This is a genomic window from Embleya sp. NPDC059237 (genome assembly GCF_042754105.1).
In the GTDB taxonomy this organism is placed as follows: domain Bacteria; phylum Actinomycetota; class Actinomycetes; order Streptomycetales; family Streptomycetaceae; genus Embleya.
Genome location: NZ_JBHZAE010000025.1, coordinates 47,791 through 103,774 on the forward strand (window position 1 = coordinate 47,791; position 55,984 = coordinate 103,774).

At 73.1% G+C, this 55,984-nt stretch carries 53 protein-coding genes and 1 riboswitch; of the genes, 32 read left to right on the plus strand and 21 right to left on the minus strand.

Translation table 11 applies throughout. The features are described from left to right. Positions 1-414 precede the first annotated feature (414 nt). Both ACFXKZ_RS46785 and ACFXKZ_RS46790 read right to left on the minus strand, forming a co-directional pair. Entirely contained in the window at positions 415-693 is a 279-nt protein-coding gene (locus ACFXKZ_RS46785; protein WP_078977541.1) for an Lrp/AsnC ligand binding domain-containing protein, read from the minus strand. A gap of 106 nt (positions 694-799) precedes the next feature. Further along, positions 800-1,438 carry an exonuclease domain-containing protein gene (locus ACFXKZ_RS46790; protein WP_160161469.1) on the minus strand — a complete coding sequence of 213 codons (639 nt, stop codon included), beginning with the start codon at positions 1,436-1,438 and terminating at the stop codon, positions 800-802. A gap of 256 nt (positions 1,439-1,694) precedes the next feature. On the opposite strand from ACFXKZ_RS46790, the gene ACFXKZ_RS46795 reads away from it, so the two are divergent. From ACFXKZ_RS46795 to ACFXKZ_RS46815, 5 genes are all read left to right on the plus strand, one after another. Next, positions 1,695-1,931 carry a hypothetical protein gene (locus ACFXKZ_RS46795; protein ID WP_126638347.1) on the plus strand — a complete coding sequence of 79 codons (237 nt, stop codon included), beginning with the start codon at positions 1,695-1,697 and terminating at the stop codon, positions 1,929-1,931. Between the two features lie 413 nt (positions 1,932-2,344). Continuing rightward, positions 2,345-3,790 carry an NYN domain-containing protein gene (locus tag ACFXKZ_RS46800; protein ID WP_380012824.1) on the plus strand — a complete coding sequence of 482 codons (1,446 nt, stop codon included), beginning with the start codon at positions 2,345-2,347 and terminating at the stop codon, positions 3,788-3,790. 65 nt (positions 3,791-3,855) lie between these two features. After that, positions 3,856-4,227, plus strand: a complete 372-nt coding sequence (locus tag ACFXKZ_RS46805) for a hypothetical protein (RefSeq protein ID WP_380012579.1) — start codon at positions 3,856-3,858, stop codon at positions 4,225-4,227. 105 nt (positions 4,228-4,332) lie between these two features. Further along, positions 4,333-5,715: a hypothetical protein gene (locus ACFXKZ_RS46810; RefSeq protein ID WP_380012582.1), complete on the plus strand. Its 1,383-nt coding sequence runs from the start codon at positions 4,333-4,335 to the stop codon at positions 5,713-5,715. A 16-nt stretch (positions 5,716-5,731) separates the two neighbouring features. Beyond that, the gene (locus tag ACFXKZ_RS46815; protein WP_380012585.1) at positions 5,732-7,000 is read left to right on the plus strand and encodes a M48 family metallopeptidase; all 1,269 of its coding nucleotides are present in this window, start codon (positions 5,732-5,734) and stop codon (positions 6,998-7,000) included. Between the two features lie 12 nt (positions 7,001-7,012). On the opposite strand, the gene ACFXKZ_RS46820 is transcribed toward ACFXKZ_RS46815, so the two are convergent. The 3 genes from ACFXKZ_RS46820 to ACFXKZ_RS46830 all read right to left on the minus strand — a co-directional run bounded on the left by ACFXKZ_RS46820 (position 7,013) and on the right by ACFXKZ_RS46830 (position 8,968). Then, on the minus strand, positions 7,013-7,258 hold the full coding sequence (locus tag ACFXKZ_RS46820) for a hypothetical protein (RefSeq protein ID WP_380012588.1): 246 nt from the start codon (positions 7,256-7,258) through the stop codon (positions 7,013-7,015). Then, positions 7,255-7,536 carry a hypothetical protein gene (locus ACFXKZ_RS46825; protein ID WP_380012591.1) on the minus strand — a complete coding sequence of 94 codons (282 nt, stop codon included), beginning with the start codon at positions 7,534-7,536 and terminating at the stop codon, positions 7,255-7,257. Before ACFXKZ_RS46825 ends, ACFXKZ_RS46820 begins: the two co-directional genes overlap by 4 nt. 127 nt (positions 7,537-7,663) lie before the next feature. Continuing rightward, on the minus strand, positions 7,664-8,968 hold the full coding sequence (locus ACFXKZ_RS46830) for a glycosyltransferase 87 family protein (RefSeq protein WP_380012594.1): 1,305 nt from the start codon (positions 8,966-8,968) through the stop codon (positions 7,664-7,666). A gap of 77 nt (positions 8,969-9,045) precedes the next feature. On the opposite strand from ACFXKZ_RS46830, the gene ACFXKZ_RS46835 reads away from it, so the two are divergent. Continuing rightward, positions 9,046-10,191 (plus strand): glycosyltransferase family 4 protein, encoded by a 1,146-nt coding sequence (locus tag ACFXKZ_RS46835; protein WP_380012597.1) that lies wholly within the window; start codon positions 9,046-9,048, stop codon positions 10,189-10,191. 100 nt (positions 10,192-10,291) lie between these two features. Here ACFXKZ_RS46835 and ACFXKZ_RS46840 read toward each other — a convergent pair whose 3' ends face one another. Then, positions 10,292-12,100 (minus strand): AMP-dependent synthetase/ligase, encoded by a 1,809-nt coding sequence (locus ACFXKZ_RS46840; protein ID WP_380012600.1) that lies wholly within the window; start codon positions 12,098-12,100, stop codon positions 10,292-10,294. A 348-nt stretch (positions 12,101-12,448) separates the two neighbouring features. Here ACFXKZ_RS46840 and ACFXKZ_RS46845 point away from each other — a divergent pair, with 348 nt between their 5' ends. From ACFXKZ_RS46845 to ACFXKZ_RS46870, 6 genes are all read left to right on the plus strand, one after another. Next, positions 12,449-13,216 carry a metallophosphoesterase gene (locus ACFXKZ_RS46845; protein WP_380012603.1) on the plus strand — a complete coding sequence of 256 codons (768 nt, stop codon included), beginning with the start codon at positions 12,449-12,451 and terminating at the stop codon, positions 13,214-13,216. A 125-nt stretch (positions 13,217-13,341) separates the two neighbouring features. Further along, complete coding sequence (locus ACFXKZ_RS46850) at positions 13,342-13,776, plus strand: SRPBCC family protein (protein ID WP_380012606.1); 435 nt, start codon at positions 13,342-13,344, stop codon at positions 13,774-13,776. Between the two features lie 7 nt (positions 13,777-13,783). Continuing rightward, complete coding sequence (locus tag ACFXKZ_RS46855) at positions 13,784-14,971, plus strand: ArsA family ATPase (protein WP_380012609.1); 1,188 nt, start codon at positions 13,784-13,786, stop codon at positions 14,969-14,971. 185 nt (positions 14,972-15,156) lie between these two features. Continuing rightward, positions 15,157-15,588 (plus strand): DUF5304 family protein, encoded by a 432-nt coding sequence (locus tag ACFXKZ_RS46860; protein WP_380012612.1) that lies wholly within the window; start codon positions 15,157-15,159, stop codon positions 15,586-15,588. Between the two features lie 136 nt (positions 15,589-15,724). Further along, positions 15,725-16,663 carry an ROK family glucokinase gene (locus ACFXKZ_RS46865; protein WP_078977551.1) on the plus strand — a complete coding sequence of 313 codons (939 nt, stop codon included), beginning with the start codon at positions 15,725-15,727 and terminating at the stop codon, positions 16,661-16,663. Between the two features lie 113 nt (positions 16,664-16,776). Then, positions 16,777-17,487 (plus strand): endonuclease/exonuclease/phosphatase family protein, encoded by a 711-nt coding sequence (locus tag ACFXKZ_RS46870; RefSeq protein WP_380012616.1) that lies wholly within the window; start codon positions 16,777-16,779, stop codon positions 17,485-17,487. A 57-nt stretch (positions 17,488-17,544) separates the two neighbouring features. Here the strand turns inward: ACFXKZ_RS46870 and ACFXKZ_RS46875 are convergent, their stop codons facing one another. The 3 genes from ACFXKZ_RS46875 to ACFXKZ_RS46885 all read right to left on the minus strand — a co-directional run bounded on the left by ACFXKZ_RS46875 (position 17,545) and on the right by ACFXKZ_RS46885 (position 21,105). After that, positions 17,545-19,335, minus strand: a complete 1,791-nt coding sequence (locus ACFXKZ_RS46875; RefSeq protein ID WP_380012619.1) for a protein kinase — start codon at positions 19,333-19,335, stop codon at positions 17,545-17,547. Positions 19,336-19,487: 152 nt separating this feature from the next. Then, positions 19,488-20,318, minus strand: a complete 831-nt coding sequence (locus tag ACFXKZ_RS46880) for a hypothetical protein (protein WP_380012622.1) — start codon at positions 20,316-20,318, stop codon at positions 19,488-19,490. A 7-nt stretch (positions 20,319-20,325) separates the two neighbouring features. Beyond that, a complete protein-coding gene (locus ACFXKZ_RS46885) occupies positions 20,326-21,105 on the minus strand; it encodes an alpha/beta hydrolase (RefSeq protein ID WP_380012625.1) in 780 nt (259 codons plus the stop codon). Between the two features lie 313 nt (positions 21,106-21,418). On the opposite strand from ACFXKZ_RS46885, the gene ACFXKZ_RS46890 reads away from it, so the two are divergent. The 4 genes from ACFXKZ_RS46890 to ACFXKZ_RS46905 all read left to right on the plus strand — a co-directional run bounded on the left by ACFXKZ_RS46890 (position 21,419) and on the right by ACFXKZ_RS46905 (position 25,316). Beyond that, a complete protein-coding gene (locus tag ACFXKZ_RS46890) occupies positions 21,419-22,273 on the plus strand; it encodes a lysophospholipid acyltransferase family protein (protein WP_380012628.1) in 855 nt (284 codons plus the stop codon). Between the two features lie 32 nt (positions 22,274-22,305). Next, positions 22,306-23,454, plus strand: coding sequence for a MacS family sensor histidine kinase (gene macS, locus ACFXKZ_RS46895; RefSeq protein WP_380012631.1), 1,149 nt, complete (start codon positions 22,306-22,308; stop codon positions 23,452-23,454). After that, positions 23,451-24,155, plus strand: a complete 705-nt coding sequence (locus ACFXKZ_RS46900) for a response regulator (RefSeq protein ID WP_380012634.1) — start codon at positions 23,451-23,453, stop codon at positions 24,153-24,155. The genes macS and ACFXKZ_RS46900 overlap by 4 nt, the downstream gene beginning before the upstream one ends. Positions 24,156-24,290: 135 nt before the next feature. Continuing rightward, a complete protein-coding gene (locus tag ACFXKZ_RS46905) occupies positions 24,291-25,316 on the plus strand; it encodes a 6-phosphofructokinase (protein ID WP_078977559.1) in 1,026 nt (341 codons plus the stop codon). A gap of 28 nt (positions 25,317-25,344) precedes the next feature. Here the strand turns inward: ACFXKZ_RS46905 and ACFXKZ_RS46910 are convergent, their stop codons facing one another. The 3 genes from ACFXKZ_RS46910 to ACFXKZ_RS46920 all read right to left on the minus strand — a co-directional run bounded on the left by ACFXKZ_RS46910 (position 25,345) and on the right by ACFXKZ_RS46920 (position 29,972). Further along, a complete protein-coding gene (locus ACFXKZ_RS46910) occupies positions 25,345-26,703 on the minus strand; it encodes a hypothetical protein (protein ID WP_380012637.1) in 1,359 nt (452 codons plus the stop codon). 147 nt (positions 26,704-26,850) lie between these two features. After that, positions 26,851-27,744: a phosphotransferase family protein gene (locus ACFXKZ_RS46915; protein ID WP_380012640.1), complete on the minus strand. Its 894-nt coding sequence runs from the start codon at positions 27,742-27,744 to the stop codon at positions 26,851-26,853. 362 nt (positions 27,745-28,106) lie between these two features. After that, complete coding sequence (locus ACFXKZ_RS46920) at positions 28,107-29,972, minus strand: anthranilate synthase family protein (protein ID WP_380012643.1); 1,866 nt, start codon at positions 29,970-29,972, stop codon at positions 28,107-28,109. Between the two features lie 367 nt (positions 29,973-30,339). Here ACFXKZ_RS46920 and ACFXKZ_RS46925 point away from each other — a divergent pair, with 367 nt between their 5' ends. Next, complete coding sequence (locus ACFXKZ_RS46925) at positions 30,340-31,674, plus strand: class II 3-deoxy-7-phosphoheptulonate synthase (protein ID WP_078977563.1); 1,335 nt, start codon at positions 30,340-30,342, stop codon at positions 31,672-31,674. Positions 31,675-31,754: 80 nt separating this feature from the next. Then, positions 31,755-32,780 carry a threonine aldolase family protein gene (locus tag ACFXKZ_RS46930; protein WP_380012646.1) on the plus strand — a complete coding sequence of 342 codons (1,026 nt, stop codon included), beginning with the start codon at positions 31,755-31,757 and terminating at the stop codon, positions 32,778-32,780. Here ACFXKZ_RS46930 and ACFXKZ_RS46935 read toward each other — a convergent pair whose 3' ends face one another. Together ACFXKZ_RS46935 and bfr are read right to left on the minus strand one after the other, a co-directional pair. Then, entirely contained in the window at positions 32,781-33,119 is a 339-nt protein-coding gene (locus ACFXKZ_RS46935; RefSeq protein ID WP_380012649.1) for a bacterioferritin-associated ferredoxin, read from the minus strand. A gap of 154 nt (positions 33,120-33,273) precedes the next feature. Beyond that, positions 33,274-33,756: a bacterioferritin gene (gene bfr, locus ACFXKZ_RS46940; protein ID WP_126638323.1), complete on the minus strand. Its 483-nt coding sequence runs from the start codon at positions 33,754-33,756 to the stop codon at positions 33,274-33,276. 271 nt (positions 33,757-34,027) lie between these two features. Between bfr and ACFXKZ_RS46945 the strand changes: the two genes are divergently transcribed. Next, on the plus strand, positions 34,028-34,672 hold the full coding sequence (locus ACFXKZ_RS46945; protein ID WP_380012653.1) for a sulfite oxidase-like oxidoreductase: 645 nt from the start codon (positions 34,028-34,030) through the stop codon (positions 34,670-34,672). Positions 34,673-34,789: 117 nt separating this feature from the next. Here the strand turns inward: ACFXKZ_RS46945 and pknB are convergent, their stop codons facing one another. The 4 genes from pknB to thiO all read right to left on the minus strand — a co-directional run bounded on the left by pknB (position 34,790) and on the right by thiO (position 39,129). Beyond that, positions 34,790-36,823 carry a Stk1 family PASTA domain-containing Ser/Thr kinase gene (pknB, locus tag ACFXKZ_RS46950; protein ID WP_380012656.1) on the minus strand — a complete coding sequence of 678 codons (2,034 nt, stop codon included), beginning with the start codon at positions 36,821-36,823 and terminating at the stop codon, positions 34,790-34,792. 97 nt (positions 36,824-36,920) lie between these two features. Beyond that, positions 36,921-37,715 (minus strand): thiazole synthase, encoded by a 795-nt coding sequence (locus tag ACFXKZ_RS46955; RefSeq protein WP_380012659.1) that lies wholly within the window; start codon positions 37,713-37,715, stop codon positions 36,921-36,923. Positions 37,716-37,720: 5 nt separating this feature from the next. Further along, positions 37,721-37,948: a sulfur carrier protein ThiS gene (gene thiS / locus ACFXKZ_RS46960; protein ID WP_380012662.1), complete on the minus strand. Its 228-nt coding sequence runs from the start codon at positions 37,946-37,948 to the stop codon at positions 37,721-37,723. Further along, positions 37,945-39,129 (minus strand): glycine oxidase ThiO, encoded by a 1,185-nt coding sequence (thiO, locus tag ACFXKZ_RS46965; protein ID WP_380012665.1) that lies wholly within the window; start codon positions 39,127-39,129, stop codon positions 37,945-37,947. Before thiO ends, thiS begins: the two co-directional genes overlap by 4 nt. Next, positions 39,125-39,236: riboswitch (TPP riboswitch) on the minus strand. It overlaps the preceding gene by 5 nt. A 116-nt stretch (positions 39,237-39,352) precedes the next feature. Between thiO and ACFXKZ_RS46970 the strand changes: the two genes are divergently transcribed. From ACFXKZ_RS46970 to ACFXKZ_RS46990, 5 genes are all read left to right on the plus strand, one after another. Next, positions 39,353-40,537, plus strand: coding sequence for an NAD(P)/FAD-dependent oxidoreductase (locus ACFXKZ_RS46970; RefSeq protein WP_380012668.1), 1,185 nt, complete (start codon positions 39,353-39,355; stop codon positions 40,535-40,537). A 46-nt stretch (positions 40,538-40,583) separates the two neighbouring features. Further along, positions 40,584-40,949 carry an Rv2175c family DNA-binding protein gene (locus ACFXKZ_RS46975; RefSeq protein ID WP_380012671.1) on the plus strand — a complete coding sequence of 122 codons (366 nt, stop codon included), beginning with the start codon at positions 40,584-40,586 and terminating at the stop codon, positions 40,947-40,949. 10 nt (positions 40,950-40,959) lie between these two features. Next, positions 40,960-41,604 carry a thiamine phosphate synthase gene (gene thiE / locus ACFXKZ_RS46980; RefSeq protein WP_380012674.1) on the plus strand — a complete coding sequence of 215 codons (645 nt, stop codon included), beginning with the start codon at positions 40,960-40,962 and terminating at the stop codon, positions 41,602-41,604. Between the two features lie 113 nt (positions 41,605-41,717). Beyond that, on the plus strand, positions 41,718-42,227 hold the full coding sequence (locus ACFXKZ_RS46985) for a ribonuclease domain-containing protein (protein ID WP_380012677.1): 510 nt from the start codon (positions 41,718-41,720) through the stop codon (positions 42,225-42,227). A 91-nt stretch (positions 42,228-42,318) separates the two neighbouring features. Next, complete coding sequence (locus tag ACFXKZ_RS46990) at positions 42,319-42,711, plus strand: hypothetical protein (protein WP_380012680.1); 393 nt, start codon at positions 42,319-42,321, stop codon at positions 42,709-42,711. Here the strand turns inward: ACFXKZ_RS46990 and ACFXKZ_RS46995 are convergent. Next, positions 42,708-43,799 carry a polyprenyl synthetase family protein gene (locus ACFXKZ_RS46995; protein ID WP_380012683.1) on the minus strand — a complete coding sequence of 364 codons (1,092 nt, stop codon included), beginning with the start codon at positions 43,797-43,799 and terminating at the stop codon, positions 42,708-42,710. The genes ACFXKZ_RS46990 and ACFXKZ_RS46995 overlap by 4 nt on opposite strands. Positions 43,800-43,963: 164 nt before the next feature. On the opposite strand from ACFXKZ_RS46995, the gene metF reads away from it, so the two are divergent. Both metF and ACFXKZ_RS47005 read left to right on the plus strand, forming a co-directional pair. Beyond that, positions 43,964-44,917 carry a methylenetetrahydrofolate reductase [NAD(P)H] gene (gene metF / locus ACFXKZ_RS47000; protein WP_380012686.1) on the plus strand — a complete coding sequence of 318 codons (954 nt, stop codon included), beginning with the start codon at positions 43,964-43,966 and terminating at the stop codon, positions 44,915-44,917. 70 nt (positions 44,918-44,987) lie between these two features. After that, the gene (locus ACFXKZ_RS47005; protein WP_126638312.1) at positions 44,988-45,281 is read left to right on the plus strand and encodes a hypothetical protein; all 294 of its coding nucleotides are present in this window, start codon (positions 44,988-44,990) and stop codon (positions 45,279-45,281) included. 27 nt (positions 45,282-45,308) lie between these two features. On the opposite strand, the gene ACFXKZ_RS47010 is transcribed toward ACFXKZ_RS47005, so the two are convergent. Next, complete coding sequence (locus tag ACFXKZ_RS47010; RefSeq protein ID WP_380012689.1) at positions 45,309-46,799, minus strand: phytoene desaturase family protein; 1,491 nt, start codon at positions 46,797-46,799, stop codon at positions 45,309-45,311. 533 nt (positions 46,800-47,332) lie between these two features. Continuing rightward, on the minus strand, positions 47,333-48,199 hold the full coding sequence (locus ACFXKZ_RS47015) for a 1-aminocyclopropane-1-carboxylate deaminase/D-cysteine desulfhydrase (RefSeq protein WP_380012692.1): 867 nt from the start codon (positions 48,197-48,199) through the stop codon (positions 47,333-47,335). A gap of 369 nt (positions 48,200-48,568) precedes the next feature. Here ACFXKZ_RS47015 and ACFXKZ_RS47020 point away from each other — a divergent pair, with 369 nt between their 5' ends. From ACFXKZ_RS47020 to ACFXKZ_RS47045, 6 genes are all read left to right on the plus strand, one after another. Beyond that, positions 48,569-48,856 (plus strand): DUF6504 family protein, encoded by a 288-nt coding sequence (locus ACFXKZ_RS47020; RefSeq protein WP_380012695.1) that lies wholly within the window; start codon positions 48,569-48,571, stop codon positions 48,854-48,856. A 12-nt stretch (positions 48,857-48,868) separates the two neighbouring features. Beyond that, the gene (locus tag ACFXKZ_RS47025) at positions 48,869-49,384 is read left to right on the plus strand and encodes an SAV_6107 family HEPN domain-containing protein (RefSeq protein ID WP_371863019.1); all 516 of its coding nucleotides are present in this window, start codon (positions 48,869-48,871) and stop codon (positions 49,382-49,384) included. Positions 49,385-49,442: 58 nt separating this feature from the next. Beyond that, complete coding sequence (locus ACFXKZ_RS47030; RefSeq protein ID WP_380012698.1) at positions 49,443-52,922, plus strand: DNA polymerase III subunit alpha; 3,480 nt, start codon at positions 49,443-49,445, stop codon at positions 52,920-52,922. Positions 52,923-52,974: 52 nt separating this feature from the next. Continuing rightward, a complete protein-coding gene (locus ACFXKZ_RS47035; protein WP_380012701.1) occupies positions 52,975-53,733 on the plus strand; it encodes a methyltransferase domain-containing protein in 759 nt (252 codons plus the stop codon). Between the two features lie 210 nt (positions 53,734-53,943). After that, positions 53,944-55,155, plus strand: coding sequence for a DNA polymerase IV (gene dinB, locus ACFXKZ_RS47040; RefSeq protein ID WP_380012704.1), 1,212 nt, complete (start codon positions 53,944-53,946; stop codon positions 55,153-55,155). A 291-nt stretch (positions 55,156-55,446) separates the two neighbouring features. Further along, a complete protein-coding gene (locus tag ACFXKZ_RS47045; protein ID WP_380012707.1) occupies positions 55,447-55,842 on the plus strand; it encodes a DUF3040 domain-containing protein in 396 nt (131 codons plus the stop codon). The last annotated feature ends 142 nt before the right edge of the window (positions 55,843-55,984 follow it).

Consider the following 55,984-nt stretch of genomic DNA (forward strand, 5'->3'; position numbering starts at 1 on the left):
GCGGAGTTGGGCTGCGGCTTGCTTGTCCTCAAACGCCGGACGGGCTGACTGGGTCGCCTCCGGCGTTGGGCTGCGGCCTGCTTGTCCTCAAACGCCGGACGGGCTGACTGGGTCGCCTGCGGGGTTGGGTTGCGGTGCGCTTGTTCTCAAGCGCCGGACGGGCTGGGTGGGGCTGGGTCGCTTCCTGGGCCGGCCTCCGGCCCGGATGTCCTCAAGCGCCGGACGGGCTGATTGGGTTGCCTCCGGCGTTGGGTTGCGGCCTGCTTGTCCTCAGGCGCCGGAGGGGCTGATTGGGTTGCCTCCGGCGTTGGGCTGCGGCCCGGGTGTCCTCAAGCGCCGGACGGGCTGGGTGGGCCGGTTGGCTCTGGGGTTGGCTGCGGGTGGGGGGCTTGGGTGGCGCTTGTTTGGGTTTGGTTATTCGAGGCCGATCGCGAAGGCTGCTTCGAGGTCGTGTTGGGAGTAGGTGCGGAAGGCGATGTGGGTGGTGGTGGCCTCTACTCCCGGGACCTTGTTGAGGCGGCCGGGGATGACGTCGGCCAGGTCGTCGTGGGCGCGTACGCGCACCATGGCGATCAGGTCGAATTCACCGGTCACCGAGTAGACCTCGCTCACGCCCTCGATCGCGGCGATCGCCTCCGCGATTTCCGGGGTCTGGTCCACACGCGTCTTGACCTGCACGATCGCGGTGATCACGGGGTAGTCCTCCGGCTGTCGACGACAAGGTGCCCGAGCTTAGTCGGCGCGCCCGTCGGTGCGGGATCGCCGGCGCAACCATGTGTACTCGAATCCGGGTCACGGGTCACCCGATCGGAGTGGTTTGGCGCTCGCGGACGCCCGGTGTCGGGGGGCGGCCCAGGGCCAGGAGGTCGGCCAGTTCGTGGCGCCCGCTCGCGTGCATCCGGTCGATGAACGCGCGTAGCACGTGTGCCGTCGCGCGTGCGTCGGCCAACGCTCGGTGGGTCGGGTCGGTGGGCGCCTCGAAGTAGCGCGCGAGGGTGCCCAATCGCAGGTTCGGCAGTGTCCCGGCGGGCAGCAGCGCACGGGCCAGGGCGAGGGTGTCGACAACCCGGAAGTCGGGCCAGGCGTGGTCGCACGCGATGCTCGCGGTACGCAGAAAGCCCACGTCGAACGGGGCGTTGTGGGCGACCAGGATGGCGTCCTCGGCGAAGTGGGTGAACGCCGGCAGCACCAGACGCAGCGGGGGCGCGTCGGCCACCAGATCGTCGGATATCCCGGTCAGGTCGGTGATGAACTCCGGGATCGGCACCCCGGGCGCGACCAGGGTCGCGAACTCACCCAGGCGGTCCGCCCCACGCACCCGAACGGCGGCGATCTCGGTGATTCGGGCCTCCTGCGGATCCAGGCCCGTGGTCTCCAGATCGACGACCGTGAACACCTGCCGCTCCACCTCGTCACGAATCGCTCGGGATCCGGGCATGGTTCGCAACTCGTGGCCCGGGGCGATACTGTCCGGCGGGCGGGAACGCCGCGGCGGGTCGGCCGCCGGCAAGCCCTGACCCGCCGAACCTCGTGACCGGCAATCCCGGTGCGCGGTGCTGCTCATGTACCGGACGGTACGTTTCCGGCCCGACACGGCCGCGCCCAGGTACCTCTCGCAGCCCGGCATCATGGGGTGTACGCGGCCGACGGTGAACGGGTAAGGCTTCGCGGACCGAACCAGGAAAGGAACACGCATGTCGATCCAGGCCCCCACCGAGGACACCCGGTGGCGTTGCACGCTGTGCGGCAACCTGACCCGGTTCGACGTGACGCGGACCACCAAGGCCGTGGAGTTCACCCACCTCGACCTGGCGGGCGCCCCGCGGGTCGAGGAGCGCGAGATCGTCTCGGACGAGATCGAGTCGGTGCGCTGCCGCTGGTGCAACGCGACCGATTCCGTCGAACTGGTGGCCCGCCCCGACGCGACCTGATCGCCGCAACCGTCCGGGGACAATGGGACTGTGCATCGTTTCGGCATCGGGGCGGCCCGGCGCGACCGCCGGCGGTGCGGAACACGCCATGATCAAGGCGTCGGCGTCCCGGTAACGGTGACGCGGGGAGGGGCCTCGAGGGAACGGGAAGGACCGGAGGAGCAGTGAGCGGACCGGATACCCGCGCGGACGAGGTCACGCCTGCGCACGCCGCCGACGCCGCCGAGGCGGTGCCGGCCGCCGAGCCCGACCTCGACGCGCAGTCCGGGACCGCGGCGGCGACGGATGCCGCGACCGACGCCGGGACCGATGCGGAGCCCGTCGAACCGGGGCGGCAGGCCGGGGCCAACGGGCTCGTCGATTCCGCGGCGGGGTCGCTACGGTCTGCGGGGTCTGCGGAGTCCGACGGGGCCGTGCATCACGCCGTCGCCTCGGATGCGCACGGGGCCGCCGAGCCGCCGGCCGGTACACATCCCGCCGCCGACGTGCCCGCCGGGGCCGTCGAGCCCGAGGCGGAGCGCGCCGCGTCCGAGGCGCCGGCCGTCGAGCCCGAGGTGTTGAGCGGACCGTTGCCGGAGGCGGTCCGGGTCCGAGTGATCTCGGTGGCCGCCGACGCGCTCGGCACGATGACCGCCGACGAGGTCCCGGGGCCGCTGCGCCGGTTCGCCCGGTTCACCCACCAGCGCCGGGCCAAGTTCGCCGCGACGCCGCTGGCCGCCGCGCTGGAGAACGATCCGGTGTTCCGCCAGCGCATAGCGGAGCGCTTCCGCAAGGGCCTGCCGGAGATCTCCGAGGCGCTCGAAGCGGGCAAGGTGCCCGCCGCGGCCGACCCGCTCGACGTGGCCGCGGCCGCCTATCTGCTGCGCCCGCGCGGCTGGGTCCGGCTGATCGAGACCGCCGGCGACGCGGCCAAGGAGGCCGCCGCCGACCGCGCCGAGGCCGAGGCCGCCGAGACGTTGTCCCGGCTGGAGCACGAGGTCGGCGTACTGCGCGCGGCCTCGAAGACCGAGCACGAACGGCTGCGCGCCGAGTTGGAGACGGCCCGCAAGGAGGCCGACCACCTGCGCCGCCAGGTGCGCGGCCTGCAGGGCAGCGCCAAGCACGAGGAGAAGGAGGCCCGCCGGGCCCGCTCCGAGCTGGACGCGGTGCGGGTCGAGGCGCAGGCCGCGATCGCCGCCGCGGAGAAGGAGGCCCGCCGGCTGCGCGGCCGGGTCGCCGAGGTCGAATCGGCCCTGGAGGCCAGCCGCCGGGCGGCCCGCGAGGGACGCAGCATGGAGGACACTCGGGTCCGGCTGCTCCTGGACACCGTCCTGGAGGCGGCCCAGGGCCTGCGTCGCGAGCTGGCGCTGCCCCCGGTCGGGATCAGGCCGGCCGACATGGTGGACGCGGTCGTGCCGGGCGCGTCCGGGATAAAGGACATCGCGCAGCGCGCGCTGGAGGGCGACGACCCGGCCCTGCTCGACCAACTGCTCGCGCTGCCCCAGGCGCACCTGGTGATCGACGGCTACAACGTGACCAAGACCGGCTATCCCACGCTCGCGCTGAACAAGCAGCGCGACCGGCTGGTCGGCGGGCTGACCGGGCTCGCCGCGCAGACCGGTTGCGAGGTGACCTGCGTGTTCGACGGCGCACAGCTGGACGCGCCGGTGCTGCTCGCCCCCGCGCGCGGGGTGCGGGTGATGTTCAGCAAGCCGGGCGAGACGGCCGACGAGCTGATCCGCCGGCTGGTCCGGGCCGAGCCGCCGGGCCGGCCGGTCGTGGTGGTCTCCACGGACCGCGAGGTGGCCGAGGGCGTACGCAAGGCGGGTGCCCGCCCGGTGCCCTCGACGATGTTGCTGCGCAGGCTCACCCGCGGCTGACCGCACCGCGTGTCGGTAGCGCTCCCTACCGTTGACGAGGAAGGTCGACGAGGGGGAGGAGTCACATGCGCATCGCCTGTCGTACACACCGCGGCCGAGGGCGCGCCGGCGCCGCCGGCTGCGCGATCCCGGCTTCGATCGGGCCGGCCCTGATCGGCGCCCGCATCATCGGCATCGACATATCGCCCGAATTATCGAATACCGCTTCTTTCGGCGACTTCGGCGACCTCGGTGGTTCCGGCGACCTCGGCGATCCCGCCGACCCCGGGCCGCCCCCCGAGCACGCCGGCCGGCCCGACTACATCGAGTTGGACGAGGAGACGCTGACCGCGCTGCGCCTGTTCGCGGCGGAGGGGATGTTCGCGACACCGAGCGGATCGGCGCGCGACGGCGGCGATCCGCCGGGCGTTCGGCGCCCGGCCGACCGCCGGGGCTGAACCGGGCGGTGGGACCGCTCCGGGGCGGGTCGGCGACACCCGTTCGCCGCAGCCCCGGTCCCCGTTCCGGGTGGGGAGCGCACGGGCCCACGTTACGATCGAGCGGTGGATGACCCGAATCGGGCCGCGCGCCGGATCCGCAGCCTGCTGCCCGTTCTGGTCGTGGTGTGCGCGCTCGCCCAACTCGGGGCCGTGCTCGGGGTGACCCGATTCGTCGCCGACACGGTGCCCCACACCCCTCCCGGCGTTCACGCCGGCCGCTCCGCCGGCCCCGGGGCGAGCGGCGATGGCGAGCAGCACGCGAACGCCCGCCGGATAGCGATCGGCGCCCTCCTGGAACGGCGCGCGAACGCGTTCCTCACCCGGGACCGCGAGGCGCTCTCGTCCACCGTCGACCCGCAGAACCCGACGTTTCGGCAGAACCAGATGGGCGTTTTCGACAACATCGCCGAGGTGCCGTTCGCCGCGTGGGAGTACGAGATCGTCACGCCCGACGCGTTCGACCTCTCCGCCGCGCGCAAGAACGCACTCGGCGGGCCCGTGTTCACCGCCCAGGTGGACCTGCTCTACCGGATCACCGGACACGACGTGGCGCCGGTGCGGGTGCCGCAGTTCCTGACCTTCGTACTGCGGGGCGGCACCTGGTATCTCACCGCCGACGGCGACGGCGCCGCGACCGGGATGCGCACCCCCGCCCAGGTGTGGGACCTGGGCCCGGTCACCGTGGTCCAGGGCGCGCACAGCATCGTGCTCGGTATCGGCACCCGTGCCGCGCTGCGCGAGTTCGCCGACACCACCGACAAGGCCGTGCCGCAGGTGAGCGCGGTGTGGGGCGAGTCCTGGCCCGGGCGGGCGGTAGTGGTGGTGCCCGGCACCCAGGCGGAGATGGCCCGGCTGCTCGGCGCCGAACCGAGCAAGTACGCCAAGATCGCCGCGGTCACCACCGGCGAGCGCGGCGCGGCGGCCGACGCGGCCGCCGCCGACCGGGTGATCGTCAACCCGGACGCCTTCCGCGAGCTGGGCGACCTGGAGCGCCGGGTGGTGATGACGCACGAGATCACCCACGTGGCGAGCCGCGCGTTCACCCGGGCGTGGACGCCGACCTGGCTGTCCGAGGGGTTCGCGGACTACGTCGGCTACCTGGAGTCGGCGCAGACGATGCGCACCGCCGCGCCCGAACTGCGCCGTGACGTCAAGGCGGGCAAGGTGCCCGTACAGCTGCCCGCCGACACGACCTTCGAGACCACGCAGGAGGACCTGCCCCAGGCGTACGAGATGGGGTGGCTGGCCTGCAAACTGATCGCGGAGCGGTGGGGCCGGCCCAAGCTGGTCGAGCTGTACCGTACGGTCGGCGCCGAACGGCCGCCCGGGGTCGGCGCGCCCGACGCGGCGTCGGCCCTGTCGTCGGCGATGGTGTCCGTCCTGGGCACCGGGCCCGACGCGTTCACCAAGACCTGGCTCGACTACCTGCGGACGCAGGCCGAATGACGGGGGCACGGCGGGCATGTCGGTCCAGAGGTTGTTGCTGATCTGCCTGATCTGCACGGGTGCGGTGCTGCTCGTGGCGGTCGCGGTGACCACGCCGTGGCGCCCGCTGCCGGAGCCGCCGGGCGGGTTCACCCACCCGGACGCGGCCCGGGACTTCACCGCCGCCGAGATCGCTCGCGGGCAGGCGCTGGCCCGGGCCGCGCGCCCGCCCGCCTACCTGTCCATGGCGCTGTCCCTGGTGGTGTCCCTCGTGCTCGGGCTCACCCCGGCGGGGGCGCGGATCATCGAGGCGGTCGCCCGGCCCCTGGGTGGTGGATGGGCCTGGCGGATCCTGCTCGGCGGGCTGGTGCTCGCGCTGATCGGCCGGCTGGCCACGCTGCCGTTCGCGGCTCGCCTGGAGGTGGTCCGGCGGCGCTACGGGCTGTCGGTGCAGAGCTGGGGGAGTTGGTGGGCCGATCTGGGCAAGGGCTTCGCGATGTCCACCGGGCTGCTGCTCGTGGTGGCGCTGGCGCTGTACGCGCTGATCCGGGCGCTGCCCCGGGCCGGCTGGCTGATCGCGGCCGGCGGGGGCGCGCTGCTCGTGGTGGCGATCTCGTTCCTGTACCCGCTCCTGGTCGAACCGGCCTTCAACAAGTTCCACTCGATGCCCGACGGGCCGCTGCGCACCTCGCTTTTGCAACTGGCCGAGCGGGACGGGGTGCCCGTACAGGACGTGCTGGTCGCGGACGCGTCGCGGCGGACCACCGCGCTCAACGCGTACGTGTCCGGGTTCGGCTCGACCCGACGGATCGTGGTGTACGACACCACCGTGCGCGACGCGGATCCGCGCGAGGTGGAGCTGATCGCGGCACACGAACTGGGCCACGCCAAGCGCAACGACGTGCTGCACGGCACGCTGATCGGCGCCGCCGCGATGGCCGCCGGCGTCTGCGGGCTCGGCCTGCTGATGTCCTGGTCGCCGCTGCTGCGTCGGGCCGGCGCGGACACCGCGGGCGACCCGCGCTCGCTCGCCCTGCTGCTCGCGGCGGTCGCGGTGATCGGCACGCTGGCCGGCCCCGGCGAGATGCTGATCAGCCGGCGGCTGGAGGCCCGGGCGGACGTGCACGCCCTCGACCTGACCCGCGACCCGGAGGCGTTCATCCGCATGCAGCACAACCTGGCCGTGACCAACCGCTCCAACGTCACCCCGAACCCGATCCTGCAATTCCTCTTCGCCTCCCACCCCTCCGCCCCCGAACGCATCGCCTCGGCAAGAGACTGGGAACGCCTGCACGGCAAGGGGTAGCGGCGTGGCCGCTCAGGGACCGGGCTGTATGCGCACGACGGTCACGAGCAACTGTCCCGCCGATACCTGGTAGACGACGAAGATGCTGCGGCCGAGCGTCGCCTCGCGCCGGTCCCTGGAGTAGGTCGCGCTCGACCCGCATCCATACGGGTCACGAGCGATCGCCGCCATCCCCGCGTCGAGGTCGCGGCGCTGTGCGGGAGTGAGTTGTCCTCGGACCTTGTCGCAGTCCGGGGTGTACTCGACGCGAAAGCTCATCCCGGTTCACCCGCTTCGGCTTCCCGGCGCTTTTGCTCGACGAATTCGCGTTCGCGGCGCTCCAGCATCTCGAAGACGGCGCGGTCCTCCTCCTCGGCCGTGGTCGGCTTGAGCGCCCACTTCGCCAAGAGCGCGAACAGTTCGTTCGCCGGGCAGTCCTCCACCGCCTCGTTGAACTCCTTGTGCCACTCCTCGGGCAACGATTCCCGGATGGTCCGCACGGTCGCGGGCAGTTCCACGACGGCACCACCGATGTGCGTCTTGAATGTCGCCGGCATGGGCACACACCTCCGTCGAGAGTCGTTTCGGTCGTCGTGTTCCAGTGTGCTGTGGGCAGTGCGTCGTGTGCAGGCGTGTGGGCGGCGCGTTGGGGGCCTGTGACGGTGTCGAAGGGGCGTGGTGTGCCTACACGGTGGACTTCGCGACGGGGCGGTGTGGGTCCGTCGGGGTCGGGGGTTGCTTTGTCGGCGTTGTCGGGGTGCTGTCGCCGAGGACGCGGCTCGCCTGCCACAGTCGCCGGGCCGACCACGCCGTCGCCGTCACCAGCAGGGTGTTGCGGGCGGTCAGGGCCAGGACCGCGGCCGGCTCGCTCCGGAGGAGTTCGCCGAACCAGATCGGGAATTCCAGGGTGGTCAGCGGCATCGCGCACAGCAGCAGTACGGCCGGCGGGCGCTGGGTGGTGTCCGGCCGCAGCAGGCACACCGCCGCCAAACCGATCAGCCACACCAGATACTGCGGGCTGATCACCCGGCTCGTGGTCACGAAGATCAACATCGCGCACAGCGCCGCGTCGGGCGCCGTGGACGTGGTGAACCGGCGGGCCCGCACCCGCCACAGCAGCAGCCAACCGAAGCCCAGCACGCTGGTGAGCAGGCTGATTCGGCCCACCGCGGTGATGTACGGGCCGTGGAATTCGAGCGATCCGTAGCTCTCCCGGACCTGCCCGCTCCACCCGCACCAGGAGGCGAGGTGGAACGGCACGGCGAACACCGACTCCACCTCGATGCCGCGTTCGCGCTGGTAGCCCAGGAACGCGAAGGCCCCCGGAAGCGCGGCGGCGAAGCCGAGCACCACCACCGCGGCGCCGAGCAGGGTCCACGCGTACGCCCGGGCCGGCCCGCGTCGCCCGCGCAGCCCCACGAAGATCAGCGCCGGCCACAACTTTATCGCCGTCGCGAAGCCCGTCAGCAGCCCCGCGAGCCGGTGTCGGTCGGTGCGCCGGCCCGTGATCAGGACCAGCGCCGCCACCGTCGGCGCGGTCACCGCGAGGTCGTACCGGGCCAGGATTATCGGCCCGAGCAGCGGCACCGCCACCACCCACAACGCCGCGCCGTACGGCGGCACCCCGCGCGGGATGCCCCGGGCCAGCAGCCACACCACCGCCGCGTCGGCGACGAGCATCAGCAGGTACACCGACGTCGCGTAGTCGAACGGCAGCAGCCCGGGCAGCAGCAACACCCCGGCCGCGCCCGGCGGGTACTGCCAGCGCACGTCGTCCACCGGAAAGGTCCCCGAGCGCAATACGTGGAACCACTCGCGGTAGATCGCCCGCGCGTCACCGGTGACGAACGGCCAGGGATTGGGCACCACTTCCATCGCCGTCAGCAGCAACACCGCCCGGGTCGCCGCCCAGACGAGCACGACGGCCCAGAGCGCGCCCGACGGCGTACGGAACGGATTCCGCGCACGGTGCCACGAGGGAAGGCTCACCGACGGATCGTACAGAGAGCGCCCGCTTCGACCGGATCCTTCCGCCGGCCGGCGCGTCGGGTCTGGGATCCTCGTGCGTGATGAAGACCTTGATCGTCACCAACGACTTCCCGCCCCGGCCCGGCGGCATCCAGTCCTTCGTGCACTCCATGGCGCTGCGGCTGCCCGCGGACGGCGTCGTGGTCTACACGTCCTCGTGGCGGGACCGGGCCGAGACGGCCGCGTTCGACGCGGCGCAGCCCTTCCCGGTGGTGCGTGATCGTACGTCGATGCTGGTGCCCACGCCGGGCGCGGTACGCCGGGCCCGGGAGATCGCCCGGGCCGAGGGCTGCGACACCGTCTGGTTCGGCGCGGCGGCGCCGCTGGGCCTGATGGCGCCGAGCCTGCGCGCGGTCGGCGTGGAGCGTCTTGTGGCCACCACGCACGGGCACGAGGCGGGCTGGGCCGTACTGCCCGGCGCCAGGCAGTTGTTGCGGCGGATCGGCGAGGGGGTGGACACGGTCACCTACCTGGGCGAGTACACCCGGGGCAAGATCGCGCCGGCGCTCACCCCGGCCGCCGCCGCGCGCATGGTGCAACTGCCGCCCGGCGTGGACGAGATCGTCTTCCGCCCGGACGTGGGCGGCGCCGAGGTGCGCGCCCGATACGGCCTGAGCGATCGGCCGGTCGTGGTCTGCGTGTCGCGGCTCGTGCCGCGCAAGGGCCAGGACGTACTCGTGCACGCGCTGCCGAGGATTCGCCGCCGGGTGCCGGACGCGGCGCTGCTGATCGTCGGCGCCGGGCCGTACCGGGACCGCCTGGAGACGATGGTCGACCAGGTCGGCGTGCGCGACTCGGTGGTGTTCACCGGCGCGGTGCCGTGGGCCGAGTTGCCCGCGCACCACGAGGCGGGCGACGTGTTCGCGATGCCGTGCCGCACCCGGCGTCGCGGCTTGGACGTGGAGGGCCTGGGGATCGTCTACCTGGAGGCGTCGGCGGTGGGTCGGCCGGTGGTGGCGGGCGATTCGGGCGGCGCGCCCGACGCGGTCCTCGAGGGCGAGACGGGCCACGTGGTCGACGGCCGCTCGCCGGCCGCCGTCGCCGACCGGGTGGCGGGCCTGCTGGCCGACCCGGAGCGGGCCGCCCGGATGGGCGCGGCGGGCCGCGGCTGGGTGGAGCGGGCCTGGCGGTGGGACCTGCTCTCGGAACGGCTCCGGGGGCTGCTCGACCCGAAGGCGGGCTGAGCGACACACGTGCCGAGGGCGGGCGGCCCCGGGATCCCGGAGCCCGCCCGCCCTCGTGCACTCGTCGCGCCCGAGCCCGCGCCCGCCCGCCCGCGTGTGCTCAGCCCTCGTAGATCTTCTCGATGTCCTGCTCGAAGTCCTTGAGCACCAGGTTGCGCTTGAGCTTGAGGGACGGCGTCACATGGCCGCTCTCCTCGGTGAAGTTGATGGTCAGCACGCGGAACTTGCGCACCCCCTCGGCGCGCGAGACGGCCTTGTTGCCCTCGTCGACCGCGTCCTGGACGGCGGCCAGCAGGTCCGGGTCGTCGGCGAGATCGGCGACCGTCGCGTCGGCGGGCTTGCCGTTCTGCTCCTTCCAGGTCGGGAAGGCCTCCGGGTCGATGGTGATCAGCGCGCCGACGAACGGGCGGCGGTCGCCGACCACCATGCACTCGCTGATCAGCGGGTGGGCCCGGATCCGGTCCTCGATCAGGGCCGGCGCGATGTTCTTGCCGCCGGCGGTGACCAGGATCTCCTTCTTGCGCCCGGTCACGGTCAGGAAGCCCTCGTCGTCCAGGACGCCGATGTCGCCGGTGCGGAACCAGCCGTCGTCCTCGAACGCCTCGGCGGTGGCCGCGTCGTTCTTCCAGTAGCCGGTGAACACGTTCGGACCCTTGGCCAGGATCTCGCCGTCCTCGGCGATCCGCACCGCCGAGCCCGGCACCGGCCGACCGACCGTGCCGATCCGGATGCCCTCGGCGGGGTTGACCGTGTGCGCGGCGCACGTCTCGGTCAGGCCGTAGCCCTCCAGGACGGTGAAGCCGATGCCGCGGAAGAAGTGGCCGAGCCGGGTGCCCAGCGGCGCGCCGCCGGAGATGGCGTGTGTGGCCTGGCCGCCGAGTGCCGCGCGCAGCTTGCCGTAGACCAGCTTGTCGAACACCCTGTGCTTGATCCGCAGGCCCAGGCTGATGCTCGCGCTGTCCATGCCCTCGCTGTACGCGATCGCCGTCTCGGCGGCCATCTCGAAGATCTTGCCCTTGCCGTCGGCCTGCGCCTTGGCGGAGGCCGCGTTGTAGACCTTCTCGAACACGCGCGGCACGGCGAGCACGAAGGTCGGCTGGAAGGTCTGGAGTTCGCCGGTGAGCTGCTTGACGTCCGGACAGTGCCCGATCCGGACCCGGGCCATGATGCAGCCGATCTCCAGGATCCGGCCCAGCACGTGGGCGAGCGGCAGGAACAGCAGACAGCTCGACTTCTCCGGGACGAACAGCCGGTTCAGCAGCGCGACCACGTTGCCCAGTTCGGCCTGGAAGTTGCCGTGTGTCAGGACGCAACCCTTGGGCCGCCCGGTGGTGCCCGACGTGTAGATGATGGTGGCGACCGAGTCGGCGCGCAGGCCCGCACGGCGCTCGTCGACCACCGCGTCGGCCACCTCGCGCCCGGCGGCGGTGAGCGCGGGCACCGCGGCCTCGCCGTCGCCCTCGTCGATCCGCCACACGTGGGCCAGCTCCGGCAGCCGCTCGCGCGCCCGCTCGACCGCGCCCTGGTGCGCCGCGTTCTCCACGACCACCGCCCGCGCCCCCGAGTCGGACAGGATCCACTCGATCTGCTCGGCCGAGGAGGTCTCGTACACCGGTACCGAGATCGCGCCGGCGCACCAGATGGCGAAGTCGAGCAGCGTCCACTCGTAGCGGGTGCGCGACATCAGGCCGATCCGGTCGCCGGGCTCGATGCCCGCCGCGATCAGGCCCTTGGCCACCTCGTACACCTCGGCCAGGAACCGGGTCGAGGTCACGTCCGTCCAGCGTCCGCCCACCTTGCGGGCCAGCGCCGGGGCATCCGGTGCCTCTGCGGCATTGCGCTTGATGAGGTCGGTCAGGTTGCCCTCGGCGGGAACCTCGGCCAGGGCCGGGACGCTGCACTCGCGCACTGATGCTCCTCGTTGCGGTCTCGGCGCCGGAGGTCGGCGCTGCCGGTGCCGGTGTCGGTGTTGCCGGCCGTCTCGGTGGCTGTCCATCTTGCCGACTCGTTGACGGGGGCAGACGTTACTGGCAAGTAGGTCTGGGGGACAGGGGTCGTGAGGATCCTGTGCCCGGTCTCACGCTGCGGACAAGCCCACATCCGTATCGACTCGGAATTCGTGGCAGGGCCGACGAGCATCCGTCCCGATTCGACCGGGCATGTCGAGAGTATCGATTCGGCGCGCGGGGCGGGTGTGACGGAGGCAACCCCTCGGTGTCGTCGGTTTCGGTTCGAAGCCGTCAGTACAGTGACCGACATGCGGGTCCACGTGGTGAGCGATGTCCACGGTGCCGCCGAGGCGCTCGCCCGCGCGGGCGACGGCGCCGACGCCCTGGTGTGTCTGGGCGATCTGGTGCTCTTCCTCGACTACCACGACCTGGACCGCGGCATCTTCACCGACCTGTTCGGCGTGGAGAACACCCGCGAACTGCTCGCGCTGCGCAACGCCCGCCGCTTCGCCGAGGCCCGGGCCTTCTCCGGCTCGTTGTGGGCGGGTGTGCCGGGCGGCGCCCGGCAGGCGATCGAGGCGGCGGTGCGCCGCCAGTACGCCGCGCTGTTCGCGGCCTTCCCCACCCCCACCTACGTCACCTACGGCAACGTCGACGTGCCCGAGCTGTGGCCCGACTACGCGCGCGAGGGGGTGACCGTGCTCGACGGCCAGGTGGTGGAGATCGGCGGTCGCACCTTCGGCTTCGTCGGTGGCGGGCTGCGCACCCCGATGCACACGCCGTACGAGATCTCCGACGAGGAGTACGCGGCCAAGGTCGCCGCGGTCGGTCGCGTCGACGTGTTGTGCTGCCACATCCCGCCCGCCGTGCCGGACCTGACCTACGACGTGGTCGCCCGGCGGTTCGAGCGCGGCAGCGAGGCGGTGTTGCGGGCGATCCACGAGACCGGGCCCGACCTGGTGCTGTTCGGACACGTGCATCAGCCGCTGCGCGCGCGGATGCGGATCGGCCGCACCGAATGTGTCAACGTGGGGCATTTCCAGGCCACCGGGAAACCGTACGTCCTCACCTGGTGAGCCGGTGCCGCGTCCCCGCAGGTCGGGCACGATAACCTTCGAGCGGATCGGCCGTACTCGACCATCTTGAGGTGTTGTCGAGACGGCCAACAACGGCTACGCGAGCTTCCGGAGGACTCCTCACGATGGCTGAACGGACCAGCTCGACCATCACGATCGACGCCACGCCGGCCGAGGTCATGGCCGTCATCGCGGGGTTCGAGGGCTATCCCGAGTGGACCGGCGAGGTCAAGGAGACCGAGGTCCTGGAGGTCGACGAGTCGACCGGGCGCGCGGTGCGGGTGCGGTTCAAGCTCGACGCGGGCGTGATCAGCGATGAGCACGTGCTCGGCTACACCTGGGAGGACGACCGCGAGGTGCGGTGGACCCTGGTGACCAGCCAGATGCTCAAGTCGCTCGACGGTCGCTACGCGCTGAGCCCGATCGCCGGCGGCACCGAGGTCACCTACGAACTCACCGTCGACGTCAAGATCCCGATGCTGGGCATGCTCAAGCGCAAGGCGGAGAAGGTCATCATCGATCGGGCCCTGACCGGGCTCAAGAAGCGCGTCGAGAGCTGACCCGGCGGTGACGCGGGTCCTGCTTGTCACCGGTCTCCCGGGCGCCGGGCGCACGACCGTCGCGGCGGCGACCGCGGTGGCCGCGGCGCGGGCCGGGCGGCGCACGCTGCTCCTCGCCGCCGACGGCACGCGCGACGTGGACACGGTGCTCGACGTGCCGGTCGGCGCCGACCCCTTCGACGTGCTGCCCGGGCTGACCGTGCAGCGGGTCGCGGTCCGGGCCGAATTCGAGCGCGAGTTCCTGCTGGTGCAGGCACAGTTGGGCGCCGCGCTCGGGGTGGTCGGGGTGGAGCCGCTGGATCCCGAGGAGATCACCGTGCCGCCGGGCGCGGGGGATGTGCTGGCGCTGCGGGTGCTGGCGCGGGCGGTGGACTCGCGGCGCTACGAGTTGATCGTGGTCGACCTGCCCGCCGCCGAGCGGGCGGTGCCGGCGCTCGCGGTGCCGCAGGGGCTGGCCCGCTATGTGGACCGGCTGCTGCCGGTGGAGCGGCAGGCGGCGCGCGCGTTGCGGCCGGTGCTCGCGGCGGTCGCCGGGGTGCCGATGCCCGACGACTGGGTGTACGACACGGCCCGGCGGGTGGCCGCCGAGCTGGAGGTGCTGCGCGCGCTGGTGGCGGCGCCGACCACGACCGTGCGGCTGGTGGTGCGGCCCGGCACGGTCGCGCTGGCCGCGGCGCGGCGGGCCGCCTCGGCGCTGGCGCTGTACGGGCATCGCATCGAGGACGTGATCGTCAACGGGGTCGGCGCGGCCGACTCGCCCGATCCGGCGGTGCGGGTGCGGGCCGAGGTGGCGCGCGAGACCGTGGACGCGCTGTGCGCGCTGTTCCCGCGCGTGCCGTTGGCGCAGATCCCCGTGCTGCCTGCCGAGCCGCTGGGCGCGAGCGAACTCGCCGACGTGGCGGCGCACTTCGGCCCGGTGGGTCCGGGCGGCGCGGCCGACGACGACGGGCACACGATCGAACGCGACGGCGAGCGGCTGCTGTTGCTGCTGCCGCTGCCGGGCACGGATCGCGACGAGCTGGACCTGCTGCGCCGCGGCGACGAACTGGTGATCACGATCGGCCCGCACCGCCGGCTGATCCGGCTGCCCTCGGCGCTGCGCCGCTGCCTCATCGAGGGCGCGGGCCTGCGCGACGGCGTCCTGCGCGTGCGCTTCGTCCCGGACCCGGCCGTGTGGATGCGCGCGCCGCAGTAGCGGTGGGGGCCCGGCGCACTGCTTGGGCATGCTCGGGCCGCTCACGTGCGCGGTGGCCTGGCGTTGGGCTTCTCGGGGGCGGCCCGGTCGGAGGACTTTGATCCGCGGCGCGGAACCGCCCTTCGTCGGCGGGGATCGGGGCGCAGGGTTCGCGTCGGGCGGTGGGAGCGCGGAGAATGCGTCGGATGGATCCTGATGAGCGGGTGACGGGCGAGGACGCGGCGGATGCGTGGGCGGGCAGCACGGACGAGGTGCCGCCGGCCGCGGACGCGAAGGCCGAGGGGGACGGTGCGCGGGAGCGAGTCGACCCCTGGGCGCGGCTCGGGGAGGAGGCTCGGCGGCTCGGGGAGTCGTTGACCGGCGCCGACAAGGGGGATCAGGCGCCGGCCGCGCGGTTGGCGGAGGAGGCGCGGCGGCTGGCCGAGACGCTGGTGGAGCAGGCCGGGGCGGTGCGCGAGCAGATGGCGCGCAGGCACCCCGAGGTGGCCGCGCACCTGGCCGCCGCCGGGACCGAGCTGGCGTCCGCGTACCGGGCCTTCGTCGGCGACCGCGAGCGCCGGTGGGCCGCGAAGCCGGCCGAGAGCGAGCGGATCCGGCTCGACGACGACGACGAGTAGCCGGGTGCCCCCGCCGCCCGCGGCCCGCGTCGTGGGCGGTCGGGTGGTGTCCGGCGGGCGTACGCGTGGGGTGGGGGCGGGGAAGGGACCAGTACGATCCGTTGCGGGCAATGCACGCGAACGAGCTTGGGACGACATGGGACTCACGATCGGTGTCGACATCGGTGGCACCAAAATCCTCGCGGGTGTGGTCGACGCCGACGGGGTGATCCTCGATCGGCTCAAGGTCGCCACCCCCAAGGACGCCGATGGCACCGCGCAGGTGATCGCCGAGGCGGTCAACACCCTGCGGCGCAACCACGTCGTGGAGGCGGTCGGGCTCGGCGCGGCCGGATTCATCGGCGCGGACCGATCGACCGTGCTGTTCTCGGCCAACGTCGGCGCCTGGGTCGGCGAGCCGCTCCGGGATCGTATGGAGGCGCTGATCGGCCTCCCGGTCGTGGTCGAGAACGACGCCAACGCCGCGGCCTGGGGCGAGGTGCGCTTCGGCGCGGCCGCCGGGCACACCAACGTGATGTGCGTGACCGTCGGTACCGGCATCGGCGGCGCGATCGTGTTCGGCGGCGAGCTGTACCGGGGCGGCGGCGGGATAGCGGGTGAGCCCGGCCACATGCGGGTGGTCCCCGACGGCCTCGCCTGTCCGTGCGGCAACTACGGCTGCTGGGAGCGGTACGCCAGCGGCAGTGCGCTGACCCGCTACGCCCGCGACCGGGCGGCCGGCCTGCCCGAGGCGGCGGAGAAGCTGCTCGCTCTCGGCGACGGCACCCCCGCGGGCATCCAGGGCCCGCACGTCACCCAGGCCGCGCTGCTCGGCGACCCCGTCTCGCTGGCCGCCTTCCGCGAGCTGGGCACCTGGCTCGGCCAGGGCCTGGCCGACCTGTCCGCCGTGCTCGACCCGGCCGCGTTCGTGATCGGCGGCGGCGTCTCGGACGCGGGCGACCTCCTGCTCGTCCCCGCCCTGGAGACCTACCGCAGCGTGCTGCGCCGCGGCCACCGGCTCGGCGCCGAGGTCGTGGTCGCCACCCTGGGCAGCGACGCGGGACTGGTCGGCGCGGCGGACCTGGCCCGCCACTGACGACACCGCCGCCACACGCGCGGAACACACCGCCGCCCGGGGACCGGGCGGGCGTACACAGCTGGTCGATCGTGGTTCGGGCCGGGAGCCTGGAACCGGGCAAGGGGGCATCAGTGGCCGTCGGCAACGGAGAGATCCGGGTCATGTCGTACAACGTGCGTTCGCTGCGCGACGATCGGGACGCCCTGGTGCGGATCGTCCGGCACGCCGCGCCCGACCTGCTCTGCATCCAGGAGGGCCCCCGCTTCGTGCGCCGTCGGCAGGCGGTGGCCCGCCTCGCGCGCGACTGCGGCCTGGTGGTGATCGCCGGCGGCGGCGCCACGTCGGGGCTGCTCGTGCTCGGCGGGCTGCGGGTGAGCGTGCGGCGGGCGTACGACGAGCTGCCGCCGGCCGCGACCGGACGGCGTGCGCTCGGGCCGGCCGGCGCGGTGGTGGCGGTCGGCGGCGCCGAATTCGCGGTGGCCAGCGCGCAGTTCGGACCGGCCGCCGCCGAACGACCGGCACAGGCCGACGAGTTGTTGCGCCGGCTGGCCGGGCTCGACACCGAACACCGGGTGTTGGCCGGGGACTTCAACGAGTCGGCGGGCCGTCCCGGCTGGGACCGCCTGGCCGCGGAACTCCGCGACGGATACCCGGCGGCGCCCAGCGGCTCGGAGTTCACCGCGCCGCGCCGCGACCCCGGCCGCCGCCTGGACGGCGTGTTCGTGTCCGAGCACGTCGAGGTGCTCGGCTGCGGCGTCCCCGACGACGTCACCGACGCCGACTACGCCGCCGCCTCCGACCACCGTCCGGTGCTGGCCACGCTGCGGATACCCGTCGGCTGACCCGGATCGTCCCGGACCACCCGGGCTCACCCGGGCTTGCCCGGGCATCACCCGGACTCAGGGCCGGAAGCTCGCCATGAAGCCGGCCAGCAACTGTTGCGTGGCCGGGTCGTTCCAGACCGCGTCCGGGGTGTCCATGTAGAGCGAGTAGCCGCGCCCGGACGGCACCGTGAAGCCGAGGTTGAGCACGTGGTGCCGGGTGCCGCTGCCGTAGGTGAAGTGCCAGGCGGCGGCGGGGTAATCCCGGTAGTCGGCCTTCTCGATGCTCACCTTCTGATAGTTGGTGAAGCGACGGCGGACGTCGGGCTCGGCCTGCTTCCAGTCCTCGACCGGGTCGGTCGGTGAACTGGCGACGGTGTCCACGTTGAGCTTGAGCGTGCCCTCGGCGTTGGCGAAGAACTCCTGGCTGTCCTCGGTCTTGACCTTCCGCCACCCGGGCGGCAGGCCGATTTTGTAGCCGGTGGTGGCGCCGGTGTACGGCGTCCAGCCCGCCGGCAGGCTGTCGGTGCCGGTCGGCGGCTGCGGCGAACCCTGGGTCGGGGGTGTGGTCTGTGCGGGCGGCGGCGCCGAATCGCTGGGCGGGGGCGCGGTGTTCGGCGGCTGGGTGAGCTGTCCGCCGACCGGGGCGGTCTCGGCGGCCGGCCCCGGGCTCGACGGAGGTGTCGAACCCGACTGCGGCGAGGGCGAGTCGGAGCCGGCGGCGCCCTTCGCCCGATCGTTCTTGTCATTGCCGGGGGCGATCAGGAACAGGATCAGCCCGACCACGACGCCGAAGACCACCAGGGCGGCGATCGCGGCCGGCAGCGGCAGCCACGGGAAGGTCCGGGCGGGGCGATCCTCCCGAACCGGCTTCGAGGGCTTCGCGGGTGGGGCGACGAGCGGGGACACGATCTCCGCCTCGCCCCCGGATATCGCGTCGGGCTCGGGCTCGACGGTCCGCGGCGTGGGTACGGCCGCGGGTATCGGCTTCGCCGCGGGCAGCAGCGCGGGCGGCAACGCCCGGGTGGCCGCCTGCTCCTCCCGGATCTCGCGCAGCGCGTCGCGCAACATCGCCTCGGTCTCGGCCGCGTCCGGCCGCCCGGCCGGATCGCGCGCCAACAGCGCCTGCAGCACCGGGTCGAGCGGGCCCGCGTGCTTGGCCGGCACCGGCTCCTCGCTGACGATCGCGGTCAACGTGGCCAGCGGCGTGGAGCGTTCGAAGGGGGCCTTGCCCTCGACGGCCGCGTACAGCGTCGCGCCGAGCGACCACAGGTCCGAGGCCGCGGTGGGACTCAGACCCCGAGCCCGCTCCGGCGGGATGTACGCGGGAGCGCCCAGCACCACGCCCGACTGGGTCACCGACGAGTCGCCCTCGACCACCGCGATGCCGAAGTCGCTGAGCACGGCCCGGCCGTCGGGGGTGATCAGCACATTGCCCGGTTTGACGTCACGGTGCAGGATCCCGGCCGCGTGCGCCGTGCGCAGCGCGTCGATCATCGCCAGGCCGATCTCCGCCACCGCCTCGGCGGCCATCGGCCCATCGCCCCGAATCACCTCGGCGAGCGAGCGCGAGGGCACCAACTCCATGACGATCCACGGCCGATCGTCCTCCTCGACCACGTCGTAGACGCGCACCACCGAGGGATGACTCAGCCGCGCGGCGGCGCGCGCCTCACGGGCGGCGCGCTCGCGCAGCCGGGCCCGTTCGGTGTCGTCGGCGCCCGGTTGCGGCAACATCTCCTTCACCGCGACCTCGCGTCCCAGGACCTGGTCCCGAGCCCGCCAGACCGCACCCATGCCCCCGCGCCCCAGTCGCTCGGCGAGCAGATAGCGCCCGCCGACCAGGCGTCCCTCGTTGTCCGCGTCCACGCAAGGAAGGTACCCGGCCGGGGACTTCCAATGTGGCATGACGCCCCGTCAGAACCGGTCGGGATCAAGCCGAATCACGCCGAAACGGGTCATCCGACGTCGTCCGACGCGGCGCTCCCGTCGCCGACTCGGATCACCGCGCCGTGGCCGGGTCAGACCACCGCGCCGTCGTCGGGGTCGTCCTCGTCCCGATCCCGCCGCATTCGCGCCACCAGCGCGACGAAACCGCCGGTGAACGCGGCGAACGCGGCGAACGAGGTCCACGGCCCGACCGCGCGGCCGAGCAGCACCGACACGAGGAGGTAGAGCGGCCCGCCGACCAGCGCGATCCAGGCGATCTTGGTGGCCGCGTCGGTCTTGGGCAGCGGAGGTGGCGGAGGCGGCACGAAGTGCTCGTCGGGGTCCTCGTCCAACTCGTTGATCACCGGCGGCCCCGGCGGCGCGAGCGAGTAGTCGCGCGGCCCCGGCGCGGCGGGCAGGCCGACCTTGAACGAGCCCTCGGCCGGCCCCTCGGGTCCCCGCCGCTCGCCGCCCAGGTCCTCGGCCACCGGCCAGCGCGGCACCGGGTCGGCGACCTCGCTGTCGAAGGACGCGACGATCTGCGCCCACACCTCGTCGTCGCCCGGCCGCTCGGCGGGCGCCTCGGCATCGTTGTTCGCCGGTTCGGCCGGCTGCGCCCGGGGCGGCTCCACCGACGGGATGTCGGCGGGTCCGGCCGTCGGCTCCTTGGCCCGCGCACGCGGCGCGGACGGCTCGGTCAGCGAACGCAGGATGGCCCGCGCCCGCGACGTCGCCGCCGCATCCACCCACAGGCGCTCGATCTGCTCGGGCTCCTCGTCCGGATCCCGGGGCTCCAGCGTCGAGACGTACGCCGCCACCCCCGCGTCCCGCAGGGCGACCAGCATCACGTCCGCCGCCTCGGGATCGAGGTCGGTCAGGGGCTTGAAGGACTCCGCGTCGAGTCCGTTGCCACGTCCGCGCACCGTTCGTTCAGTCCCTCTCGGCCGTCTCCGTGGCCCGCGCGTCCGGCGCGAGCCGGCGTACGAACTCCAGGCTGGATGCGAAGATCCGTTCCGCGTCGTGGTCGAGCGTCGCCACGTGATAGCTGTCGTTGAGCAGGACGTCGGTGACGTCCGTGGAGGAGATCCTGGCCAACACCGTCTCGGAGTTGGCCGGCGAGACCACGTGATCGTGCGGGCTGTGCAGGAGCAGCACCGGCTGGGTCACCTGCGGCAGGTCGGCACCGACCACCCGCCAGAACCGGGACAGCGAGTAGGCGGCCTTCACCGGCGTCCGCGCGTAGGCGAGCTCGACCGACCCCTCCTTGCGGATGTCCGAGGCGATGCCGGCCACCGACGGTATGACGTGCCGCATTACCGGCAGCAGGCGCACCTTCGGATCGTCGGCCTGTACGGACGGGTTCACCAGGACCAGCCCCGCCACCTTGTCGCCGTGCTGCTCGGCGAGCCGCAGGGCCAGTCCGCCGCCCATCGACAGACCCATCACGAACACCGTGTCGCAGCGCTCGCGCAGCCGGTCGAACGCGCGGTCCACGGCGGCGTACCAGTCGTGCCACGTGGTCAGGTTCATGTCCTGCCACCGGGTGCCGTGACCGGGCAGCAGCGGCAGCGACACGGTCAGCCCCGCCGCGGCGAGGTGTCGGGCCCACGGCCGCAACGACTGCGGCGTGCCGGTGAACCCGTGACACAGCAGGACGCCCACCGGACCGCCGTCGTGGTGGTCGGGCTCGGCACCGGGCAGGATCGACACCAACGGGCTCCTTCGGGCGACGGGCTGGGCGGGGCGAGCCGACCGGATGGGCGCCACGTGGGGTGGCGACCGCCGGCCGACGGCGGTACAGGTTCCATAACGGGGTCGGGAGGCGAGTGGTTCCGCCCCTTACCCCCAACACCTGGGCGCTCTCGAATCGTCCCACGGGTGTGCGCGATGCGTACAGCGGCGTGGCGCCGGCCCGGACGGCTCGCCGCGGCCCGGACTCGGGCCCCGGCGACAACTCCCGTACCCCGGTCCCGGCGGGGAGCGATGCTCTAGGGTTCGTCCTGTTCCCAGGAGGAGGTCAGGGTTGTTCTACCGGCTGATGAAAATGATCGTCGGCCCCGTATTGAGGCTCTTCTTCCGCCCCTGGGTGGAGGGTCAGGAGCACATCCCGGACCGGGGCCCGGCCATTTTGGCGAGCAACCACCTCTCGTTCTCGGACTCGTTCTTCCTGCCGGTGGTCGTCCCGCGCCGGATCACCTTCCTGGCCAAGTCGGACTACTTCACCGGCCGAGGGGTCAAGGGCCGGCTCACCGCCGCGTTCTTCAAGGGAGTGGGCCAGCTGCCCGTGGACCGCAGCGGCGGCCGGGCGAGCGAGGCCGCGCTGAACGCCGGGCTCAAGGTGCTGCGCGAGGACCACCTGTTCGGCATCTACCCGGAGGGGACCCGCTCGCCGGACGGCCGGCTGTACCGGGGCAAGACCGGGATCGCCCGGCTGGCGCTGGAGTCGGGCGCGCCGGTGATCCCGGTCGCGATGATCGACACCGAGAAGATCCAGCCCCCCGGCAAGATCGTGCCGAAGATCATGCGGGTGGGCATCCGGATCGGCGAGCCGCTGGACTTCTCTCGCTACGAGGGCATGGAGGACGACCGCTTCATCCTGCGCGCGATCACCGACGAGATCATCTACGCGCTGATGGAGTTGTCCGGCCAGGAGTACGTCGACATGTACGCGGCCGACGCCAAGAAGCGCATCGACGAGGCGCGCAAGCAGGCGGCGGCGGCCAAGGCCGCCGAGAAGGCCGCGGAACAAGGCGCCGGGCAAGGCGCCGAGCAGGCTTCGGGGCAGGACACCGGGAAGGGCACGGACCGGGCCGCCGACCCCGGCGCCACGTCCGGGGCGAACGACGACTCGGGCGGCTCCGGCCGACCCGCCGGCTGACCGGGTCCGCCCGGCACCTCTGGGGGGTTCGGATGGGGGTCGAACAGTCGTTGTGGCGTGCTCTGACGGTCTATCGCACGCTCGCCCTCGTCTACGCGATCGCGCGCTACGCCCAGGTCGCGGACGAGTACGGACACCCGGTCGGCGGGTGGGCCGTCATGGCCCTGCTCGTGGTGTGGACGGCAGTGACCGCGTACGGCTTCCGCGACCCCAGGTTCCGCGAGCCGCCCTGGTTGATCGTCGACCTCTGCGTCGCGGCCGGATGCCTGCTCTCCACCCGCTGGCTGGACGATCCCGAGCGGGTCGCCCAGGGCACCATGACGCTGCCCACGGTGTGGGCCTCGGCGCCGGTGCTGGCGTGCGCGATCAAGGGCGGCTGGAAGACGGGCTCGGTGGCGGCGCTGACGATAGGCGCCGCCGACACCCTCGAACGCGGCGCGCTCACCGCCGACAACCAGCACAACATCGTGCTGTTGCTGCTCGCGGGCGGCGCGGTCGGCTACGTCGTCGAGATCGCCCGGGTGAGCGAGAAGGCGCTGACCCGCGCGCTGCAACTGGAGGCCGCCACCCGCGAACGCGAACGATTGGCGCGGGACATCCATGACAGCGTGCTCCAGGTGCTCGCCCTGGTACAGCGCCGGGGCGCCGAGCTCGGCGGCGAGGCGGCGGGGCTCGGCCGGTTGGCCGGCGAGCAGGAGGTGGCGCTGCGGCAGTTGATCTCGGCGACACCCGCCCGGGTCGAACCGGCCGACCTGCCCGGCTCCGGTGCCGACGGCGACCCGGCCCGGCAGGACCTGCGGGTGCTGCTCGGCGGCTTCGCCGGGGCGCGGGTGACCGTGTCCTCGCCCGGCACGCCGGTGCTGCTGCCCACGCCCGCGGCGCGCGAGGTGGCCGCGGCGGTCGCCGCGGCCCTGGACAACGTGCGCCGGCACGCGGGTGAGCGGGCGCAGGCGTGGATCCTGCTGGAGGACGAGCCGGACGAGATCGTGGTCAGCGTCCGGGACGACGGCCCGGGCATCGAACCGGGGCGACTCGAGGCGGCCCGGGCCCAGGGGCGATTGGGCGTGGCCCAGTCGATCGAGGGCCGGGTGCGCGATCTCGGCGGCACCGTGGTGTGGTCGTCGGTGACGGGAGAAGGCACCGAACTGGAGTTCCGGGTGCCGAGGCAGGGGAGCGGATGAACGACACGAACACGGACACACCGACCGACGAGGCGCCGGCCGCCGCACTGCGCGTCCTGGTCGTGGACGACCACCCGATGTGGCGCGAGGCGGTGGCGCGCGACCTCGCGGCGGCGGGCTACGACGTGGTCGCCACCGCCGGGGACGGCCCCGAGGCGGTCCGCCGGGCCCGGGCCACCTCGCCGAACGTGGTGATCCTGGACCTGAACCTGCCCAAGCTGCCGGGGGTCGAGGTGGCCCGCGAACTGGTCCGCCACGATCGGGCGGTGCGCATCCTGGTGTTGTCCGCCAGCGGTGAGCAGGAGGACGTCCTGGAGGCGGTCAAGGCCGGCGCGACCGGATACCTGGTCAAGTCCGCGAGCCGCGAGGAACTGGTCGACGCGGTGCGCCGGACCGCCGTCGGCGACCCGGTGTTCACCCCCGGGTTGGCCGGCCTGGTGCTCGGCGAGTTCCGCCGGATGGCCACCGATCCGCCGCGCCGGGACGCGGCGGGCGGCCCGACCGCGCCGCGGCTGACCGACCGGGAGACCGAGGTGTTGCGCATGGTCGCCAAGGGGCTGTCGTACAAGCAGATCGCGGAGCGCCTGTTCCTGTCCCACCGCACGGTGCAGAACCACGTCCAGAACACCTTGAACAAGCTGCAACTGCACAACCGGGTCGAACTGGTCCGCTACGCCATCGAGAAGGGCCTGGACGACTAGCGCCTTGTTCGGCGCGATCAAGCCGTCACGATCAAGTCGGGTACCTCGAACGGGTGGTGGGAAGAGTCGAGGTGGCTTCTCGCACCGGTAGCGTGGGCCGCGAATCGTGCCGGACGGAAGAAATCGGAGATTTCGATGCGTGTCGGAGTACTGACCGGCGGGGGCGACTGCCCGGGTCTCAACGCGGTGATCCGGGCGGTCGTCCGCAAGGGTGTCCAGGACTACGGGTACGAATTCATCGGCTTTCGGGACGGCTGGCGCGGTCCGCTCGAAGGCGACACGATGCCGCTCGACATCAAGGCGGTACGCGGGATCCTGCCGCGCGGCGGAACCATCCTCGGCTCGTCCCGGACCAACCCGATCAAGGTCGATCGCGGCATCGAGCGGATCCGGGAGAACCTGGGCAAGTTCGAGGTGGACGCGCTCGTGGCGATCGGCGGCGAGGACACCCTCGGCGTGGCGACTCGGCTGCACGAGCACGACGTCAAGGTCGTCGGTGTGCCCAAGACCATCGACAACGACCTGAACGCGACCGACTACACGTTCGGCTTCGACACCGCGGTCAACATCGCCACCGAGGCGATCGACCGGCTGCACACCACCGCCGAATCGCACCGCCGGGTGCTGATCGTCGAGGTGATGGGCCGGCACGCGGGCTGGATCGCGATCCACTCCGGCATGGCCGGCGGCGCCAACGTGATTCTGATCCCCGAGCAGAACTTCGACGTCGAGGAGGTCTGCGCCTGGGTGGACAGCCGGTTCCGGACCAACTACGCGCCGATCATCGTGGTCGCCGAGGGCGCCATCCCGCTGGCCGGTCAGATGGTGACCAAGGACCAGACGCTGGACGCGTTCGGCCACGTCAAGCTGTCCGGGATCGGCGACTGGCTGGCCTCGGAGATCGAGAAGCGCACCGGTCACGAGGCGCGCACCACCGTGCTGGGCCACGTGCAACGCGGCGGCACACCGACCGCGTTCGACCGCTGGCTGGCCACCCGGTTCGGGTTCCACGCGATCGACGCGGTCAACGCGGGCGAATGGGGCCGGATGGTCGCGCTGCGCGGGACCGACGTGGTGACCGTGCCGTTGGAGGCGGCCACGCGCGAGTTGAAGACCGTGCCGCCGGCGCTGTACGAAGAGGCGAAGGTGCTGTTCGGCTGAGGCCGTGCCGGCGTGCCGGGGTCGGGCGTCAGGCGTCGGGTCCGAGCGGGGTCCCGGCGCCCTGCCGGCGGTTCTTGCGGGCGAAATACACGATGGTGGCGCCGAGGACCGCGAGGGCGACCCAGATCGCGACGGTGGCGAAGGTGAACGTGTCGTCGTGGTCCTCCCGGCGCTGCCCGGCAGCCGAGTCCGGGGCGGTCGGCGGCAGTTCGGGCCGCAGCGTGGGCGCGCGCGTGGGCCCGCCGGGGTTGGGCACGTGGAGCACCTGGTAGTCGCTGCGCGAGGAGAGGTCGGGGCCCACCCCGTTGGGGGCCGCGCCGCCGGCCAGTACGGCGAGGTCGCCGCCCGCCACCGGCGAGCCGGCCGGGATCGACACGCGGAGCGAGATGGTCGCGAACTCGCCCGGCGGAAGCTGCCGTTGGCCGTCCCACGGCTTGGGCGTCAGCGCACCGGCGAGGTGCGCGTCGCGGCCGTTGGCGGGGTCGGTGAGCACCTGGAGCGACACCGGACTCCAGCCCCGGTCGTAGGAGTCGTACACCTCGACCACCAACTGCCGCGGGGTGATCGGGGACTGGCCGGTGGTGAACACCACTTCCGGACGCACGCCGGGGATGATCCGGCCGGTGTCGTTGGTGAAGGTGACGTTGAACTCGGCCGCGCCGCCGCCGGCCTGGAGCCGACCGGGCACACCGACGAGGTTGAACGTCGGCCCGTCCCCGCGCCGCGCCGTGGGGAACGTCTTCGCGATACCACCGGACCGATCCGGGCCCGCGTTCGGCACGGACGGCGAGCGGGTCTCGTCCGGGGACGGTGGGCGCGTGGGCGCGCTGCCGTCCGGCCCGAGCAGCGCGGCGTCGAACGCGAAGCCTCCGGTGAAGCGCGGCTCGTCGCCGGCGCTCGGGGAGTGGCTTCGTCCACTCATGGAGACCTGGACGAACTGCGTCGGAACGTTCGCCGCGATCGTGAATCGCAGTCGGAACTCGACGCTCGCGCCGGGCGCGAGCCGACCCGAGGTCTCGGTGCCCGCGCCCGCGCCGGGGAACGGCAGCGATGCCGAGCCGAGCGTGCCCAGGGGCCTGAGCACCCAGGTGCCGCCGACCGGGTCGAGGACTTCCAGGCGCACCTGCTCCGGGGCGATCCCCCGGTCCCCGCCGATCGACACCTCGGGCTCCAGGAGCAGTGGGGTCGGACCGGCGTTGCGCATCCTCGCGGTGACCTCGACGGGAACGGCCGGCCGGATCCGGTCCGGCACCCCGGTCAGCTCGACCTGCCCGTCGGCCGCCGGCACCTCCGCTGCCGGAGCGGTGGGTACCGGCGCGGCGACGGCCGGCGGCGACCCGAGCAGCACGAGGAACGCCGTCGAGGCGAGACAGCGACGCAGACGCATGCGGGGTACCCGTCGTAGGAAGGAGCCTGTTCGACCGAATGTGCGAACGGCCGGAGCCTACCGGGCGGTACACCGTGGGCCCCAGGGGATATTCGGGCGGCCCGGCGGGCGGCCTCACCGATGGGCGGTGCGCCGGCGGGGCGGGGGTCAGTCCAGTGTCGAGCGGCGGCGCGAACCGACGGGGCGGGCGGGGCAGGCGCGGCGGTGGGTCCGGGCGGCGCGGGCCTCGGCCAGGGCGGTCAGGCGGGCGTTCCAGGGGGCGGCGTCGGCGGCGCCGATACCGCGCGAACACTGGTTGGTGGCGGCGAACACGAAGGTCTCCATCGCCTCCCGCGAGACGGTGCGCCAGCACGCGAAGCGGTCCGCCCAGGAGGCCGCCTGTTCGGCGGTGTGCCCCTCGTCCATCAGCCGGCCGGCGACCATGGTGACCTCGATCCAGGCCGGGCCGCGGGCCGGTTGCGCCCAGTCGACCAGGTACGCGCGCGGCCCCCGGTCACCGATCAGCACGTTGTGCGGATGCAGATCGGTGTGCAACAGGCTTTCCCCACGCAGCAGTTCGAGTTGACGGTGGGTCAACAGCGAACGCCAGCGCTCCTCGATCCGCGGCAGTGGCAGGTTCCGTACGGCGACCCGGCCGAGCCGGCGCAGCGCGTCGGCGACCAGCGGCAGATCGGCGGTGCCCGGCGCGAAGTCGGCGTGCCGGCCGGTGATGTGGTCGAAGCCGAGCAACACCCAGTCGTCCAACCGCACCTCCCAGCGCAGCCGGGGCGCGACGGTGTGCACGTGCGGTGCGACCCGGACCTCGACCCGCTGTTGCAAGGCGGCCGGATGATTGCGCGGGACCCCCTTGACGAAGAAGCGTGATCGTTCGGTGGTCACCGTGGCGGCGAACTCGCAGTTGAAGCCGGCCCACACCGTGGCGACCCCCAGCACGCGCCCCGCACACCGTTCGACCGCGGCGCGCGCGTCGGTGGGCAGTGCGTCCCACGGAGTGCGCGGCGCCGTATGGAAGTTCGGCGGCGGGGGCGGCGAATCAGCCATCTGCGTCCGGTGGCGAGGGGGGCAGCGGGCGCGGTCCGCCGAAGGTGACTCCACACTTGCGACAGCGCTTGCGACCGCTCCAGTCGACGGGGTCGTGCGGCGGACAATCGGAGCCCACGGGAACCCCCTCCACTGGGAATCGGTCAACGAACGGGGTCGAGCATCCTCCGTCGTATCGCGGCGAGCAACGCGATTATCGTCGCACGCCGGTGCGACACCGCAGGCTCCCCGCCGGAGTCCCGCCTCCCGTGGGCGACCCGGCGCCCGACCGCGCGCCGGCGGGCGCGGACCGGGCGCCGACCCGGCCCGCGCCCGCCGCCGGTGCCCACCCGCGGTGCCCACCCACGGTGCCCCCGCGCCGCTCACAACCCGGCGAGCAGCTCCCGCACGATGGCCAGGCCGTTGTGGGTGAGTACCGACTCGGGGTGGAACTGCACCCCCGCCAGCCGCATCCGGCTCGACCGCAGCGCGTGCACCCGGCCACTGAACGGGTCCGCGGCGAACTCCACGTTGGGCACCCCGGCGGTCGGCCGCAGCGCGGTGAACGCGTTGTAGAAGCCGACCCGTTCCGGCCGGCCGAACAGGTCGATGGTCTCCTGCTTGCCCTGGTACGGCCGCTGCTCGCGGATCAGTTCCAGGCCCAACTCGTGGGCGAGCAACTGGTGTCCCAGGCAGACCGCGAGCAGCGGGGCGCTCGCGTCGAGCCGGGTCCGCAACAGCGCGCCCATCAGTCGGATCTTGCGGTGCGCGGTGTCCCGGGGGTCGCCCGGTCCGGGGCCGAGCACCACCAGGTCGGCGCTGCGCACCCGCCGTGAGGTGACGTCGTCGTGCGACCTGACCTCGACCTGCAGGCCCAGCGTGCGCAACACGTGTGCGAGCATCGCGGTGAACGTGTCCTCGCCGTCCACCACCAGGACGTGCCGCCCCGCCAGCTCCGGCGCGCGCAGCGCGTGCCCGTCCCGCGGCCGCAGCCAGAACGGGGAGAGCGCGGCATTGCGCTCCGCCAGGACCGCGTGCACCTCGGGATCGGCCGCGAGCGCCGTGTTCCCGGCGACCCCGGCGGCCGGCACCACGCCGAGCGCGGCCAGCACCCCCGCCGCCTTCGCGTGCGTCTCGGCCACCTCGTTCTCGGGGGTGGAGTGCCGGACCAGGGTTGCGCCCGCGGGCACCCGCAGGCCGCCGTCGGGGGTGATGTACGCGGTCCGGATCAGGATCGGCGCGTCCAGCGTGCGTCGCCCCTCCCCGTCGCGCCCGATCAGCGCGAGTACGCCCGAGTAGTAGCCGCGCCCGGTCGGCTCGTGCCGACGGATCACCCGGCACGCGTTCTCCAGCGGGCTGCCGGTCACCGTCGGCGCGAACATGGTGCCGCGCAGCACGGTGCCCACGTCGTGCGAGGTCACCCCGCGCAGCAGGTATTCGGTGTGCGTGAGGTGGCCCATCGGCTTGAGGAAGGGGCCCTCCACCGCGCCGCCGAGGTCGCACACCTCGCTCATCATCTTCAGTTCCTCGTCGACGACCATGAACAGCTCGTCGATCTCCTTCGGATCGCGCAGGAAGGCCAGCAGCCCCTCGCGCGAGGGCCCCTCGGCGGGATGCCGATAGGTTCCGCTGATCGGATTCATCACCACCTCGCCGCCGATCGAGCTGACGTGCCGCTCGGGACTGGCGCCGACCAGGGTCAGCTCGCCGGTGTGGATCAGGTAGGTCCAGTACGCGCCGCTCTCCCGGGTCAGCAGCCGGTGCAGCAGGGTGCCGGCCGAGGCCGGCGTGTAGTCCTCGATGTGGTCGCGGTAGTCGCGCCGGATGACGAAGTTGGCGCCCTCGCCCCGGCCGATCTCCTCCTCGATCACCCGCTTGACGATCACGGCGTAGCTCTCGTCGTCCACGTCGAAGCCGCCGCCGCGCAGCGCGACCGGCACCCGCGGCAGCGCGGCCAGCACCTCGGCCAGGGGCAGCTCGTGCTGCTCGGTGACCCGCAGGCAGCGCAGCGGTGTGCCGTCCTCGCGGTACTCGAACCCGCGCTCGCGGATCTGCCCATACGGCACCAGGGCGAGCAGTTCGTGCCCGGGCCCGTCGCCGGCGGCCGGCAGCGGCAGCGCGTCGAGGCCGGGCGCGTCGATGATCTCACCGGTCAGGAGTTCGACCACGGACGAGTTCTCGCGCCGGATCAGCGCGAACGGCGGCGGGGCGGCGGAGAACAGCGGGGACAGGGCGTCGGCGGTGCGCATGGGTGCTCCTCGGTCGAGAGAGACGCCCTCCCGACCGGGCGATCCGCCGGTTGTCCGTCCGGTCCGGGCGGGTGCGCCGCCGGGTCCGGGACAAACAAAGGGCCGCCCTGCCGGGCGGCCGTCGGATCGTGGGGTGATCGCGAAGTCAGTGGGCCGCCGCAGGGACGGGCCACCAGGAGTGTCGATGGAAGCTGATCGCGATCACGCCTCGGATCCTAGCGCGTGCGCGCGGGGTCACCGCTTTCGGCGGCCTTCGCCGTTTCCCGGGGGGCGCGCCGGGCGCCCGGCGCACCCGCGCCCGATGTTCCGCGTCTCGCTCTCCGGGCGCCGGCCTCAATCGGGTTGCCACTCCGCTTAGTCTTGAGCGGTGACCCTGAACGACATCGAATCCTGGCGAACCCTCCCGGCGGCGCAACAGCCCGAGTGGCCGGACAACGAGGCCCTGGGCTCCGCCCTCGCGGACCTCCGTTCCTATCCGCCGCTCGTCTTCGCCGGCGAGTGCGACCAGCTTCGTGGTCGGCTCGCGTCGGTGGCCAAGGGCGAAGCGTTCCTGCTCCAGGGCGGCGACTGCGCCGAGACCTTCGTCGGCAACACCGCCGACGCGATCAAGAACAAGCTCAAGACGCTGCTGCAGATGGCCGTCGTGCTGACCTACGCGGCCTCGGTGCCGGTGGTCAAGGTCGGCCGGATGGCCGGGCAGTACTCCAAGCCGCGCTCCAGCGGCACCGAGACCCGCGACGGGGTGACCCTGCCGTCCTACCGGGGCGACGCGGTCAACGAGCTGGCCTTCACCGAGGCCGCGCGCATGCCGGATCCCGAGCGGCTCAAGCGCATGTACCACTCGTCCTCGGCGACGCTGAACCTGGTGCGCGCGTTCACCACGGGCGGCTACGCCGACCTGCGCCAGGTGCACGCCTGGAACCAGGACTTCGTCGCGCTCTCGCCCTCCGGCGAGCGCTACGAGCGGCTCGCGGCCGAGATCGACGGCGCGATGCGCTTCATGCACGCGTGCGGGACCGACCCCGAGGAATTCCGCACCGTGGAGTTCTACGCCAGCCACGAGGCGCTGATCCTGGACTACGAGGACGCGCTCACCCGGGTCGACTCGCGCACCGGCGACCTGTACGACGTGTCCGGCCACATGGTGTGGATCGGCGAGCGCACCCGGCAGCTCGACGGCGCGCACATCGAGTTCGCCTCCCGGATCCGCAACCCGATCGGCGTCAAGCTCGGCCCGACCACCTCTCCCGAGGACGCGCTCGCGCTGATCGACAAGCTCGACCCGAACCGCGACCCGGGCCGGCTGACCTTCATCGTCCGCATGGGCGCGGGCAAGGTCCGGGACAACCTCCCGGCCCTGGTGGAGAAGGTGGCCGCGGCCGGCGCGCAGCCGGTGTGGGTGTCCGACCCGATGCACGGCAACACGTTCGAGGCGTCCAGCGGGCACAAGACCCGTCGCTTCGACGACGTCCTCGACGAGGTCAAGGGCTTCTTCGAGGTGCACCGCGCGCTCGGCACACACCCGGGCGGCATCCACGTCGAGCTGACCGGTGACGACGTCACGGAGTGCGTGGGCGGCGGCGACGAGATCTTCGTCGACGACCTGCACCAGCGCTACGAGACCGCGTGCGACCCGCGGCTGAACCGCAGCCAGTCGCTCGACCTGGCCTTCCTGGTCGCGGAGATGTACCGCAAGAGCTGATCCGGCTCGACCCACGCGCCCCGAGGGCGGACCCTCCGACCGGAGGATCCGCCCTCGACGGCGTCTGTAATGCTGCCGCCATGACCTTCACCGACCTGCGCAGCGATACCGTCACCAAGCCCGGCCCCGCGATGCGCGCGGCGATGGCAGCCGCCGAGGTGGGCGACGACGTCTACGCCGAGGACCCGACCGTCCGGGCCTTGGAGGAGTACGTCGCCGACCTGTTCGGGCAGCCGTTCGCGCTGTTCACGCCGACCGGCGTGATGGCCAACCAGCTGGCCGTGCGGCTGGCCGTCCCGGCGGGCGGCGAGCTGGTCCTGGACGCCGACGCGCACATCGTCGCGCACGAGGACGGCGCGGCGTCGGCGCAGGGCGGCGTCCAGACCCGGACCACGCTCAGCCCGCGCGGCCTGCTCGATCCGGCCGACCTGGCCCGGTTGATCCGGGTCGGCAATCCGTACACGGTCGGCACCGACCTGGTCGCGGTCGAGCAGACGCACAACCGGGGCGGCGGCTCGGTGTACCCGCTGGAGCAGCTGACCGCGATTCGCGAGCTGGTGAGCGGATTCGGGCTGCCGCTGCACTGCGACGGCGCGCGGATCTGGAACGCACACGTGGTCAGCGGCACCCCGCTGCGCGCCTACGGGGCGCTGTTCGACTCGCTCAGCGTGTGTCTGTCCAAGGGGCTCGGCGCGCCGGCGGGGTCGGTGCTGATGATGCCCGCGGAGTACGAGGCAGAGGCGCGGCGGATGCGGCACCGGATGGGCGGCGGCATGCGCCAGGCGGGCATCCTCGCGGCGGGCGGCCGGTATGCCCTGGAGCACCACGTCGAGCGGCTGGCCGAGGACCACGAGCATGCGCGGGAGCTGGCCGTGCTGCTGCGCGACGCGGGCTTCGCGGTGGCCGACCCGGAGACCAACATCGTGCTGGTCGAGCTGGGGGAGCGGCAGCCGGACGCGGCCACGATCGCCGAGCGCTGCCGGGCGGAGGGGGTGCTGGTGTCGGCGTTCGGGCCGAGGCTGGTGCGCCTGGTCACGCACATGGACGTGGACGCGGCCGGTTGTGCGCGCGCCGCGACGGCGATCGCGCAGGCGGCGAAGGGCTGATCAGGCGGCGGAGTGCCGGCGCAGCGGGACCACGTTGTCGGGCAGGGTCGCGGCGGCGGCGGCGGCGACGACGGTCGGCATCGGCAGCGCGACGGGCTCGACGGTCGGGGTGGTGCTCTCGCACGCGGTCGCGCAGGTGTCCGCCTCGCTGCACAGCTCGCGCCGCCGGCGTCGGGACTCGTCGCGGGGCAACATCGCGGTGATGCTCTTGACGCACCGGCCGCAGTCGGTGCCCGCGCCGCCGCAGGACTGGGCGATTTCGCGCATGGTGCGGGCGCCGTCGGCTATCCGGTCGTTGACCTGACGGTCGGTGACACCGAAGCACATGCAGACGTACACGGAGATTTCCCCCCAGCGGCGAGGTTACTTAGGTAAGGGTAACCTCAGGGCTCGCCGGGGGGAATACCGGGTGATCGGTGACGCAAGCCCCGATCGGTCGTGCGCTTGCGACCGGGGCCCGGTCGGCTCGCGCTCGGCGCTCGGCGGCTCCTGGTCAGCTCTCGTTCGGCTGCTTGAGCAGGCCCGCGATGTAGAGCTGCTCGCCCACCTCGGAGAGCAGGCCGAGCTGCGTCTCCAGGTAGTCGACGTGCTCTTCCTCGTCGGCCAGGATCTCCTCGAAGATGTTGGCCGACGTCACGTCGCCCTTCTCGCGCATCAGCGGGATCCCGCGCCGCAGCCGCTCCACGGCCTCCATCTCCACCGCCAGGTCGGCGCGGAACATCTCCTCCAGGTTCTGGCCGATCCGCAGCGCGTTCAGGCGCTGGTAGTTCGGCAGGCCCTCCAGCATCAGGATGCGGTCGGTGAGTCGTTCGGCGTGCTTCATCTCGTCGATCGACTCGTGGCGGGTCCAGGCCGCGAGCTTGATGTAGCCCCGGTGCTCCTGCATCTTCGCGTGCAGGAAGTACTGGTTGATCGCGGTGAGTTCCGCCGTGAGCTGTTCGTTCAGGAGCTCGATGATCTGCGGGTCACTGTGCATCGCGACGCACCTTCCGGTGTGGGACGGGCTGTGAACATGGGAGACGTGGGGGAACCCCGGGCACACGTGGGGCAGGAGTTCCTCCGAATCCTGTCACTTTTGGTAGCACTTCCGCCACGAAGGGCAGCCTTGCCTTCCAATGTCGAACATGTCCCGCCGCGCGCCGCCTGCCCGCCCGTCCCGGGCGGCGCCGGAAAACGGGTCGGTCCGCGGCTTCCGCGCCGGCAGGGGCGGTCGAGAGTCGGTCGGGGCGTCTGGGACCATGTGAGGTATGGGGCATACGGAAGCGGCACAAGGTGGGACCGAGGCTCCGGATCGCGATCCGCGACTTCCGCCGGGCCAGCGGATCCAGCGCGGCTGGCCCGTTCTGCACTACGGACCCGTCCCGCGGTTCAAGCCCGAGATCTGGGACTTCCGCGTCTTCGGCGCGACCGCCTCGGGGGAGAAGCACTGCTGGAACCACGACGAGTTCTCCGCGCTGCCGCACGAGACCGTGGTCGCCGACTTCCACTGTGTGACCAAGTTCAGCATGCTGGGCAACGAGTGGACCGGGCTGACCATAGCCAAGCTGATGGAGATCGCCCCGCCCGCGCCGGAGGTCACCCACGCGATGGTGTGGGCGGAGTACGGGTTCAGCTCGAACCTGCGCATGTTCGACTTCGCGAGCGACCAGACGATCCTGGCCACCCACCACAACGGCGAGCCGCTGACCGCCGAGCACGGCTTCCCGGTCCGGCTGATCGTGCCGCACCTGTACGCCTGGAAGGGTCCCAAGTGGGTGCGCGGGATCGAGTACATGGTCGCCGACAAGCGCGGCTTCTGGGAGGAGCGGGGCTACCACAACATCGGTGACCCGTGGCAGGAGCAGCGCTACTCCTACCAGGAGGAGACCGGCCAGGGCCCCGCGCTGACCTGAGCCCACCCGCCCGGACCCCCCGAGCACGCCCGAAGGCCCCGCCCGACGCGAGTCGGAGCGGGGCCTTCGTACGGGTCGCCCCGCCGGGCCCGAAGGGCCGGCGGGGGCGGAGCGCGCCTAGAAGTTCGAGATGAAGACCTCGCTGTTGCGCTTGACCATCGAGCCGGCCGCCGGGTCCTGCTTGCCCACGTTGGCGGGGATCAGCGGGATCATCCGGTTGTTGACCCGCAACCCCGCGGCCTGGAGCGCGCGGCCCGCGTCGTCCGGGTTCATCCCCGTCACCGGCGGCACCTGGACCAGGTCCGGACCCTTGGACAACACCACCACGATCTTCGTCCCGTACTGCACGTTGGCGTTCACGCCCGGCACGAACGACATGATCCGGCCCTGCGGCACGGTGTCCGAGAACTGCGGAGTCGGGTCCGCCTCGACGGTGACCCCGGTCGTGGGCAGGAATTTGGCCTTGGCCTCGTCCAGGCTCAGTCCGGTCAGGTCCGGCACCACGGTGTCCGGGCCCCGGCTGACCGTCAGGGCGACCACGCTGTCCCGCTGCAACTGCTCGCCGGCGGCCGGCGTGCTGCCCACCACCGTGCCCGGCGGCTTGGGACTGGCCACCTTGGTCTCGGTGCCCGGCTTGAGCGCGGCGTCGGCGAGTGCCTTCTTCGCGTCCTCCAGCTTCAGGTTCGCCAGCGCCGGCACCACGTGCCGCTCCGGGCCCTTGGACAGCTTGACCTTGACGGTCGATCCGCTCGTCACGTTCTTGCCGGGGGCCGGGTCGGTGGAGATCACCGAGCCCTTGGCGACGATCTCGTTGAACTCCCCGTCGCCGACGTACTGCACCTTGAGGCCGGCGTTCTTGATGCGCTTCTCCGCGTCGGCCTGGGTCATGTTCAACACCCCGGGCACGTCGGCGTAGCGGCCCGAGCCGTACCACCACGCGCCGCCGCCGATCGCGGCCGCCACGAGCAGCACGACCGCCAGCACGAGCATGCCCCGCGACGGCCCGCGCCGGCGCCGTCGGCCGGGCAGCGCCGGCTGGTGGGGATACCCGCCGCCGGCGGCCTGGGCCGGCACTCCCGGGGCGGCCGGCGCGTAGACCTGCTGCTCCTCGGAGTAGGGCTCCTCGTAGCCCCCGCCGTAGCGCGCCTGCTCGTCGTCCATCGAGTCGACGCTCAACCCGAGCGGCGCCAGATGCGGCGGCAGCATCACCTCGCCCGCCCGGAACACGCTGGTGGCGTTGTCGTTGATCGGCTCGGGCGGCGGCGGCAGGCGCAGCGCCGCGCCGAAGTCCAACTCCGCGTCGGGCATCGCGTGCCGGGTCCGGCGGACCAGACCGAGCAGCTCCTCGGCGTCGCTCGGCCGCTGCTCCGGGTCGCGCACGGTGGCCGTGCGCACCAGCGTGTCCAGCGTGGTGGACAGGCCCGGCACCGCGTGCGAGGGCGGCGGCACGTCGGCGTGCACGTGCTTGTAGATGACCTCGACCGCGGTCGCGCCGTGGTGCGGCTGACGGCCGGTCAGCATCTCGTAGAGCACCACGCCCGCCGCGTACACGTCGGAGCGCGGGGTGGACTCGCCGCGTTCGACCTGCTCGGGCGCGAGGTAGGCGACCGTGCCGACCAGGACCTTGCCGGTCGCCGCGGTCGCGGTCGTGGTGGTCGCGCGGGCCAGTCCGAAGTCGCCGAGCTTGATCCCGCCGTCGTCGGAGATCAGTACGTTCTCCGGCTTGACGTCGCGGTGCACGAAGCCCGCCCGGTGTGCGGCGGAGAGCGCGGCGAGCATCGGCTCCAGCACCCCGAACGCCTCGCGCGGGGTCATGTTGCCCAGGTCCTGCAGCAGTTCGCGCAGCGTGCGGCCCTCGACGTATTCCATCGCGAGGTAGGCGACGGTGCCGTCGGTGCCCTGGTCGAAGACGTTGACCACGTTGGGGTGCGACAGCCGGGCGGCGGCCTTCGCCTCCAGGATGAAGCGGCGGGTGGACTCGGGGTCCTGGGCGAGCCCGGCGTGCATCACCTTGAGGGCGACGACGCGATCGAGCCGAGTGTCGAGCGCCCGGTACACCGTGGCCATGCCACCTGCGGCAACTCGGGCATCGACCCGGTATCGACCGTCGAGCAGCCGCCCGACGAGCGGATCATTCAAGGTCGTGTCCATGTTCAGGAGTGTAGGGTCCACTGCCTCGTGGACGCCGACGGTCTTCCCCATGGTTCCCCCGTCGCCGGGCCGACGCGGCGCACGGGGCCGGTACGGCTCAGAAGGCGGGATGTTCGGGGCTCGCGTCCAGCATGCCGGCCATGGGTGACGAGGCGTGCGCGTGGTGACGCATCGGGATGCGCCCGGCGCGGTACGCGAGTCGGCCCGCCTCCACCGCGTGCCGCATCGCCTCGGCCATCAGCAGCGGCGACTGCGCCCGGGTGACCGCGGTCGCCAGCATCACCGCGTCGCAGCCCAGCTCCATCGCGAGCGCCGCGTCGGAGGCGGTGCCCAGACCCGCGTCGAGCACCACCGGGACGCCGGCCTGCTCGGTGATCAGTCGGATGTTGTGCGGATTGCGGATGCCCAGACCCGAGCCGATCGGCGAACCCAGCGGCATCACCGCCACACAGCCCACCTGTTCGAGCCGGCGTGCGAGCACCGGGTCGTCGTTGGTGTACGCGAGCACCCGGAAGCCGTCGTCGACCAGCCGCTCGGCGGCGTCCACCAGCTCGACCCCGTCCGGCAGCAACGTGCGCTCGTCGGCCACGACTTCGAGCTTGACCCAGTCGGTCTCCAGCGCCTCCCGGGCCAGCCGCGCGGTGAGCACCGCCTCGCCCGAGGTGAAGCACCCGGCGGTGTTCGGCAACACCCGGATGCCGAGGCGGCGCAGCACGTCGAGCACCGAGCCCGCCGTCCCCGGGTCCACCCGGCGCATCGCCACCGTGGTGATCTCGGTGCCGGACGCGATCAGCGCCTGCTCCAGCACCTCCAGGCTCGGCGCACCACCCGTTCCGGTGATCAATCGCGACGTGAAGGACTCCCCGCCGATCACCAGCGTGTCGTCGGCCATCGTGGTCACCCTCCCTGCACGGCGGTCAGCACCTCGACGCGGCTGCCCGCGTCGAGCACGGTCTCGGCCCACGCGCCGCGCGGCACCACGGCCTCGTCGACCGCGACCGCCACACCCTTGGCGGCGGTGGTCAGCGTGGCCACCAGGTCGGCCACGGTGGTGCCGGTCGCCACATCGCGCCGGTCGCCGTTGACGGAGACCTCGATGTTCCCGATGTCGTCGATGTCGGTCATGCCATCACCTTCCGGGCGGCGCTCGTCGTGAAACGGTCGGGCCCGAAGGGCGCGATGAGGTCGGGTGTGGTGCCGTGCGCGAGCACGTCGGCCACGGTGTCGGCGGTGATCGGGGTGAGCAGGATGCCGTGTCGGTAGTGGCCGGTGGCCACCACCAGACCGGCCAGCGCGGAGCGGCCCAGGATCGGCGCGTTGTCCGGGCTGCCCGGACGCAGCCCCGCGAGCGTCTCGACCAGCGGCAACTCGGTCACGCCGGGGACGAGTTCGTGCGCGTCGCGGAGCAGTTCGTAGACCCCGCCCGCGGTGACCTCGGTGTCGAACCCGAGGTCGTGTTCGGTGGCGCCGATCACCAGTTCGCCGTCCACGCGCGGGACCAGGTACATGCTGCCGCCCTTGACCACGCCCCGGATGTTGCGGGACAGCAGCGGGCGCAGCGCCGGCGGCACGGCCAGCCGCAGGATCTCGCCCTTGACCGGACGCACCGGGGGCACCACCTCGGGCGGCAGGCCCGGGATCCGCGCCGAGCGGCACCCGGCGGCGAGCAGCACCTGATCGGCGGTCAGCGCCCGCCCGTCGCGCAGCCGCACACCGTACGCGCGCTCGTCGGCGACCAGGACCCGCTCGACGCCCTCGCGCACGATCGTCACGCCCGCCCGCGCGCAGGCCGCGAGCAGCGCCGCGACCAGGGCGCGGTTGTCGATCTGGTGGTCGTCCTCGACGTGCAGGCCGCCGGTGATCGCCGGGGACAACATGGGTTCGAGGCGGCGGCACTCGCGGCTGGTCAGCCAATCCGAGCGCAGGCCGAGGCGTTCCTGGTAGGCGTGCAGGTCCTTGAGCACCGCCCGATCGTCCGCGTCCAGCGCGACCGCGATCGTGCCGCACGCGCGGTAACCCGAGGGCAGTCCCGCGGCGTCGGCCAGCTCGGCGGCGAACTCCGGGTAGCGCCGGGCGGATTCGATGCTCAGCCGGAGCAGGCTCTCCTCGCCGTACTGGAGTTCGGAGACGGGCGTGAGCATGCCCGCCGCGGCGTGCGAGGCGCCGGTGCCGGGGGCGGGGTCGACCACGGTGACCGCGAGGCCGTGCCGGGTGCGGGCGCGCCAGGCGATCGACAGTCCGACGACGCCCGCGCCGACGACCACGACGTCGACGCCCGGGGGGCCGGCCGTGCCGGTGTTGGACATGATGAGCAGAACTCCCTTCGCCGGTATGACCCGGATCAGGTTCGGACGGTCGGGGGCTCGCAGCCCCCCTCTCAGCCCGGTCTCACCGGGCTCCCGTGACCTCTCCACACTACGACACGTCCCGGGCGCCATCCGGGGCGCCCGAGCGGCGCCCATCGATCTCCTTGACTGAGTCAAGACCCTGCTCGTCGGCGACCCGGGCGCGCGTCATAGGCTGCCCCGCATGGACAACGTGCTCGTCGTGGGTGCCGGCATGGCCGGCCTGCAAACCGTGGTGGCGCTGCGGGAACAGGGGTACGCCGGGCGCGTCACCCTGCTCGGCGCCGAGGCGCACGCGCCGTACGACCGCCCGCCGCTGTCGAAGGAGGTCCTGGCCGGCAAGACCGACGACACCTCCTTCGAGGCGGACTGGGCCGCGCTCGACACCGAGGTGCTGTTCGGCCGCACCGCCACGGGGCTGCGCGAGGGCGCGGTGGACACCGACGCGGGACCGATCGCCTACGAGCGCCTGGTGATCGCCACCGGATCGCGCGTGCTGCACCTGCCCGGCGCCGCCGAGGTGCCCGGCGTGCATGTGCTGCGCACCATCGACGACGCCCGCGCGCTGCGCGCCGCGCTCGTGCCCGGCGCGCACGTGGTGATCGTCGGCGCGGGCTGGATCGGTGCCGAGGTGGCCACCGCCGCGGCAGCCGCCGGCTGCCCGACCACCGTGGTCGAGGCGCTGCACGCCCCGCTCGCCGGGCCCTTCCCCGACGCGATCGGCGAGCGCTTCGTGCCCTGGTACGCCGAGGCCGGCGTGGAACTGCTGCTCGGCGCGCGGGTGGATCGCCTGGAGCCGGGCGCGGTACACCTGACCGACGGCCGCCGGCTGCGCGCCGACGCGATCGTGGTCGGCATCGGTGTGCGCCCGGCCACCGACTGGCTGGCGGGATCCGCCGTCGCCCGCACCGCGCGGGGCTTCGTCGAGGTGGACGAGTACCTGGCCACCTCGATGCCCGGGGTCCACGCGGTCGGCGACTGCGTCGAGTTCCCGTCCGCCCGCTACGGCACCCGGATGCATGTCGAGCACTGGGACAACGCACTCCAGGCGCCGCGCGTGCTCGTGACCAACCTGCTCGGCGGCGAACAGGCCTACGACCCGGTCCCGTACTTCTGGTCCGACCAGTTCGGCCGCATGGTGCAGTACGTCGGCCGGCACGGCGAAGGCGACGAACTGGTGTTCCGCGACGCCGGCGAGGACGGCAAGTGGTCCGCGGGCTGGTTCGCCGGCGACCGGCTCGTGGCGCTGCTCGCGGTGGCCCGCCCGCGCGACCTCGCCCAGGGCCGCAAACTCGTGCAGCTGGCCACCCCGGTGGACCGGGAACGCTTCGCCGACCCGGAGAACCCGCTCAAGCCGACGGTCCGGTGACCGGCGCCGGCAAGCGGGACCGGCCACGGAACCTAGACTTGGCCGGATGAGCGAGATCGACCCGAAAATCGAAGCCCTCGTCCCCGCCTGGGTGACCCTCCCCGAGATCGCCGAGATCCTCGGTGTGGACATCCTCAAGGTCCGGCAGCAGCTCAAGGAGCGCAAGTTCCTCGCGGTGCGCCGCGGCGAGCACCGGGCGCTGCAGGTGCCCGCCGACTTCTTCCAGGACGGCAACATCGTCAAGGGCCTCGTCGGCACGCTGACTCTGCTCGCCGACTCGAACTTCTCCGACGAGGAGGCGCTGGAGTGGCTGTTCACCGCCGACGACACGCTGCCGGGCACGCCGGTACAGGCGCTGCAGGAGAACCGGATGACCGAGGTGCGGCGACGCGCCCAGGCGCTGGCGATCTGAGGCCGGGCCGATGACGAGCCGTCAGGAACGGTTGGCCGACGCGCGCCTGTACCTGTGCACCGACGCGCGGGAGCGGCAAGGCGACCTGCCCGCGTTCCTGGACGCGGTGCTCGGCGCGGGCGTGGACATCGTGCAGTTGCGGCAGAAGGGCCTGGAGGCCCGACCGGAGCTGGAATACCTGGAGGTGTTCCGGGACGCCTGCCGCCGACACGGGAAGCTGCTCGCGGTCAACGACCGGGCCGACGTCGCGCACACGATCGGCCCCGACGTGCTGCACCTGGGACAGGACGACCTGCCGGTCCCCGCGGCCCGGGCGATCATCGGCGGCGACGTGCTGATCGGGCGCTCCACGCACGCCGAGGCCGAGGTGGACGCGGCGCTCGTGGAGCCGGGAGTGGACTACTTCTGCACCGGACCGGTGTGGCCGACCCCGACCAAGCCGGGCCGCCCCGCGCCGGGTCTGGACCTGGTGCGGTACACCGCCGCGCTGCGCCCGACCCGGCCGTGGTTCGCGATCGGCGGCATCGACCTGACCAACCTCGACCGGGTGCTGGCCGCCGGGGCGACCCGGGTGGTGGTGGTCCGGGCGATCACCGAGGCAGCGGACCCGGCCGAGGCGACGGCCCGGTTCGTCGAACGGCTGACCTCGGGCTGACCCCGGGCCGACCGACCGCACCCGAGCAGCGGTGTACGCGGTTCGGGTGTCGTTCGGCGCGTACGGCCGCGCGATCGGCTCGGTGCGATGGGTGGGCCGGCACGATGCGGGACATGTCCGGTGCCCAGCGGCGCAATCTGATCGTCGTCACGGTGCTCGCGCTCGTCGCGGCACTCGCGTTGGTCGTCGCGCTCACGCGCGGCGGCGACGGCGGCGACGGGTCGCGTTCCGGCGGGGCGACCCGGACGCCGGCGGCGTCCACCGCGGCCGGCACGTCCGTCGGCACCGCGTCGGTGTCGCGCCGCGGCGACACCGCGTCCGCGCGCCCCACCTGGGTGCCCGCCCGGATGCTTACCGTCGCCGCCGGCGACCTGCCCGCCGAGGCCCGCGAGACGCTGGCCCTGATCGCGGCCGGTGGCCCGTTCCCGTACTCCCGCGACGGCATCGTCTTCGGCAACCGGGAGAAGCTGCTCCCCGGCAGACCCGACGGCTACTACCGCGAGTACACGGTCCGCACCCCCGGGTCCGCCGATCGCGGCGCACGGCGGATCGTCACCGGCAAGAACACCGAGCGCTTCTACAGCGACGACCACTACGCGAGCTTCGCGGCCGTCCTGCCCTGACCCGCGACGCGGTGTGCGCCGATCGGGTGGTTGGGCTCGCGGATGGCGCATTCCGGCCGAGTCGGATCGATCCGGCGGCCAGACTGCCGAGATGGACACACCCGACGTCTCCTTCCGTCCGGGGTCCGCAGAGGATGCCCGCGCCCACGACCTGCCGCACCCCGCGACACCCACGACGATGCCCGGCCGAACCCGGATCCCGAGCCCTCGGCTCGCGGTCGGCGCCCCCGGGACGCCGGCGCCGCGGCCGAGCGCGACGCCGGACAACGGGGGCGCGCTTCTGTTCCCGCTGCTCGTCCTCGCCGCCGTGATCGGCGGGATCTACCTGGTCGGCCGCAATCCGCCGCAGGCGTTGTCCGAGGACGGGGACGAGCACCCCGCACACCCGCACCGGGGACGCATCGCCGAGCCCGAACACCACCGACCCGCGACCCTCGGCACACCGTTCGCGCTCGGCCCGACACCCACGCCCGCCCGCCCCTAGACGCTGCGCACCGTGGCGGCGTCGACCAGCTCGCGCAGCACTTCGCGCGCGTCCTCGGCGATCGGCGCGCCGGCCAGGGCGGTCAGGGCCCGCGCGGTCAGATCGGTGATCATCGTCTCGACGTCGGCGAGCGCGCCGGTGTCCTCGATCACCGCGCGCAGCTCCTTGACCCCGGTGTCGCTCAGCGCCGGATCGCCGACCAGCGCGGTGAGCACCTCGCTCTGGGCGGCGTCGGCCCGCTCGCCGGCCAGCGCGAGCAGCACGGTCCGCTTGCCCTCGCGCAGGTCGTCCCCGGCGGGCTTGCCGGTCCGCTCGGGGTCGCCGAAGACACCGAGCACGTCGTCGCGCAGCTGGAAGGCCTCACCGAGGGGCAGCCCGTAGGCGGAGTAGGCGGCGAGGGCGGCCGGGTCGGCGCCGGCCAGGGCGGCCCCCACGTGCAGGGGGCGCTCGATCGTGTACTTGGCGGACTTGAACCGCATCACCCGTCGTGACCGCTCGACCGAGCCGCCGCCCATCGCCTGCTCCAGCACGTCGAGATACTGGCCCGCCATCACCTCGGTGCGCATCACGTCGAACAGCGGCTTGGCCGCGCGCAGCGCCCGGTCGTCCACCCCGCTGGCGCCGAACATCTCGTCGCACCAGGACAGGCACAGGTCGCCGAGCAGGATCGCCGCCGCCGAGCCGAACGACTCGCCCGAGCCCGTCCAGCCGCTCTCCCCGTGCAGCCCCTCGAACCGGCGGTGCACGGCCGGCTTGCCGCGCCGGGTGTCGCTGCTGTCCATCAGGTCGTCGTGGATCAGCGCGCTGGCCTGGAGCAGCTCCAGCGCGGTGGCCGCTCGCACGATGGCCTCGTCCGCCTGTCCCGGACCGGCGATCCCGCGCCACCCCCAGTAGCAAAAGCCCGGGCGCAGCCGCTTGCCGCCGTCGAGCACGAAGTCGTTCAGCGCCGCGGTGACCGGGACCATGCCCTCGCCCACGTCGGCGAGCACCCGCGCCTGTCGGTCCATGAACTCGCCCAGCGCGGCATTGATCCGCTGCCGGAGGCCGCCCCGGTCCAGGGGGTGTACGGGGAAGGATTCGGCAGCCATGGAGTCTTCCGTCGAAGGCGGGGAAACGAACAGGAAATACGGGGCAGCCTAACTTGCGCCGGGTGCGAGTTCCCTGGTCGCCCGCCACCGAGCCCGACTCGCCCGGTCGTCTCGCGGAGTGGAAGGTCTACCTCGCCGCGCGGAACGCCCGATAACCTGCCTGCATGTCTCTCGGTGCGGCAGCCACCCGAATCAGTCGAACTCCGGCCATTCGCGATCTCCTCGCGGACGGCACCCGGTCCTTCTCCTTCGAGTTCATGCCCCCACGCACGGAGGCGGGCACCCGCACCCTGTGGGAGGCCATCCGCCGCGTCGAGGCACTGGCGCCGACCTTCGTCTCGGTCACCTACGGCGCGGGCGGCTCCAGCCGGGGCCTGACCGTCGACACGACCGAGCGCATCGCCACCGAGACCACGCTCACCCCCGTGGGGCACCTCACCGCGGTCGGCCACTCGCGCGCCGAGCTGCGCAACATCATCGGGCAGTACGCCAACGCGGGCGTGCGCAACGTGCTTGCGCTGCGCGGCGACCCGCCGGGCGACCCGAAGGGCGAGTGGATCGCCCACCCCGACGGCTTCACCTACGCCGTCGAGCTGGTCGAGCTGCTGCGCGCGTCCGGCGACTTCTGCGTGGGCATCGCCGCGTTCCCGGAGATGCACCCGCGTTCGAACAACTGGGACGAGGACATCCGGCACTTCGTGGCCAAGTGCCGCGCGGGCGCCGACTACGCGATCACCCAGATGTTCTTCGACGTCGAGGACTACCTGCGCCTGCGCGACCGGGTCGCGGCGGCCGGGTGCGACATCCCGATCATCCCCGAGGTGATGCCGGTGACCAGCCCGACCACGCTGGTGCGGGCCGGCGAGCTGAGCGGCTGCTCGGTGCCGGCCGACCTGTCGGCGGCGGTCGAGGCGGCCGGCGACGACCGGGCGGCGGTGCGCACGATCGGGGTGGAATACGCCACCCGGATGTCCGAGCGGCTGCTCGCCGAGGGCGCGCCGGGCCTGCACTTCATCACCTTGAACCGGTCGACCGCGACCACCGAGATCTACCAGAACCTCGGGCTGGACGAGGGAGCGGGCGCGGCGCGGGGAGCCGGCTCGACCGAAGTCGGCTGACCCGCTTTCGTCCCGACGGCCGGTCCACCCTCTAGGGTGAGGCCACGCATCGGTGACGGAGGGATCGACCGTGCAGTTCGGCCTGGTGGTGCTCTACATCCTGTTCGTGCCGATCGGACTGTGGCTACTGACCGAGGTGTTGTGGCAACACGGTGCCCCGTTCCGCTACCGCGTGCTGGCCTTCGTCGGCTTCGTCGGCGTGGCCGCCGGCGTCGGCATCAAGAACCCGGTGGTGGTCGGCATCGGCGCGTTCTGCTTCGCGGTCGGCCAGTTCCTGACCACCCGCTATGTGCGCAAGGCGTACCACCACGGCTGGACGGTCAGCGGTCGCCGCCCGAAGGGCCGCCGGGCCAAGGCCCGCTGAACCCGGCCGGACACCGCGAGCCACGCCCTACGCGCGCCCGATCAGCTCCGCCACCAGCGCCGCCGACATGCCGACCCGGGGCAGCCCGCCACCCGGATGGGCACTCGCGCCGACCGAGAACAGACCCGGTACGGCCGACCGGTTCGGCACCCGGCGCGGCGCGCTGCGCGGCCCGTCGGCGCCCGCGCCCGGTACCGCGCCGCCCGGGGCACCGGTGGCCGCCGCCACGTCGGCCGGGGTGCGCAACTCGGACCACAGGACCCGGTCGCGCACGTCGAGGCCGCGCCGGGCCATCAGGTCGAGCAGGGTCGCGGGGTAGGCGTCCCGGACGGCGGCCGAGGCCCAGTCCACGACGCCGTGTGGCGGCACGCGCAGCTGTACCGTCCACGCGCTGTGCCCCTCGGGGGCCAGCGTCGGGTCGTCGGGGGCGAGGACGCACACCGTCGGATCGCTCGGCGGCGCGGGGCGTCGGGCGAACAGCGCGTCGGGCTCCCGGCCCGGATCGTCCGCGAACAGATAGGTGCGATGCGGCGTCCCGGGGGTGTGCCCGCGCAGCGCGAGATGCAGTTCGAGCGTCGCGGAGGCGGCCGGCACCCGCCGCGCCCCGGCGGCCCCGGGGCCGGACAGCAGCCCGGCCGCGTGCGGGTCGGTGGGCAGGTCGGTGATCACGATGTCGGCGGCCAGGTGCCCGCCGTCGGCCACGCGCACCCCGCCGACCCGGTCGCCTTCGCGTTCGATTGCGACGACCTCGGTGTCGGTGCGCACCTTCACCTTCCGCTGCAGGCAGCGCGCGTGCAGAGCCTCGGTCATCCGGTGCAGGCCGCCGCGCACCCACCACACCCCGAAGGTCTCCTCCAGGTAGGGCAGCGTGGCCAGCATCGCGGACGCCTTGCCCGGATGGCAGCCCGCCTCGGCGGCGAAGCGCTCCAGGTGGGCGCGCAGCCGGGGATCGCTCAGCGTGGCCCGGCCGAGCGAGCGCAACGAGCGCCACGGGGCGGTCACGCGCAGGTCGGCCCGCCCGCTCCCGGCACTGCGCAGCCGTTCGGCCCGCCGGGCCGGGTCGGCCAGCAGCGGCGCTTCGATGAAGCTCTTCCGGGTGACCCCCCACATCTCGCCGGCCCGGTGCAGCAGCCGCTGCCAGTCGTCGCCCGCGCCCGCCCCGAAGCCCGCCTCGAACGCGTCGTGGGTCCCGGACCGGGAGGCGTTGGGGAGGTCGACGACGGTACGCGCCCCGGTCGCGGCGGCGAACGACTCGCGGGTGGGGGAGGCGAGCGGGACCAGGTCCACCACGTCCTCGATCGCCGCGCCGGTCTTGAGGAACAGGTCGCGGTAGACGGCCGGCAGCGTGAGCAGCCCGGGGCCGGTGGTGAAGGTGAAGCCGTCGCGGACGATCGACCCGGAGGCGCCGCCGGTCGAGGACGATCGTTCGCAGATCGTCACCTCGTGCCGAAGCGTGGCCAGCCGAGCGGCCACCGCCAATCCACCGATACCTGCGCCGACGATCACAATGCGAGCCACGTCGGTAGAGCGTATATGCGGAAGCGGGGGACCAGGCCCGCCCCCCGGGCCTGGTCCCCCGCTCCATCCCGCGACCGCTCCCCACGGTCTACGGGCCCACCCCCCAGCGGGTCACGATTGGTAAGACTCGCGACCCCCGTCCAGGGTTGTACGCGCGGGGAAGATTTATTTCCCCGGATCCGCGGTGCCCCGAAAACGATGATCGACGGGAGATATGGGCGCCCGTACTCGGTGTGTTTCTGAGTATTCGTACGGATGTCGCGCCCCCGTGCCGACCGCCAGAGTTGTCGGCACGGGGAGAGCCCAGGGGGAGCCTCGGGGAGTGCCGTTCGAGGGGGACGGCGGAGGCGAGCGACGACATCGGGACCGGCGACACGGGGCGACGGAACGGATGGACGGGGACGACGGCCACGGGGGGCGGCGGGTCGTTCGGAGCGGTGGTCCGGTCGTGGGGACGGCGGACCACCGCTTTTCGCGGTGCGCGGCCCGGGTGCGCCGGCGCCGCCTTGGTTCGAGCGCGCCGGGCGGCCCGGTCAGCCGGTGATCACCGCGACCAGGCGGGTGCCCGGGGCGAACGCGCCGCGTTCGGCGAGGGCGAACAGCCCGAACAACATCTTGCCGACGTAGACCGGCTCGGGCGCAAAGCCGTGTCGGGCCGCGAAGTCGGCGAGGAAGGTGTCCAGTTCCGGGCCGTGCCGGGCGTAGCCGCCGTGGTGGAAGTCGTCCTCCACGTGCCAGTTGTCGGTCGGCGCGCCATAGGTGCGGCGCTGGAGGTCGGCCACCTCGTCGGCGAGGAAGCCGCCCCTGAGCACCGCGAAGCCGATTGCGCGCCGCCCGGCGGGCAGTCCCGCCGCGATCCCGGCCAGTGTGCCGCCGGTGCCCACTGCGACGCAGACCGTGTCGACGTCGTCGCCGAGTTCGGCGGGCAACTCCGCGCATCCGCGCACGGCGGCCTCGTTGCTGCCGCCTTCGGGCAGTACGTACGCGGGCCCGTGTGCGGCGAGCAGCCGCTCCAGCACCGGTGGCGTGTGCTTGGCCCGGTAGGTGGCGCGGTCGACGAACACCAGCCGCATGCCGCGTTCGGCCGCGAAGGCGAGCGACGGGTTGAGCGGGCGGTCGGCGAGTTCCTCGCCGCGTACCACGCCGACGGTGGCCAGGCCGAGCGCGCGGCCGGCGGCGGCGGTGGCCCTGAGGTGGTTCGAGTAGGCGCCGCCGAAGGTCAGCAGGGTGTGCTCGCCCCGCTCGCGGGCCGCCGCCAGGTTGTACTTCAGCTTGCGCCACTTGTTGCCCGGCACCTCGGGATGGATCAGGTCGTCCCGTTTGAGGCACAGGCGCAGGCCGAGGGCGCTCAGCCGGGGATCGGACAGCTCGCACAGCGGCGAGGGCAGACGTGGTCGCACCCGGGCAGGGTCGCACGTCGGCCGGCTCGGTGACGGAAGCGACGGCGGAATCGGCGGCGGCGTCGGTGGTCGGAGTCGGTGGTCGGAGTCGGTGGTGGGTCGGCTGTCGGAGTGGCCTGTCACGGTGGACGTGACGGGGATCGTTCGACGCGAACATGCTCGAACATCGATCGAACACGCCGGTTCGCCCGGTACTGCGGCAATGACGTTGACGTGGGTGGGGGAGCGAGCTTTACTGGCAAACGGGATCGAACTTTTGTTCGAGAGAAAAGTTCGACTCGAACGGCACGGGGCAAACGGATGGGCAGCCGGGGGCGCGGTGCGTGGGGAAGCGCATCGCGGCCCGGGCCTCGGCAGAGGAGGAGCCGTATGACGCGTCTGCACACCGATCCGGTGGAGGTGCTGCGCAGTGGTGGGGACCCCGCGCGGTTCCTGTGGCACGACCGGCTCTACGTGGTCCGGGAAGTGCTCGGCCACTGGGTCGAGACCGGCGAGTGGTGGCAGCAAGCGCGTTCGCGAGCCGCCGTCGTGACGACGGGGGAGCGCGAGGTGTGGCGGGTGGAGGCCGGAGCCGGCCGCAGCGCGCCACTGGGCGTCTACGACCTCAGCCTGGACGCCGGCGCCGGGACCTGGACGCTGGCTCGGACCGCCGATTGAGGAGGTGACTCCGTGAGCGCAAGCGCGAGCGCGAGTGTGCGCACGAGTGTGAACCAGTCCGCCCACATACCCGAGCCGCCGCCGATCCGACGAGCGCCGGTGCGCTGGTCGTCCGCCCCGCGCGGCGCGCTCGACCTGCTGGCCCAGGCCCGGCGCGGGCTCACGGAGGCCGCCGTCAACCCCGACGCGGCGGAGCGCTACGCCACCGCCCACCTGGCCGCGCTGCGGGTGGCCGCGGCCGTGCTCGCCGCCCGGGCACAGGCCGACGAGCAGCGCCCGGGCCGGCGCCGGCGGGCCCCGCGCAGCGCATGGGAACTGCTGCCGAAGGTGGCGCCCGAGCTGGTCGAGTGGGCCGCCTTCTTCGCGTCCGGCGCCCGCAAGCGCGCCGCCGCCGAGGCGGGCCTGCCCGGCGCGGTCACCGGCCGCGAGGCCGACGACCTGATCCGCGACGTCGAGACCTTCTTCCGCCTGGTGGTGCGCCTGCTCGCACTGCCCCCGATCCCGGCCCCGCCCCCGCCCGTCGACTGAGCGCCGTCCCTCTTACGCCCCGCCACCGAACGCCCCCACCCAAGAACCGGCACCACCCATGAACCGACCGAATCGATCGAACAGCCCCTTCGCCCACCTGCACGTCGCGTCGGGGCATTCGATGCGCTACGGCGTCTCGCACCCGAGCACCCTGATCGAGCGCGCGGTCGAACACGGCCTGGACACCCTCGCGCTGACCGACCGGGACGGGGTGTACGGCGCGGTCGCCTTCGCGCGCGGCTGCCTCGCGGCGGGCATCCGGCCGATCCTGGGTGCCGAGCTGGCGGTGTTGCCCGCCGAGCCGGATCCCGTAGCGCCGGGCCGGATCCGGCGCACCCCCGCGCGCGGCGGCGCGTTCACCGACCCCGGGCATCCTCGGGTCACCGTGCTCGCCCGGGGCAAGGCGGGCTGGGCCGCGCTGTGCCGGCTGGTCAGCGACGCGCACCGGCGCGACCGGGCCAACCCGGTGACCACCTGGGAGGCGCTGGCCGCGACCGACGGCGCCGTGGTCGTACTGGCCGGACCCGACTCCGAGGTCGGCCGGGCGCTCGCCGCCGACCGGCCCGCGCTCGCCGAACGACTGCTCGCCCGGGCCCGCGCCGCCATGCCCGACGACGCCCTGTATCTCGAACTGGTGTGCCACCTCGCGCCGCCGGGCCGGGCCGGATCCGCCGTCCACGCGGCCCGGATGCTCACCCTCGCCGACACCCACCGCGTGCCCGCCGTGCTCACCAACGCGGTGCGCTACGCCGACCGCGAGGACGCCGTGGTCGCCGACGTGCTCGACTCGGCCCGCCGACTGGTCCCGCTCGGCCCGCACCACCTGGCCCGCACCGGTTCCGAGGCATACCTCAAGCCCACCCTCGACATGGTCGCCGTCGCCGCCGAGATCACCTGCCTGGCCGGCCGGGGCACCGCCGCCGCGCTGCTCGGCGCCGGCCGCGCGCTGGCCGACGAACTGGTCCTGGACCCGGCTCGGGACCTGGGCCTGGGCAGCGTGTTCTACCCCGAGCCGGAGGTGCTGGGCGTGCCCGCGAGCCGGGCCGGCGCCGAACTGCGCGCGCGGTGCGAGGCGGGCCTGGGGCTGCGCGGCATCGCCCCCACCACCGAGGCGCTGGGTCGCCTCGACGACGAGCTGGCGCTGATCGGCCGACTCGGCCTGCCGTCCTACTTCCTGACCGTGGCCGGCGTGGTCGACCTGATCCGGGACATGGGCGTGCGCTGCGCGGCCCGCGGCTCCGGCGCGGGCAGTCTGGTCAACCACCTGCTCGGCATCTCCGGCGTCGACCCGCTCCGACACGGCCTGCTGATGGAGCGTTTCGTCTCGGACCGGCGCACCGCGCTGCCCGACATCGACGTCGACGTCGAATCCGCCCGCCGTACCGACGTCTACCGGCGGATCATGGAGGTCTTCGGCCCGGAGCGCTGCGCCTGCGTGTCGATGGCCGAGACCTACCGCGCCCGGCACGCCATCCGCGACGTCGGCGCGGCCCTTGGCCTGGCCGCCGGCGAGATCGACGAACTGGCCAAGGCGTTCCCGCACATCCGCGCCCGCGACCTCGGCCCGGCCCTGCGCGATCTGCCCGAACTGCGCAACCACCGACTCGCCCGGGACGGCGGCTTCGACGGCCTGTTCGCGCTCGCCGCCCGGCTCGACGGCCTGCCCCGACACCTCGCCCTGCACCCGTGCGGCGTACTGCTGTCCAACCTCACCCTCCTCGACCGCACCCCCGTGGAGACCTCCGCGCAGGGCTTCCCGATGAGCCAGTTCGACAAGGAGGACGTCGAACACCTGGGACTGCTCAAGCTCGACGTGCTCGGGGTGCGGATGCAGTCCGCGATGGCGCACGCGGTGGCCGAGATCGAACGGGTCGACGGCGCCGCCCCCGACCTGGACACGATCGCGCACGACGACCGGGCCACGTTCGACCTGATCCGCTCCACGCGCACCCTCGGCTGCTTCCAGATCGAATCGCCCGGACAGCGCGAGCTGATCGGCAAGTTCGCCCCGGAGACGTTCGAGGACATCATCGTGGACATCTCGCTGTTCCGGCCCGGCCCGGTCAAGAGCGACATGGTGACCCCCTTCCTGGCCGCCCGCCAGGGCTGGACCGAGCCCTACTACATCCACGAGGACTTCCGCGAGGCGCTGGCGGAGACCTGCGGCGTGGTGGTCTTCCACGAACAGGTGATCCGGATCATCCACATCGCCACCGGGTGCGACCTCGCCCGCGCCGACGTGGCCCGCCGTGCGTTGGGCAGCCACGAGCGAAAACCCGCCGTCCGGGACTGGTTGTACGAACTCGCCGCGCACCGCGGCTACAGCCGGCCGGTGATCGACAAGATCTGGGACGTCCTGGAGGCATTCGCCTCGTTCGGCTTCTGCAAGGCGCACGCCGCCGCCTTCGCGCTGCCCACCTACCAGTCCGCCTGGCTCAAGACGCACCACACCGCCGCGTTCCTGGCCGGCGTGCTCACCCACGACCCCGGGATGTACCCCAAACGGCTGATCCTGGACGACGCGCGCCAGTTCGGCGTGCCGATCCTGGGCGTCGACGTCAACCGCTCCGACGACGTCTACCGGGTCGAACCCCTCCCCGAGGGGCCGCCCGGCATCCGGATCCCGCTGGCCGAGATCAAGGGCATCGGCGCCGACGAGGTCGCCCATGTGCTGGCGCACCGCCCGTACACCTCCCTCGTCGACTTCCGGGCCCGCAGCGGCGCGTCCCGCCCGACCACCGAACGGCTGATCACCATCGGCGCGTTCGATGCCGTGCACCCGGCCCCGACCACTCGCCGCGACCTGCTCCTGCAACTCGCCGACCTGAACCGCCTCGGCCGGGCCGGCCGAGCCCGGGGCGGCCGACACCAGGAGGGCGCCGAACTCGACCTGGGCCTGGCCCCCGACATCCCGCCGGCCACCGGCCTGCCCGAGTTCACCGACGTGGAACGGGTGCGGGCCGAACTCGACGTGCTCGGCCTGGACGCCGGCCGCCACGTGCTCGACTTCCACGCGCCGTTCCTGGCCGACCTGGGCATCACCCGCGCCCGCGACCTGCTGAACCGGCGCAACCGCGCCGAACTGCTGGTCGCCGGGGTCAAAGTGGCCACCCAGACGCCGCCGATCCGATCCGGCCGCCGGGTGATCTTCCTGACCCTGGACGACGCCACCGGACCGGTCGACACCACCTTCTTCGAGGACGCCCAGGACCCGTACGCGGCCACGCTGTTCCACTCCTGGCTGCTGGTGGTGCGCGGCGTGCTGCGCCGCACCGGACCGCGCGGGGTGTCGCTGCGGGCCACCGGTTGCTGGGAGTTGGGCGCGCTGCACGACGCCTGGAGCATCGGCGGCGTCCCGGCCGTGCACGAGCTGATGGCCCAGGCGCGGCCGGCGTCCGCCGCGCCCGCCGAGCGCCGGGTCCTGGTGCACGCCAGCGGCTTCAAGGTCTCCCCGTACGCCGACCTGCGTCCCGCCGGCACCGCCGCCAAGCAGGCCCCGCGCAAGCTGTGGCACGCCAGCCCCGGGAGCGCGGGATGACCTCCGTACACGCTCTAAGGTGGAACCCGACCGGTTCCGGAGGAGGGTGTTCGTGTCCGACCAGACGCGCAGGCGCAGCTCGATGCGCACCGCCGTCGTGTGGCAGGTGCTGCGCGAGGCGTTGGACCGACGGGCCGAGGTGGCCGGGCGGGACGTCCTCGACGTGCTCGACACCGGCGGCGGCACCGGCAACCTCGCGGTGCCCATCGCCCGACTCGGACACCGGGTCACCGTCGTCGACCCCAGCCCCGACGCGCTCGCCGCGCTGGAGCGCCGGGCCGCCGAGGCCGGGGTCACCGACCTGGTCCGCGCCCTCCAGGGCGACACCCACGACCTGTTCGACGTGGTCGAGCCGGACGCCGCCGACGTGGTGTTGTGCCACGGCGTCCTGGAGGTGGTGGACGACCCCGCGGCCGACCTCGGCCGGATCGTCCGCGCGCTGCGCGCCGGCGGCACGCTCAGCCTGCTCGCGGCCAACCGCACCGGCGCGGTCCTGGCCCGCGCCCTCGCCGGGCACTTCGACCAGGCCCGCGACCTGCTCGCCGACCCCGAGGGCCGCTACGGCCCGGCCGACCCGATGCCGCGCCGGTTCACCGTCGCCGACCTCACCGCGCTGGTCGCCAAGGCCGGCCTGGAGGCGGGCCCGGTGCACGCGATCCGGGTCTTCGCCGACCTGGTCCCGGGCGTCCTGGTCGACGACCCGGGCTCGTTCGACGCCCTCCTCGACCTCGAACGCGCCGCGGCCGAACAGCCCGAGTACCGCGCCCTGGCCACCCAACTGCACCTGCTCGCGGGCAAGCCGGCGAACTAGGCCCTGTCCGGCGGATCTTGGTGGATCGGGCCGCGTCGTCCGGTGCCGTGCCTCGGCGTGCCGGAGAAGCAGCCGCATGGTGGTTCCATTCGGCTGTTTCTCCGGTGCGGCGAGGTGCGGTGCCGGGCGGCGCGGACCCGCCGAGATCCGCCGGACAGGGCCTGGGCCCGCTTCCCGCCCCGGCCGCGACGACCGGACGGGCGGTGCCGGATGAGCATCGCCCGATCCGCGCCGCCGCAGGCGATCATGCACGTCGACATGGACGCCTTCTACGCGTCCGTCGAGATCCGCCGCGACCCGACACTGCGCGACACCCCCCTGGTGGTGGCCGGCCAGGGTCCGCGCGGGGTGGTGCTCTCCGCCACCTACGACGTGCGCGCGCTGGGCGTGCACGCCGGTCAGGCCACCTCCCGGGCCCGCCGGCTCGCCCCGCACGCGCTCTTCCTCTCCCCGGAGTACGACGACTACGCCCGCGTCTCCGGCGGCGTCATGGAGGTGCTGCGCTCGATCACCCCGCGCGTGGAGCCGCTGTCCCTGGACGAGGCGTTCCTCGACCTCGCGGGCGTCACCCGCCGCCTGGGCCCGCCGGAGATCGTGGGCGAGTCGATCCGCGCCCGGATCTTCGACGAGCAGGGCATCACCTGCTCGGTCGGCATCGCGGACACCAAGTTCACCGCCAAGCTGGCCGGCGCGCTGGCCAAACCCGACGGGCTCAGCGTGATCCGCCCCGAGCAGGTGGTGGACTTCCTGCACCCGCTCCCGGTGGACCGCCTGTGGGGCGTCGGCGAGCGCACCGGCGCGTTGTTGACCGATCTGGGCCTGACCACCATCGGTGATGTCGCCCACACTTCGGTCGAGACGCTGAGCCGCGCGCTCGGCACCGCCGCGGGGCGCGGGCTGTACGAACTCGCCTGGGGTCGGGACCGCCGGCCGGTGATCCCCTGGGAACCCGAACGCAGCATCGGCGCCGAGGAGACTTTCCCCACCGACGTGGACGACCCGGTGGCGATCCGCCGCACCCTGCTCGCCCTCGCGCACCGCACCGCGACCCGGCTGCGCCGGGCGAAGACGGCCGGGCGGACCGTCACGATCAAGATCCGGTTCGCCGACTTCAGCACCATCACCCGCAGCAGGACCCTGCGCGAGGCCACCGACGTGGGCCACGAGATCTACCACGTGGCCTGCCTGCTGCACGGCGCGCTGGGCCTGGAACGGGCCCGGCTGCGTCTGGTCGGGATCCGGGTGGAGGGCTTGGTCGGCGGCGGCTCTCCGCGCCAACTGGTGCTGGGCGAACGGGATCCGGGCCGGCGCGAGGTGGAGCGCGCGGCCGACGCGGTGCGCGGCCGATTCGGCGACTCGGCGCTCACCGCCGCCACCCTGCTCGGTCCCGGGCCCCGGGCGCGGGGTCCGCGAGGGCGCTGAACCACCGCCCGCCGCCGGCCCCGGCCGCCCCACGCGCCGCCCACGCGGACCCGCCCGGCCCCATCCCTCAGCGCGAACCCGCCCGGGCCGCATATCATCGAAGCCCTGACCGGGGGACATGAGCGTGCGTCGGGCAGGGCACAAGTGTGGGAAGGGGCGGGAATCGATGTGGTGAACCCTCACGCGGTGTCGGGCGTCGAGCCCGTGCCGAGGGTGGCTTTCACGACAGCGATTACCTGCCTATCCTGAAAGGGCCGCAAGGTCGCGTCGCGGCCGACGAAGGAGGACGCCGTGCCGCTCTCAGAGCACGAGCAGCGCATGCTTGAGCAGATGGAGCGAGCGCTCTACGCCGAAGATCCCAAATTCGCGACAGCGCTCGAAGCAGCCGGCATGCGCCGGCATACCCGGCGACGCACCGTTCAGGCGATCCTCGGATTCCTGCTCGGCATCGTCCTGTTGATGACCGGCATGATGGTCCAACAGATCTGGGTCAGTGTCATCGGCTTTCTGGCGATGCTCGGTGGGGCGCTCCTCGCGGTCACCGGTTGGCGTCGGGGACCGGCGACGGCCGACGCGGGCGAAGGCGGCGGCGCGGGCCGCGGCCGTGCACCGCGGCGGCGCAACAAGGCCAAGGTGATGAACCGCATCGAGGACCGCTGGCGTCGTCGACGCGAGGAGAACGGCTGACGTTCGGCGCATACCGCACCGCGTCGACGACGCGACCGGGGAGACCCGGTCGCCACGGGTCGAGTCCCGGGCGCGACGTCGAGACGGGGCGGCATACGAAACGACAACGCCGGTGGCGGTGACCTCCGAGGGAATCGGAGGT

Excerpts from the sequence above, each read along its gene's own strand:
- ACFXKZ_RS46815 (WP_380012585.1), top strand. The coding sequence starts at position 5,732 with ATGTCGGTCCAGAGGTTGTTGCTGATCTGCCTGATCTGCACGGGTGCG.
- ACFXKZ_RS46955 (WP_380012659.1), bottom strand. The coding sequence starts at position 37,715 with ATGGCCGACGACACGCTGGTGATCGGCGGGGAGTCCTTCACGTCGCGA.
- ACFXKZ_RS46985 (WP_380012677.1), top strand. The coding sequence starts at position 41,718 with ATGTCCGGTGCCCAGCGGCGCAATCTGATCGTCGTCACGGTGCTCGCG.
- ACFXKZ_RS46990 (WP_380012680.1), top strand. The coding sequence starts at position 42,319 with ATGGACACACCCGACGTCTCCTTCCGTCCGGGGTCCGCAGAGGATGCC.
- ACFXKZ_RS46850 (WP_380012606.1), top strand. The coding sequence starts at position 13,342 with ATGGCTGAACGGACCAGCTCGACCATCACGATCGACGCCACGCCGGCC.
- ACFXKZ_RS46795 (WP_126638347.1), top strand. The coding sequence starts at position 1,695 with ATGTCGATCCAGGCCCCCACCGAGGACACCCGGTGGCGTTGCACGCTG.
- ACFXKZ_RS46805 (WP_380012579.1), top strand. The coding sequence starts at position 3,856 with ATGCGCATCGCCTGTCGTACACACCGCGGCCGAGGGCGCGCCGGCGCC.
- ACFXKZ_RS46865 (WP_078977551.1), top strand. The coding sequence starts at position 15,725 with ATGGGACTCACGATCGGTGTCGACATCGGTGGCACCAAAATCCTCGCG.
- ACFXKZ_RS46915 (WP_380012640.1), bottom strand. The coding sequence starts at position 27,744 with ATGGCTGATTCGCCGCCCCCGCCGCCGAACTTCCATACGGCGCCGCGC.
- ACFXKZ_RS46825 (WP_380012591.1), bottom strand. The coding sequence starts at position 7,536 with ATGCCGGCGACATTCAAGACGCACATCGGTGGTGCCGTCGTGGAACTG.
- ACFXKZ_RS46945 (WP_380012653.1), top strand. The coding sequence starts at position 34,028 with ATGGGGCATACGGAAGCGGCACAAGGTGGGACCGAGGCTCCGGATCGC.
- ACFXKZ_RS46900 (WP_380012634.1), top strand. The coding sequence starts at position 23,451 with ATGAACGACACGAACACGGACACACCGACCGACGAGGCGCCGGCCGCC.
- ACFXKZ_RS47030 (WP_380012698.1), top strand. The coding sequence starts at position 49,443 with ATGAACCGACCGAATCGATCGAACAGCCCCTTCGCCCACCTGCACGTC.
- thiO (WP_380012665.1), bottom strand. The coding sequence starts at position 39,129 with ATGTCCAACACCGGCACGGCCGGCCCCCCGGGCGTCGACGTCGTGGTC.
- ACFXKZ_RS46930 (WP_380012646.1), top strand. The coding sequence starts at position 31,755 with ATGACCTTCACCGACCTGCGCAGCGATACCGTCACCAAGCCCGGCCCC.
- pknB (WP_380012656.1), bottom strand. The coding sequence starts at position 36,823 with ATGGACACGACCTTGAATGATCCGCTCGTCGGGCGGCTGCTCGACGGT.
- bfr (WP_126638323.1), bottom strand. The coding sequence starts at position 33,756 with ATGCACAGTGACCCGCAGATCATCGAGCTCCTGAACGAACAGCTCACG.
- thiE (WP_380012674.1), top strand. The coding sequence starts at position 40,960 with ATGACGAGCCGTCAGGAACGGTTGGCCGACGCGCGCCTGTACCTGTGC.
- metF (WP_380012686.1), top strand. The coding sequence starts at position 43,964 with ATGTCTCTCGGTGCGGCAGCCACCCGAATCAGTCGAACTCCGGCCATT.
- ACFXKZ_RS46975 (WP_380012671.1), top strand. The coding sequence starts at position 40,584 with ATGAGCGAGATCGACCCGAAAATCGAAGCCCTCGTCCCCGCCTGGGTG.
- dinB (WP_380012704.1), top strand. The coding sequence starts at position 53,944 with ATGAGCATCGCCCGATCCGCGCCGCCGCAGGCGATCATGCACGTCGAC.
- ACFXKZ_RS46970 (WP_380012668.1), top strand. The coding sequence starts at position 39,353 with ATGGACAACGTGCTCGTCGTGGGTGCCGGCATGGCCGGCCTGCAAACC.
- ACFXKZ_RS46920 (WP_380012643.1), bottom strand. The coding sequence starts at position 29,972 with ATGCGCACCGCCGACGCCCTGTCCCCGCTGTTCTCCGCCGCCCCGCCG.
- ACFXKZ_RS46790 (WP_160161469.1), bottom strand. The coding sequence starts at position 1,438 with ATGCCCGGATCCCGAGCGATTCGTGACGAGGTGGAGCGGCAGGTGTTC.
- ACFXKZ_RS46820 (WP_380012588.1), bottom strand. The coding sequence starts at position 7,258 with ATGAGCTTTCGCGTCGAGTACACCCCGGACTGCGACAAGGTCCGAGGA.
- ACFXKZ_RS47020 (WP_380012695.1), top strand. The coding sequence starts at position 48,569 with ATGACGCGTCTGCACACCGATCCGGTGGAGGTGCTGCGCAGTGGTGGG.
- ACFXKZ_RS46845 (WP_380012603.1), top strand. The coding sequence starts at position 12,449 with ATGCGGGTCCACGTGGTGAGCGATGTCCACGGTGCCGCCGAGGCGCTC.
- macS (WP_380012631.1), top strand. The coding sequence starts at position 22,306 with ATGGGGGTCGAACAGTCGTTGTGGCGTGCTCTGACGGTCTATCGCACG.
- thiS (WP_380012662.1), bottom strand. The coding sequence starts at position 37,948 with ATGACCGACATCGACGACATCGGGAACATCGAGGTCTCCGTCAACGGC.
- ACFXKZ_RS46910 (WP_380012637.1), bottom strand. The coding sequence starts at position 26,703 with ATGCGTCTGCGTCGCTGTCTCGCCTCGACGGCGTTCCTCGTGCTGCTC.
- ACFXKZ_RS46860 (WP_380012612.1), top strand. The coding sequence starts at position 15,157 with ATGGATCCTGATGAGCGGGTGACGGGCGAGGACGCGGCGGATGCGTGG.
- ACFXKZ_RS46995 (WP_380012683.1), bottom strand. The coding sequence starts at position 43,799 with ATGGCTGCCGAATCCTTCCCCGTACACCCCCTGGACCGGGGCGGCCTC.
- ACFXKZ_RS46905 (WP_078977559.1), top strand. The coding sequence starts at position 24,291 with ATGCGTGTCGGAGTACTGACCGGCGGGGGCGACTGCCCGGGTCTCAAC.